Raw genomic sequence first — 57671 nt, 5'->3', positions numbered from 1 at the left:
TCGCGCTGCTCCTGGCAGCCGCGGCCACCGTGGGCATCGGCGTCTACGGAGTTCGGTTGGCCCGCACCACCTCGGACTTTCTGGTGGCCTCGCGTTCGGTCGGGCCGCGGTGGAACGCCGCGGCCATCAGTGGTGAATATCTTTCTGCTGCATCGTTTCTCGGCGTCGCCGGTCTCGTAGCCAAATACGGTGCCGATGCGCTGTGGTATCCCGTGGGCTTCACCGCGGGTTACCTGGGTCTTTTGCTGTTCGTCGCCGCGCCCCTGCGCCGGAGTGGCGCGTACACGGTGCCGGATTTCGTCGAGTTCCGGCTCGGTGCACCATGGTTGCGCACCGTGGCCATGTTGGTGGTGGTGGTCATCTGCGCGCTGTATCTGGTGCCGCAGTTCCAGGGCGCAGGCTTGACCCTGAACATCCTCCTCGGAGTACCGGGTTGGGTCGGGGCCCTGGCTGTCGGGCTCATCGTCATCGCCAACGTCGTCGGCGGCGGAATGCGCTCGATCACCTTCGTGCAGGCGTTCCAGTACTGGCTCAAGCTCACCGCGATCGCGATCCCGGCACTGGTGTTGGCCGTGTACTTCTTCGCCGACGACCGCAGCGTCGGCAGCCCGGCCCCACCGACCGTGTCCGAGCAGACCGTGGTCGACATCACCACCGATGTTCTCGTACAGGTGGATTCACCGATCGTCGTATCCGTGGCCGGCACCCTCGACGACGAGAGCGTCGACGGCCGAGTGCGTCTCGAGGCAGGCGAACACGAACTGGGATCGGGCACTGTGCTCACGTTGGACGCAGGCTCGCCCGTCCCTGTGGTGGCGGGAGCGCCGACCACCGACAGGGCATGGGCGATGCCCGGCGGAGGACTGGGCGGCGCGCACCCGCTGTATCAGGTGTATTCGCTGATTCTGGCCACGTTCCTCGGAACCCTCGGACTGCCGCACGTGCTGGTGCGGTTCTACACCAACCCGGACGGCCGAGCCGCGCGACTCACCTCGTTGACCGTCCTGGCGTTGCTCGGCATGTTCTACCTGTTCCCGACGGTGCTCGGCGTCTTCGCTCGCCTGTACGTACCGCAACTGCTCATCACCGGGGCATCGGACGCCGCGGTACTGCTGTTGCCCGGCTCCGTGCTGTCCGGAATTCCAGGGCAGTTGCTCGCCGCTCTCGTGGCCGCCGGTGCCATCGCGGCGTTCCTGTCGACCTCGTCCGGTCTGTTGGTCAGCATCGCCGGAGTGTTGAGTACCGATGTGCTCTCGGGCAAAGTGCGAGACTTCCGCGTCGCCTCGGTACTTGCCGGCGCTGTACCGCTCGCCCTGTCGATCGGCGTTGTCTCACTCGACCTCTCACGCACCGTCGGGCTCGTGTTCGCGGTTGCCGCATCCACCCTGTGCCCCCTGCTGGTGCTGGGCATCTGGTGGCGCGGACTCACGGCAGCGGGAGCCGCGACCGGTCTGTTCCTCGGCGGTGGTATCTCCCTCGTGGCCGCGTCGATCTCCGTCGTCACCCCCATCTCCGACGGCATCCTCGGCGGGTGGGCGGCAGCGATACTCGGCTATCCGGCCGCAGTCAGCGTTCCCGTCGCCTTCGCCGCGATGATCGTCGTCAGCCTCGCCACCCGAAAAACGGTGCCGTCGGACATCTCCCGCATCTTCGCCCGTCTGCACCTGCCCGAGGGCCTCGACATGGGCAAAGACCGAGAGCGCGAACTGTAACTGCGTCTTCGGGTCGTTCCGCAGGCTCCACTCCACTCGTTGGGTCATTCCGCAGGCTCCACTCCACTCGTTGGGTCATTCCGCAGGCTCCACTCCCGCCGCCGCCGCTCATCTGCCATTCTCGACCGCTCGTCGCACACTCCCGCAGCCCGCCGTGTGATCGATGCCACCTCCTGATTTTGTGACCTGACTCTCATTACTGTTCCGGTTCAGCTAGAGCTCACATCTACTTCAGGAGTCCAAGGTGACCGCACCGGAAACCAATTCGCCACCGGACGCGCAAGCGTTCGTCGACATGCAAGCCAGTCCCGAGTTCCAGGAACTCCGACACCGCCTGCGTAGCTTCGTGTTCCCGATGGCCGGGTTCTTCCTGGTCTGGTACGTCATCTACGTGCTGCTGAGCACCTACGCCGTCGACTTCATGTCGACCAAGGTGTGGGGCAACATCAACGTCGGTCTGCTGCTCGGCCTCGGCCAGTTCGTCACCACGTTCGCTATCACTGGCATCTACGTGAAGTTCGCCAACCGTGAACTCGATCCTCGCGCCGCAGCCTTGCGCGCCGAGATGGAAGCCTCCCAGGGAGCGAAGCGATGAATCTCGCGCAAGCAGCAAGCACCACCGTCGGCGAGCCACTCGTCAACATCGCGATCTTCGGCGCGTTCGTCCTCATCACGATGGCCGTCGTCATTCGCGCATCGAAGAAGAACGCGACCTCTGCAGAGTTCTTCACCGCAGGTGGCGGGTTCTCCGGACCTCAGAACGGCGTCGCCATCGCGGGCGACTACCTCTCGGCGGCAAGCTTTCTCGGTATCGCCGGTGCCATCGCGGTGTACGGCTACGACGGCTTCCTGTACTCCATCGGCTTCCTCGTCGCCTGGCTCGTCGCCCTGCTCCTGGTCGCCGAGTTGCTGAGGAACACCGGCAAATTCACCATGGCGGACGTGCTGAGCTTCCGGCTCAAGCAAGGCCCGGTCCGCACCGCGGCCGCGTTGTCCACCTTGACCGTCTCGCTGTTCTACCTGCTCGCACAGATGGCAGGAGCAGGCGGACTCGTCGCATTGCTACTCGACATCTCCGACCGCACCGGGCAGTCCATCGTCATCGCCATCGTCGGTGTGCTGATGATCGCGTACGTGCTCATCGGCGGCATGAAGGGCACCACCTGGGTGCAGATCATCAAGGCCGTTCTGCTCATCGCCGGTGCCGCATTCATGACGGTCCTCGTGCTCGCCAAGTTCGGCCTGAACTTCTCCGAGCTGCTCGGTAGCGCACAGGCCATGGTGTCCTCGTCGGCAAGCGACGCCGTCGCAGCGCGTGATGTCATCGAGCCCGGCGCCCAGTACGGCGGCAGTGCCACCTCCAAGATCAACTTCCTCTCGCTCGGCATCGCACTCGTGCTCGGCACTGCGGGTCTGCCGCACGTGCTGATGCGCTTCTACACGGTGCCCACCGCCAAGGAAGCTCGTCGCAGCGTCGTGTGGGCCATCGCGCTCATCGGTGCGTTCTACCTGTTCACCCTGGTGCTCGGCTACGGTGCCGCAGCGATCGTCGGACCCGACCGCATCCTGGCCTCGGCCGGCGGTCAGAACTCCGCGGCTCCGCTGTTGGCCTTCGAGCTCGGCGGCGTCATTCTGCTCGGCGTCATCTCGGCGGTCGCCTTCGCGACCATCCTCGCCGTGGTCGCCGGTTTGACCATCACCGCGTCGGCGTCGTTCGCTCACGACATCTATGCGAGCGTCATCAAGAAGGGCAAGGTCGACGACGCCAAGCAGGTCAAGGTCTCGCGCATCACGGCCGTCGTCATCGGCATCCTGGCCATCGGCCTCGGCATCCTCGCCAACGGGCAGAACATCGCCTTCCTGGTGGCACTCGCGTTCGCTGTCGCGGCGGCCGCGAACCTGCCGACCATCCTGTACTCGCTGTTCTGGCGTCGCTTCACCACCACCGGCGCACTGTTCAGCATGTACGGAGGCCTGATCTCGACGATCGTGCTGATCGTCTTCTCCCCGGCCGTCTCCGGATCGCCGACGTCGATGATTCCCGGCTCGGACTTCGCCTGGTTCCCGCTCTCCAATCCGGGCATCGTGTCGATCCCGCTGGCATTCATCCTCGGCATCGTCGGAACTCTGATCTCGAAGGACACCGAGAACACCGACAAGCAGGCCGAAATGGAGGTTCGCTCCCTCACCGGCATCGGTGCGGAGAAGGCCAGCGCGCACTAGTACACCTGTAGACGCGTCGAGAAGTGCCCGTGTGAGCAAGGCCTCACACGGGCACTTCTCGTTCAGCGGTTACCATCCCTGCTGTGGCCAAGCTGAAGGTTTCCCTCGACGTCCCACTGACCCCCGAGCAGACGTGGGAGCACGCGTCCGATCTGTCCGGATACGAGCAATGGCTCTCCATCCACGAAGCGTGGCGGGGGGAGCTGCCCGAGCAGCTGGCCGTCGGCACCACTCTGGACTCCATCGCCAGCGTGAAAGGCATGCGCAACCGGGTGTCCTGGAAGATCGAGTCCTACGATCCGCCCAAGAAGCTCGAGCTCAAGGGCAACGGCAAGGGCGGAGTCAAAATCGGATTGAACATGTCCGTGAAATCCAAGGGCGACGGTTCCGAGATCACCATCGACATCAACCTGGGCGGTGCACCGCTGTTCGGTCCGATCGGTTCCGGCGTGGCCCGTGCACTCAAGGGCGACATCGAGAACTCGTTGAAGACGTTCGTCAAGATCTACGCCTGACGTAGTATCTGGCGAACCGAACGGCGGGGCGGACGAACTTCTCCCTCTCGCTCGCTACGGAGAGGTCATGTCATGCCCGGTAGGCACAGTGCTTCGTCGTCCACGACGAGCAGTAGAGGAGTGGTGAAGTACGGCGTCATTGCCGTCGCGCTCCTCGTCGTGGTCGCAGGCGGCGTGGTCGTTGCACAGAAGGCCTTCGGTTCCGAATGCGGCGACCCCGCGTCCTACTCGCTGGCCGCGGATCCCGCGATCGCGCCGGTGCTGCAGAAGATCGTCGATGGCACGTCCGCAGAGGAACTGGATTGCGCTCGGATCGACGTGACCGCGAGCGAATCGGGTCAGGTCTCGGCCGCGGTGGCCAAGGGTGCCGATGTTCCCTCTCTCTGGATTCCGGATTCGTCACTGTGGGTCGGCAAGACCGTCCGGTCCACCGCATCGCTGATCGACCTCGCGAGTCAGTCGGTGGCCAGTACCCCCGCTGTGCTCGCTGCCCGCAAGGACGAGGTGCCGTTCTTCGACACGTGGCTCACTGCCCTCAAACTCGAAGGTCTGCGTATCGGAAACCCGTTGACCAACACCATGTCCGACGCGGCGATCCTCGGCGCGGTGGCCGAGGCCGGATCGGACGAGAAGGCCCTCGACTCGGTCTCGGCGGCGCTCGTTCCCATCGCACAGGCTCAGGCTGCCACCCGCGGTGAGGCCGATCCGAATGCTCGTCTGGACGACGTGGTCGCCGACGGCGGAGTTGCCGTGGTCTCGGAGCAGACCTTCCTGCAGTACCAGATAGACAACGACAACGATCTCGGCGCGACGGTACCGCCGACGGGCAGCATCTTCCTGAACTTTCCGTTGGCCGTGACCGAGCCTGCAGGCGACCGACACGAGGCCGCGAAGTCCGTCGGGACGGCTTTGGCGGCGGCCATCGAATCCGAGCAGGGCCAACAGGCGTTGTCCGAGGCCGGTTTCCGCTCCGCGGACAATGCAGTGTTGGATTCCGATCGTGGGATCGGGGAGGTGACGGCTCTGACGATTGCCGATCAGCAGGCCGCCGAGTCGACGCTGAAGCAGTATCAGGTGCTGGCGCTTCCCTCGCGGGCACTGGTGATGGAAGACGTCTCCGGATCGATGAACTACAGCGCCGGTGCGAACACGCGCATCGCCATGACGGTGCAGGCCAGCGAGACCGGCAATCGCCTGTTCCCCGACAACGCGTCGATGGGCTTGTGGGCATTTTCGATCGGACTCGGCGGCGGCAGCCAGGATTACAAAGAGCTGGCACCGATCCGGCGCATGGACGAGAAGGTAGGCAACACCACTCAGCGCGAGGTGCTGCTGCAGCAGACTCGAACCCTTCCGTCGCTGGTCGGGGGCGGTACCGGCCTCTACGACACCACATTGGCTGCGTTCCGCACCGTGCAGGAGGGGTACGACCCCGATGCCGTGAACAGTGTCATCATCCTCACCGACGGCACCAACGAGGATCCAGACAGCATCTCGCTCGACGAGCTGTTGTCGACCCTGCGCACCGAGCAGGACCCGTCCAAGCCGGTCGTCATCGTCACCATCGGCATCACCGACGACGCCGATGCCGGTGTGCTGCAGCAAATTTCAGCTGCGACCGGTGGTTCGAGCTTTGTTGCTCGAAATCCGGCCGAAATCCCGAATGTCTTCGTGAATGCGCTGAGGAGCCGTTCCGGTCGGTGACGGGAGCGGCTATGATGTGCGCCGCGTGCTCTCCGTCACCTGGGGTAGTGCGGAGTAACCGTGGCGCAGAGGCGTGTCGGGGGTCGAAGTAGGGGGCGAAGTCGATGTCGGGACGTCACAGCGGCAGCAGTCGTAGGTTCAGTCCTGTCGTGACCTGGGGCGCAGCGGCGCTCGCGGTAGTAGTGGTCGCGGCGGGCGGCTGGTTCGGCGTCCAGGCCGTCCGTGCATCCGGTGCGGATTCCTGCGATTCCCTCGACACCGTCTCGCTCGCGGTGGACGCCTCCATCGCCGAGCCGGTGCAGCAGATCGTCTCTCGGGCCGGCGAGTTCGATCGTGGGTGCGTGAACTTCGATGTCCGCTCCGAGCGTCCCACCGATACTGCGACGGAGATCGCGGGCACCGAGAATCGCCCGGACCTGTGGATCCCGGATTCGACGCTGTGGCTGCTCAAGACCCTGCGTTCGACCGGTGCTCTGCCCGAGCTGGCCAAGACGTCCGTCGCGAACACGCTTCCCGTTCTGGTCTCGAAATCCGATGCGGTGCCGGTCGCCGATACCTGGCTCAGCGTGTTGCAACTTCCCGGGCAGCGCATCGGAGACCCCCTCACCAGCAGTGCGTCGAACGCAGCCATTCTCGGCGCGCTTGCCGAATCCGAGGTCGCGATCTCGGATGCCAAGGCCGTATCCGCAGCGTTGGTACCCATGGCGCAGGACTTCGGACGGATTGCCGACGCTCCCCACGGCACCCCGGATCTGGTGGCCCAGGTGGCCGCCGAGGGCGGCACCAGCGTGGCAACCGAACAGGCGTTGCTCGCCTACGAGGCGGACAACCCGGGCGCGGAGCTCACCGAGTCGGTTCCGCCGACCGGCAGCTACTTCCTCAACTATCCGTTGGCGGTGACCGCTCCGGCCGGGCCCGACTACGACCGTGTCAAGGAAGCCGGAGCGGCATTGGCCTCGGTCCTGGCCACCCAGTCGGCCACCGACACGCTTGTCGCGGCCGGCTTCCGTACCGCGAGCGGCACCCCGCTGCCCGACGGCAAGGGTGTCGGATCCGTTGCCTCGCTGGAGATCAAGAACCCCCTGTCCATCGAGACGACACTGCGAGATTGGGCCGTACTCGCGCTGCCGTTGCGCACCCTCGTCGTCGAGGACGTATCCGGTTCGATGGCCGCGAAATCGGGTGACTCGACTCGTATCGCGTTGACTGTCGATGCATCGGTCGGTGCCAACGACCTGTTCAGTGACCAGACCCAGATGGGTCTGTGGGCTTTCTCGATCGGACTCGGTGGTGGGAAACAGGATTATCGAGAACTGGTGCCGCTCGGTCCGGTGAGCAACACGGTCGACGGTAAGCCGCAGCGCCAGGCGATCCTCGACTCCATTCGTGGTCTACCTGCTCTGGTCGGAGGCGGAACCGGGCTGTACGACACCACTCTGGCCGCATTCCGCCGGGTCAAGGAGGGCTACGACCCGAACTACGTCAACAGCGTCATCATCCTGACCGACGGAGCCAACGAAGACGACGGCAGCATTTCGCTGGATCAGCTGCTGGCAGCGCTGCAGAAGGAACAAGATCCCGTTCGGCCCATCGTCATCGTTACCGTCGGCGTCACCAGTGATGCAGACCCCGTTGCGCTGCAACAGATTTCAGCGGTCACGGGTGGAACGAGCTACATCGCCGAGGATCCGCGAGACATCCCCGATGTGTTCGTGAAGGCTTTGAACTCTCGCACCGAGCGCCTCGCAGGCGAATAGCCTTCACCCCACCAGGAAGCTGATGGCGATCGCTGCGGCGCAGGCCACCGTCACCACGGCCAGCGTCAGCGCGTCCGAGGCCTTGAATCGAGAGTCGGTGGCGGTGATCATCCCGGTGCCGCCGCGAGCGGTGATGGCCGTACCCATCTCGTCGGCCCGTCGGATGGCCACCGACATGACCGTTGTGACGATGTCGACCAGCGAATTGTCCGAGGCGCTGTTCACAACGGGCTTGGGGCGAAGGCGTCGGGCCGCGTTGAGGGTACGCATCTCTTCGATCAACAGCGGAAGCGATCGCAGGCTCAACGCCACGGCGATCGCCCACTCGTCGACCGGCAGTTTCAGCTTCTTCAACGGTACGCCGAGTTTCGATACGGCCGGGGCTATGTCACTCATCGAGGTGGTCCAGCCGATCATCATCGAGGCACCGAGCAGCACGAAGACGAAGAGCGTCGCACGCAGGTACACCAGCACTGCTGCGCTGCCGATCGGCAGATTGATCAAGGCTCCGACGCCGAACAATGCCCAGATCCACCACGGTGGACGCGGCAGCGCCGTGATCGGAACGTGCGCAATGATCGCGGCGATCACCAACAGTCCGAACACGATTCCGAGCGCGGGCCACGTCGGTGCCACCACGAGAGTGACACTGAGGAGCAGGACGACAACGAGTTTGGTGCCGGCCCACAGCCGATGGATCGGCGAGAGCCGGGGGACCTGACGCAGTACGACGGTGGTCACGAGGGCACACTCCCCAGGATCGAGTCGGAGACGATGTGGCCGTCGGACATCGTGATGGTGCGGCTGCAGACGGTGTCCATGCCGTCCACATCGTGTGAGATGACGACGATCCCGACGCCGCGTTCACGTAGTCCGGCGAGAACGCCGATGATGTCGTCGCGTCCGGGTGGATCGAGGCCGGCAAGAGGCTCGTCGAGAACCAGCACGCGAGGCCGACGCGCAATGAGCCCGGCCAGCACGACGCGTCGCATCTGACCACCGCTCAGCGAATCGATCTCGCGGGCGGCGAGAGACCTGTCGAGGCCGACCGCATCCATGGCGGCCGAGACTGTGGCAGAACCGGTTTCGGGCCCGGCTGCCGCGGCGATGTCCTCGGAGACGGTGCGACGCTGCAACTGCAGGCGGGAATGCTGAAATGCCAGTCCGACGTCGCCCACCCGGGTGGTCATGGCCTTGCCGTCGAGCTGCGCGGTGCCCTTCGTCGGGCCGGTGAGTCCGGCCATGATCCAGGCGAGAGTGGACTTACCCGAGCCGTTTCCGCCGAGAACGAGAACTCCTTCACCACGCTTGACGGTGATGTCGATCCCGTTCAGTGCGGCCTGCGCCCAGGGAGTTCGACGGTTGTAGGTGTGTCGAACGTCTGACACTTCGAGCAGGCGCTGGCTCGAATTGTCGTGCAGTACAGCAGAATTTGCAGTATTCGGTTGCATCCACCCCGAGTCGTGCTGTACCTGATACCCCTCGTGCAGATGCACGACGCGATCTGCGGCAACGGTTTCCGAGACATGATGGGTGACGAGCACGACCGACATGCCGTGTCTGCGAGGTAGTTCGGCAAGGAGCGAGACCAGATGCTCGCGGCCGGCAGCGTCGATCATGGCGGTTGCTTCATCCGCGATGAGCAGGGCGGGCCGGCGGGCCAGGGCGGCGGCCACGGCCAGGCGCTGCATCTCGCCGCCGGACAGGGATGCGGTGTCGCGGGCACCCATGCCGCCGAGACCCACCTCGTCGAGCAGGGCGTCGACGTCGGGACGGGAGTCGCCGGGCGGCAGACCCCACACCACGTCGTCGGCGACGCGAGTGCCCAGGATCTGGCTCTCGGGTCGCTGCAGAACCATTGCGGTGCCACCGTACCGGCCGAGTCCGGTTGCGCCGGGCCTGTTCACGGTGCCTTCCGACGGTTCCAGGCCGGCGAGGATCCTCGTCAGTGTCGATTTGCCGGAGCCGTTGTGGCCGACGATCGCGACGAATTCACCCTGTCCGATGTGGAGTTCGACTCCGGTCAACGCAGCCGTGGCACTTCCCGGGTACCGATATCCGACCGAGGTGAGGGTTACCGGCAGTGGTCCGATCTCCTCGTCGTCCGTGCTCGAGACCAGTGCCTCGGGAGTGGGGATGGTGGAGAGACGGTCGAGGATGGCGGTGAGGATCAGCCAGGCGAACAGCGTTCCGGTGACGATCCCGAACGCGATCGAACCGCCGACCCACCACCACCAGTTGTCGAGCACCGCGGTGGCGCTGCTGCGGAGCACATCGGCGGCACCTTGCAAGGCCGACGTGCGCTCGAGCAACCTGGACACTCCTTCCAGGGTGTTGCGGAGGGTGTCGAGGAACAACGTGCGTAGCGGAACAAGGATCAGGAGCAGCAACACCGTCAGTGCCCCGAGCGCAGGCCCGACGACCATCGAGGTGACCAGTACGCCGAACAGTCCTTGCTTCTTGCGCTTCGCCCGCCCGACCAGGCCGCCCAACAGCGCGGCGCTGGCCACGGTGAGGGCCGTCTGAGTACCGGCGGCGACGAATCCGACGAGGGTGCCTGCTACCGCAGCGGTGAGAAGCGCGCGCGTCCGATACCGAAGCGCGACCACCGACATGGGAATGGCCGCGACGACCTGAAGAATCGTTGCCATGGGCACGAGCACACCGATCACCGTCAACGCGACAGTGAAGCTGCTCATGACCGCGGCGGTTGCCAATTCCTGAGGACCGAGGGGCCCTGACTTCGGAGTGCGAGGAGAACTGACGGTCACCGCTCCAGTGTGCCAGCTCAGCTGATGCACACTGTCTGGGTGACTTCCGAGATCGGGACCCGCAGGCGGATTCATCCGGCGTGGATCGTCGCGGCCGTGGCATTCCTTGCCCTTGTCGGTGCAGCGGGCTTCCGGGCGGCACCGAGCGTGTTGATGGTGCCGTTGCAGGAGGAGTTCGGTTGGCCGCGGTCGATGCTGTCGCTGGCGGTGGGCGTCAACCTGGTGTTGTTCGGTCTGACGGCTCCGTTCGCCGCAGCCTTGATGGACCGCTTCGGAATCCGGGCGGTGACGTCGGTTGCGTTGACGATCGTCGCGGCAGGCAGTGCTCTCAGTGTCTTCGTCACCCAGGCGTGGCAGTTGGTGTTGACCTGGGGCGTCATGATCGGTCTCGGCACCGGATCGATGGCTCTGGTCTTTGCGGCGGTGGTGACCAATCGGTGGTTCGTGCGGCGTCGTGGCCTCGTGTCGGGCATCTTGACGGCAGGCAGCGCGACGGGGCAGCTGATCTTCCTGCCCGCGATCGCTCAACTCGTCGACAGGTCCGGTTGGCGGGCCGCGTCGTTCCTCATCGCGGGTGGCTCGCTGATCGTGGTCCCTTTCGTGCTGCGGTGGCTGCGAAACATGCCCGCGGACGTCGGGGTGACACCGTACGGAGCGCCGGAGGGCTACACGGCGGTGGTTGCGGACTCGACAGTGAACCCTGCCAGGGCCGCGATACAGGCGTTGCGTGATGCGAGCCGCGTTCGTACGTTCTGGGCTCTGGTTCTGGGCTTCGCGATCTGTGGCGCGACGACGAACGGGCTCATCGGAACTCACTTCATCCCATCCGCACACGACCATGGAATGCACGAAACCACCGCAGCGGGACTGCTGGCGGTGGTGGGAATCTTCGACATCGTCGGGACGATCGGATCGGGGTGGCTCACCGACCGCGTCGACCCGCGTTACCTACTGGCGGCGTACTACGGATTTCGTGGTGTATCGCTGCTGTTCCTGCCGTGGTTGCTGTCCGCGACCATCCAGCCGTCGATCGTGATCTTCGTGGTGATCTACGGATTGGATTGGGTGGCAACGGTTCCGCCCACGATTGCGCTGTGTCGAGAGGTCTTCGGCGATCGAGGCTCACTGGTGTTCGGCTGGGTGTTCGCCTCACATCAGATCGGTGCCGGTATCGCATCGGTCGTCGCAGGCGTGGTGCGAGACGCCACCGGCGCGTACACGATGGCGTGGTTCGGTGCGGCCGGCCTCTGTGCGGTTGCTGCCGTGGTGAGCGTGAGAACAGGAAAGCGCGGAAAGCCCTCGTAAAGGGGCTTTCCGCGCTCAGGCTGGGATTCTTACGTGCTCAGATCAGCGGCTGCGCTGGCTCGTGGCCGGTCCTGCTGCACGACGGCTGTGGCCGCCGCCACCGCTACGCGGCTGACCGCCACCGCTACGGGGTTGTCCACCACTGCGCGGCTGACCACCCGAACGGGCCGGGCCGCCGCGTCGCGCGTTGTTGTTGCGCGGGCCTCCGGCGCGGGCCGGGGCCTGCTCGACTCGCGGTGCAGGCTCGACGTAGCGGGCCTGCTCGCCGACGAGGTTCGCCACTGCGGGCGAGTCGGCGGTGACGCGGATCGGGGTGACCTTGATGTCGGCCTTGCGCAGCAACACTGCGGTGTCCTTGCGCTGCTCTGGCAGGACGACGGTCACGACGTCGCCGGCGCTTCCGGCGCGTGCCGTGCGGCCGGAGCGGTGCAGGTACGCCTTGTGCTCGGCCGGGGGATCGACGTGGACGACCAGCTGAACGTCGTCTACGTGGACGCCGCGGGCTGCGACGTCGGTGGCGACGAGAACGCGGGCCTGGCCGGAGGAGAAGGCGGCGAGGTTGCGGTCGCGTGCGGCCTGCGAGAGGTTGCCGTGCAGGTCGACGGACGGGATTCCGGCGTCGGTGAGCTGCTTGGCCAGCTTGCGGGCCTGGTGCTTGGTGCGCATGAACAGGATGCGGCGCCCGGTACCCGAGGCGAGCTGATGGACGAGCTTCTTCTTGGCTTCGACGCCGTCGACCTCGAAGACGCTGTGGGTCATGGCCTCGACGTGTGAGGTGGCCTCGTCGACGGAGTGCGTGATCTGGTTGTGCAGGAAGCGCTTGACCAGCTTGTCGACGCCGTTGTCCAGGGTCGCAGAGAACAGCATGCGCTGGCCCTTGTCCGGGGTGGCGGCGAGGATGCGGGTGACGACGGGCAGGAAGCCCAGATCGGCCATGTGGTCGGCCTCGTCGAGGACGGTGATCTGAACGCCGTCGAGCGTGAGGTGGCGCTGCTTCATCAGGTCTTCGAGGCGGCCGGGGCAGGCGACGACGATGTCGACTCCACCCTTGAGCGCGGAGACCTGGCGAACCTGCGACACACCACCGAAGATCGTGGTGACCTTCAGCGAGTACGCGGAGGCGAGGGGCTCGATCGCGACGGCGATCTGGGTGGCGAGCTCACGCGTCGGCGCGAGAATCAGGCCACGCGGGCGGCCGGGCTTGCGGTTGCCGGGAAGCTGTCCGGCGAGGCGCGCGACCATCGGGATGGAGAATGCGAGTGTCTTTCCGCTGCCGGTCTTTCCGCGTCCGAGTACGTCGCGTCCCTGCAGTGTGTCGGGGAGCGTGTCGGCCTGGATGGGGAACGCCTCGGTCTTGCCCTGGCTCGCGAGTACATCCGCGATGGCCTGGGGTACGCCGAGTGCAGCAAAGGTTTGTGGGGTCGTCATAGTGATGAAAAGTGCCTTTCGGGCAGGGTGTTGCACCTGCGGGCCTTGGGCCGAGATGCAAGGTGGCGAGACTGCCGGTGGGCAGTTTCGATCGCCGTAAGAGAAGCCTGTGCAGGGTGCACATGGTGATTCGGGAGCATTCCACGACGTCTGACGTGCAGCTACGCGCGTCGTCACCGAGTGTAACCGAGTTGTGGCTCGGTCTCTTCCCGCGGCGACGCGTCATGCAGCGTCGTCGTCGAAGAGACCGGTGATCATCACGTTCTCGATCTGCGAGCTGTAGAGCTCGACCACCGGCATGGGCGGGGCACTCGAGTCATAGGTGTGCCCCGTGGGTGAGATGAGCCTGTAGCGATGTCGTGCGTTGCGTTTGTCTCGCAGCGCTTCGGCCGTCCAGCCTTCCCCTTCTTTCGCGTAATTGCATGCGGCACAAAGGCCTGCGCCGTTCTCGGCGCTGGTTTTGCCACCTGCGGTGTGTGGCCTGATGTGATCGTGGTGTCGGATCGGCGCGTCACACCATGGGGTGCGGCAGGTGCGATCTCGGAGATCGATGAGGCGTCCCAACGCAGTGGGAAAACCTCGCGATGTGGACTCCACAGCCGTCAGTGCTCCGGATTTCGGATGGGCGTAGAGACGGCGCAATGCGATGTGCGTCTCACTGTCGAGCGTGTCTCGAATGAGTTGCCGGGCGACGTCGGACGGAATGTCGCCGTAGCCGTGCAGATATGCGGACGTGTCACCACCGGCGAGGAGGGTCGAGTCCGAGAGGACGATGTCGACGGTCACCGGCGGACCTTGAGCCGCCGATGTGCCGGTGATTCGCTCGAACACCAGGTCGGCCATGATCTGGTCGCGGGTGCGTGTGTCGCCGCCCGCATTGATGATGGTGTCGGCATCTCGCCGCAGCGTGGCCCACATGCAGACTGTCTTCTCCATCGACGTCAACGCTGTGAAGAAGCCCATCGATTCGGGTGCCGGGCGGGTGCTGGTGCGCCGAGCTGCGTAGGCCTTGGCGCGTCGCTTGACCTGCGAGGCGGCGTCGAGCTCGTTGGCAATGGCGCGGGCGCGACCCTCTATGGTGCGGTCGCCGGCACCGGCCAGGGTGGCGGGGTCTGCGCACAGTCGCTCGTCGATGGTGCGGCGATCGTCGACGGTGAGACACGCGGTCTCGCGAGCGAGAATCATGACCCGCCATTCGTTGAGTTCGCCGGCTTTCAGGCGCGCGAGAGTGTGCGGCATTTCGTGCACCAGCGCGCGAGCGAGTCCCAGATGAGTGCCGCCACGGTTCGGTGATTCGCGTCGGGCAAGACCGATCTGTGACGCAATCCCGCTGCGCCACTGAGCTTTCGGCTTGCCGAGTTCTTTGCGCTCGGCGCTGATGGCTGTTGCGACGGCATCGGTCACCACGGCTTGTGTCGCCACGCTGACGCACTTGACGGTCTCGAGAGCGGAGATCAAATCGATGCCGGCTGCTGCGTCGACAGCGACATCGGACGCCTGAAGTCGCGCGACAAACCGCAACACTTCATCGGACGTCAGCGGCGAATCTTGTACAGCTGTGACCACGAGTTCCTCCCCAGTACTCGAATGCATGTTCGATAGTACGGAGGTTTTTGTGGTTCCGCAATAGATGCACGAAACTGGGGAGGGTCGCCAAACTTGCTGTGTGGTGCCCTCGGCAGGATTCGAACCTGCGACCTACCCTTTAGGAGAGGGTTGCTCTATCCCCTGAGCTACGAAGGCTGGTGACCGTTCTTTTGGTTCGAATCCATTGTCCAGCAACGGCTTTCGATCCAGCGAACAATCGGGTGCGGATGGGTTCGCTGTCGAGATGCTCAGCTGGCCCACATTGCGCTCGCTAGTCTAGCGGCCCACCCCGCAGATCGTGAAGCAGGTTGCCGCTGCTCGTGACGACACCGGTCAGTGACGCGATCAGGTTGAGCGCGGTGCGGTGCTGGTGAGCGGTGCAATCGGCAGTCGATTCGATACCGACGAAACACTGGATATCGCGGGCCGATCACCCTTCCTCCCACAAACGCGAGCGCCTTTGTCAGACGCGCGCAGGCTCGTCACACTATTCCGCTCGCATCTGACGAACGCGCGCGCGTTTGCGGATCCCGGAGGCCCCCGCCCACCACTCAATCCGCCGCAATGGCGTCCACGATGTTCAGTCGCGAGGCGTGCACGGCAGGGGGAGCGGAACCCAGCAGTGACAGGCCGAGGGCGACGAGTCCGTACAGCAGCACCGACCACCCGGCGGTGTAGGCAACCGGGATTCCGATGCTGGCGCCGAGGATCAAGGTGCTCAGATACTGCAGACCGGCGCCGATGATCAGGCCGAGCACACCGCCCACGATGCCGACCGACAGTGCCTCCGCCAACACCATTCGCGCCAAGGTTCCCCGTCCACCGCCCATGGCACGTAGTACGCCGAGTTCACGTCGACGCTCCAGAACCGACAGCGTCAACGTGTTGAGCAACGCGACCGCAGCCACGAGTGCGACGATCCATTGCAGCGCGATGGCCAGTGCACCGGACTGTCTGATGGCCGCGCTGGTGCCCTCGAGTGCGGCAGCGCCGGTGTACACGAAGGTCTCGGGCGGAAGTGTCGAACGCAACGAATCCTGCACGGCGTCAACGTCTCCGTCGACGCTGATCTCGAGGTAGGTCGCACCGGGACGGTCGTACCAGCGCTGCATCGAGTCCAACGAGATCGCCATTGTGCCGCCTGCGGCATTGATGTAGTCCACCAGATCCAGCACCCGCACGTTCTGCACACCGGTCGGCGTCGGGAGGTCGATGTAGTCGCCCACCGACACACCCAACGTTCTGCCGAACCCCTGGGACAGCACCACACCGTCACCGGCGAGCACCTGGGAACGCACGTCGTCGGTGAGCGACGCGAGTGTCACCGCATTGCTGCCGTCGGCGACGCCCTGGATGGACACCAGTTCGTCGTCGATCGTGGCGTATGCCCACTGCCCCTCGACGATGCGAGACACACCGGGAGTCGCTGCGACGGCTTCTTCCACCTCGGCGGGAACGATGGGGCCCGACGGTATGGCGTCGGGGGAGCTCATCGACACGTACAGGTCGGTGTTCGCCAACGAAGACAGCGATTCGGCCGCCGAGTCGGTCATGTTGGTCAACGAACCCGACACTCCGACACTGACTCCCACCGCAATCACGATCGTCATCACCGTTGCCCAGATCCGCCGCGGGGCCCGTTCGATGGTGGCGGTGGCCAGTCGGCCTGCACCACCCCAGCGGCGAGGGACGGCCGCTGTGGCGGACACGATCGGACCCGTCGCCCCGACGCACAGCGCGACGACGCCGAACATGAACAGTGCACCGGCACCGAGGGTCAGTTGCCCGTCGACGCTGACGGCGAACACGAACGATCCGGCAATGGCGACGAGGCCGAACGCGGTAGCAGCAGCAACGAATCGACGGCGCGGTCCGCCTGCGGTTTCCCCGCCGCCGACGGCGAGTGCTTCGATCGGCGAGATGCGATACACCTGTACCGCGGCGACGGCCGAGGCACCGACACAGGCCAGGACGCACGCCGCAATCGCCACGGGAATTGCAAAACCGGGCAACACGTACTCGATCCGTGCGTCGAATGCCTGCGACAGGAACGGTGGAAGGCTCTCGATGGCGATGCGGCCCATCGCGATTCCCAGTGGAACACCGACGGCACCGCCGACCAGGCCCACCAGAACGGACTCGAACAACAGGTCGCGGACGATATCGCCGCGGCGACCGCCGACAGCCCGGAGCAGAGAGATCGTGGGTCGACGCTTCGCGATGGCCATGTTCATGACGTTGAAGACGAGGAACGCCGCGACGACGAATGCAATCAGCGAGACCATCAGCGTGGCATTGCGCGTCAGGCTCATCGCCTGGTTCGCGCGGTCGGCCCGAAAGTCCGGATTCATCACCGACACTCGGCCGGCGAGCGCGGCGTCGAGGTCGGGACGCAGACTGTCGCCGCTGCCCAGGACGAAGATCGAGTCGAGCTCACCCGGTCGGTCGGTCAGTGCCTGCGCAGCGGGAAGGAGCGCGACCGCGAACATGCCTCCACCGATGCGCTGTGTACCCGGGCCGTCGACCACACCGACCACCGCCGTCGGAACGTCGTCGATGGTGACGGTGTCTCCCTGTTTCAGACCCGTTGCGGCACCGACCAATACACCGGAAGGATCGGACAACAGCCCGGCCGCGTTGCCGACTGCGCCCTGCAGATCCGACTGCAGTGCCGTGATGGACGCGTCGACACCGAGAACCGTCAGATCGCCGACATCGGACCGAACGGTGCTGCGCAGCAGGGGAACCGCGGTGTCGACGCCGGGAACGTAGCGCACCACGTCGAGTTCGCTCTGGTCGAAGCCCGAGTCGGTGACGCCGACGACTTCGTAACTCGCGTTGCCTGCGATCGTCACCGCGAGACGTTCGACCGATCCGGTCAACGACCCGTACGTGTCGAGCACAGCGATGAGCAACCCGGCTGCAACGGCGACGACTCCGGCCGAGACGAGCGAACGCACCCAGTGCGTGCGGAGGTCGCGAAGGCTGATGACTCGAAATCTGCTGAGCGCGGTCCCGATCACCGATCGAGACCGGCCGTCGGTGTGTCGGACTCGACGCGACCGTCGATCATGCTGACGATGCGGTCGGTGGAGCGCGCGGCCTCGAGATCGTGGGTCGCCATCACCACTGCTCGACGCCCCTCGCTGGCGTGTGCCACGTCCGCCAGAATCTCGAGGATGTTGTGGGAGGTCTTCGAGTCGAGATTTCCGGTGGGTTCGTCGGCGATCAACAGTGCCGGATTCATCATCAATGCTCGGGCGATCGCGATGCGTTGGATCTGGCCGCCCGACAGCTGAGCCGGCCGGTGCTCGGATCGATTCGAGAGCCCGACCATCTCGAGCAGTCGCATCGCGTCGGCCTTGGCCTTCTTGATGGGTGTGCCGTCCAACAACTTGGGGACGGCGACGTTCTCCCACGCGGACATCGTCGGCAACAGGTTGGAGAACTGAAAGACGAAGCCCACCTGGTGGCGTCGGAAATCGGATTGCGCGTTGTCGTCGAGGGTGGTGACTTCGACGTCGTCGAACCGGATGGAACCCGACGTCGGGGTGTCGAGTGCGCCGAGCATGTGCAGCAGCGTCGACTTGCCGGCACCGGACGGTGCGACGAGCGAGACGAACTGGCCGCCCTCGATCGTGAGATCGATGCCGTCCAACGCCCGCACCGGTTGCTCTCCGGTGGGGTACTCCTTGACCACCCCGGACAACTCCAGCATCAACTTCGCCACGGACGAATCCCCTTGCTTCTCGAATGTATCTTCGACGCTACCTGCCGTCGGATCGAGAAACCGGTCGGAACTCTCAGATCAGGCTGCGCCGCGCGAGGATTCGAGTCGGCGGGCCACCAGCGCGGCCTGCAGGTGTCGGATTCCGGACGGACGCGTGGGGTCGAAGCCGGTGAGCTGAGCGATCCGCTTGAGGCGGTAGTCCACGGTGTTGGTGTGCAGATGGAGCTGGCGGGCAGATCGCTGCCGGTTCAGATCGTGCGAGATGTGGATCTCGAGGGTCTCGAGCAACTCGGGTGACGAATCGAGCGGCTCGAGGATCTGAGTCAGGTGGCGACGGCCGGGGCCCGGACGCGTCAGCTGGTACTCCAGCACGAGGTCGTCCATGCGGTACAGGCCGGACGGGCGGTGCAGTTGATGGGCCAGGGACAGTAGTTCGTGTACCTGATCGGCTGCGGTGGGGATGTCCGCGGTGGCGGCTTGCTCGGCCGTGACGGTGACGGGCACCTCGGCGGCGGTACCGATGCGATGCACCAGAGCCTCGACCCACTCGTCGTCGTGCACACCGGGGATGAGGACGGTGCCGCCCTCGGTGCTCAGCAGGGACAGGGGAGTGCGGCCGCAGATCGTGGCCAGTTCGGCCTGCACACGACGCAGCTTTCTGCGAGCGGCGACCGTCTTCTGGATGTTGGGGTCGTTCTCGTCCGGGTGCGGCGGCACCGAAATGGCGAGCACGAGGTAACTGTCGGCGAGTTCGATGCCGGACTGACGTGCCATCGACACCGCGTTGTGGCCGCTGAGAAGTGAGGTGACCAGAGTGTGCGCTGCAGTGTGGTGTTCGCTGGCCACTGCTTGCAGTTCTTCGACGTAGCTCTTGCTGGCGGCGATGGATACCTTCTCCGACAGCAGCACGAACATGCGCGCGGCCTCGATCAGCTGTGCGGCATCGCCCTCGCCTGCCCGCTTCGACACCAGGTTCCAACCGATCTGGATGCCCTCGTGGTAGACGCTGAGCACGGATTCGAGCGGAACACCTTCGCGAGCCCACTGGCTGGCCTTGGCGCGGAGCTCGGCCAGGTCGGACTCGGCCGGAGCGCGGCGTTCGTCGAGCATCTGGACGGCGATGCTGATGCATTTGACGGTGAATTCGGTGACGTCGCCGTGGAGCTGTTCGCCCGGCAACGACCCACAGGGAGTGTTGGCTGCGAAATGCCCTACCAGGAGCCGCGCCACCGCGCGGAAGTCGCGAAGAGGAGCCGACGCAGGCTGACCCGCGACCATGATTCCGAGGCTAGTCGAGTTGTGAACGGTCACAGATCAACCCTTCGTGTTGGATTCTTCAGGTCATTCGGACTGCAAACTTACTCACGCGTATCAACGCGCTTCCATGGCTCAATCTATGCAACCGAGCGTAAAACCGCGGTGTTTTCGTACTTCAAGTTTGTTTCCTGGCCTCTAACAGGATCGATCATAGGTTGTTATCAACGTGTGATCCAGGTTTTCGGCAAAACTCGTTGTGATCTATCTCGAGCGAGTGGCGCGGACGGCTGCGACTTGCCCTAAACAATCGCGAAGCCGTTCACGGGGTGTGCAGCGCACATCTACCTTGATCTCGTTGGGAGTGGGCGACGAAGGGACGAGCATGCACAGTGATATCGGTCAGTTCACTGTTCTCCGGGAGTTGCGCCCGACCATCGAGGAGAATCTCGCCCGTCACCGCGCCGAGTCCGTTCAGTGGGAACCGGCCGACTTCGTCCGTGCCGAGATGTACTGGGGATCGCGTCCCTCGACGCTGACCGAAACTGCGAAAGCCGCGCTGGTGACGAATCTTCTGGTAGAGCAGAACATTCCGCTCTACCGCCGGGATGCGGTGGCAACCGAGGTCGGTGCCTGGCCGTCCTGGCTCACCGACTGGAGCAACGAACGACGTCGGCATGCCGCGGCCGTCACCGATTACCTGGTCGCCACCCGCAGCGTCGATCCGGTCGCCCTCGGACGAGCGCGAGCGCAATGTATGGCAGTGGGATTCGACTCCCCGATGAACGGCGCACACCTGCTCCGGTCACTCGTTCAGGTGGCCCTGGACGAGTCGGTCTCGAGCATCAGTCATCGCAACACCGCAGATCAGTGCCATGATCCGGTAGCAGATCGTCTCCTCGGGCGCATCGTCGCAGATCAGGAACTGCACGTCCGATTCTTCGAGAACCTGGTTTCGGCAGCGCTCGCCGTGGCACCCGGCCTGACGGTCACCGCCATCACCGAGGTCGTCATGAACTTCCAGCTACCGGGTACCAACCTGCCGGGTTTCGCCCGCAGTGCGATGCTCATCGCGCGCGACGGTATCTACGACCTCGCTCGCCATCTCGACGAGGTGCTGCGGCCCATGTTGGCCCAGTGGCGCATCTTCGAGCGGACAGATCTCGGTGCCGGAGCGCGCAAACGCGATCAACTGGCGGACTACTTGGACCATCTCGATGCCCAGGCCGCCACCATCGAGCGCAGCTCCATGCGAACGCAGGAGTACGCAAACGCATTGCGCGCCAGCTGAGACCACTTACCTCGGCGGGGTCCATCGACTAACCTGAACTCCTACTCTTCTTCACGCTCCACACCTCGTGTTCGGGGCAACGACCGGAGGCCCCCATCGTGACAGGCTCTCGACCGATCATCGTCGGAATAGACGGATCCGCCGCGGCGGACAAGGCGGTGATATGGGCGGCCCTCTGCGCGCACCGACGCGATCGGCGGTTGCACATCGTCACTGCCGTCGACATGCCGGGAGTAGTCGACCTGAGCGAATTTGCCGGAGAAGCAACGGAATTCGTTGCGACAGCCAAGTCCAGGTTGGTGGCGGCCGAGACTCTGGCCGCGCTGGTCGTCGATGATCCCGCGTTCGAGGTGACGTCGAGTGCCATCGAGGGCGGTGTCATGGACGTTCTCATCGGCGTCTCGGCGCAGGCCGAGATTCTGGTGATCGGTGCCAGCGAAACCGGCGCTGTCACATTGTCTTTGGCGGCTCACAGCGTCTCGCCGGTGGCCGTGGTGCGGGGTCGTGACATCGACGGTCGCCCGGTTGCCGAGGGCCCGGTCGTCGTGGGCATCGATGGGTCGGACGTCAATCAGGCTGCCGTCGAGTGGGCGTTCGCCGAAGCGTCGGCGCGTGCGGCCGTGTTGATCGCGGTACACGTGTGGTCCGATGTGGATCTGACGCAATCGTTCGGACGCGCGCCCAAGGATTGGCACGCCATCGCGGACGGCGAAGAGGCGCTACTGGCCGAGAGTCTCGCCGGGTGGCAGGAGCGGTTTCCCGAGGTCGAGGTGCAGCGCATCGTGGCTCAGGACCGACCGGTACGAGTTCTCAGTGGCCTGTCCGAAACCGCGGCATTGATAGTGGTGGGCAACCGGGGACGCGGCGGATTCGGTGGAATGCTGCTGGGGTCCACGAGTTTCGCACTCGTCAACACCGCGGACTGCCCCGTGCTCGTAGTGAGAAAAGCGCTCACATAGCGACGGTCAGCAAAAAGCTCACGTCTTCGATGGCCTCGACGCTGTGGCGGGCGTCGGGGATGACGAGCAAGTCGCCGGTCGAGCCCTTCCACGATCGCTCGCCGCTGATCAGCTCGAGCTTTCCGCTCAGGACCAGGACGGTGGATTCGCCGGACAGATCGTGTTCGGCCAACTTGTTCCCGGCGGCCAGGGCCACGACGGTCTGCCTCAGGTGGCGTCGATGACCGCCGTAGACCGTCTGCGAACTGCGGCCACTCGACGCGCCGACGGCAAGCTTGAGTTGTTGACGGGCAAGGGCGGTGAGTGACTTCTTGTCCATGATCGTCAGTATGACGCACTGCCCGCAGTCACGACGGGGGAATCCTGAACGCGCTCAGGAAGGTTGGGTAGCCTTTCCGTACTCCACGAAGCGAAACCGAGTCTCGTTCACTCGGCTGCTCTGCCACTCGCCGGCCTTCGCGATCCAGCCCTCCGGAATTTCGGGAGCACTGGTATCGCCGTCGACGTCGAGATCGACTTCGGTGACTTCGAGGTGGGTCGCGATACTCATTGCACTGCGATAGATTTCGCCGCCGCCGATGATCCAGACCGGGTTTTCGCCCACCCTGGCCACGGCGTCGGCGACGCTCGATGCGTTCTCGGCACCGTCTTCGGACCACGAGGAGTTGCGGGTGACCACGATGTTGCGACGCCCCGGCAGCGGACGGAACTTCGCGGGCAGTGAGTCCCAGGTCTTGCGGCCCATGATCACCGCATGCTCGGCCGTCGTGGCTTTGAAGTGCGCCATGTCCTCGGGAACGCGCCAGGGGATGCCACCCCCGTCACCGATGGTTCCGGCCCGGCTCTGAGCCCAGATCAGACCGACGAATCGTTCGGCACTCACACCGCGACCGGGGCCTTGATCGCCGGGTGGTGCCGGTAGTCCACTATCTCGATGTCCTCGAAGGTGTAGTCGAAGATCGAATCCCGTTGTGCCAGTTTCAGAGTGGGGTACGGATATGCCTCTCGGGAGAGCTGTTCGGCAACCTGCTCGCGGTGGTTGTCGTAGATGTGGCAATCGCCGCCGGTCCACACGAAATCGCCCACCTCGAGCCCGGTCTGCGCCGCCACCATGTGCGTGAGCAGCGCGTAGCTGGCGATGTTGAACGGCACACCGAGGAACATGTCTGCGCTGCGCTGGTACAGCTGGCACGAGAGCTTGCCGTCGGCCACGTAGAACTGGAAGAACGCGTGGCAGGGCGGCAGTGCCATCTGCGGGATCTCGCCGACGTTCCAGGCCGAGACGATCATCCGACGCGAATCCGGATTCGTCTTCAGAGTCTCGATGACCTGGCTGATCTGGTCGATGTGCTCGCCGGACGGGGTGGGCCACGACCGCCATTGCACTCCATAGACCGGGCCGAGCTCGCCGTCCGGAGCTGCCCACTCGTCCCAGATGCTCACGCCGCGCTCCTGTAGCCACGTGGCGTTGGAATCGCCCCGCAGGAACCACAGCAACTCGTACACGATCGACTTCAGATGGACCTTCTTGGTGGTGATCAACGGGAAGCCCGCAGCCAGATCGAATCGCATCTGATGCCCGAACACGCTGGTGGTGCCGGTCCCGGTTCGGTCGGACTTCGCCGTCCCGGTGCCCTGGATGTGGCGCAGCAGATCTTCGTACGGAGTCGGAACCATCACGACGGTCATCGTAGCTGCATACTGGACACATGCCGGAATTACCCGAGGTGGAAGCCCTTGCCGGCTTTCTGCGCGAGCATGCCGTCGGTGCTGTGATCGGACGCATCGACATCGCCGCACTCAGTGTTCTCAAGACGTTCGATCCGCCGCTCACCGAGCTGCAGGGCAAGGACGTCACCGATGCTGCCCGTTTCGGCAAGCACCTGGCACTGCGCGCGGGTGACCTGTGGTTGATCACGCACCTTTCGCGCGGCGGGTGGCTGCGGTGGGTGGACAATCCCAGCGCCGCGCCGCCCAAGCCCGGCAAGGGCCCGTTGGCGCTGCGCATCCATTTCTTCACCCCCGAAGGAGCCACGCCTGCCATCGACCTGACCGAAGCCGGTACCAAGAAGCGACTGGCGGTCTGGGTCGTCCGTGATCCTCAGCAGGTCGCGAGCATCACGCGCCTCGGGCCCGATGCGCTGACGGTCACCGAGCTCGAGTTCGCCGAGATTCTCGGAAGTACCACTGCGCGACTGAAGACCTCGTTGGTGGACCAGTCCTTGTTGGCCGGCATCGGCAATGCCTACTCGGACGAGATATTGCACGTCGCGAAGCTCTCGCCGTTCGCGTCGTCGAGCAAGCTCGATCCCGAATCCGTCGCGACGCTCTACGCGGCGATGCGCTCGGTGCTGTCCGACGCGGTGGCGCGCTCGGCCGGACAGGACGCGGCGCGTCTGAAGGGGGAGAAGCGATCGGGCATGCGGGTGCATGCCAGGACCGGACTGCCGTGTCCGGTGTGCGGCGACCCGGTACGCGAAGTCGCGTACGTCGATCGATCGTTTCAGTACTGCGCCACGTGTCAGACGGCCGGCAAGATCCTCGCCGACCGCCGCATGTCCCGTCTGCTCAAGTAACGGGTTCGAGCTTCTGGCTGTCGTAGCCGCGGTAGCCGGCCCACGCCTTGCGCCGGTCGCTCCGCGGATCCTTCTGTACCCGGGTGCGGGTGTCGAAGATCAACGTCTTGCGCTCGGCCTCGTCGTACTCCGGCCACGAGTCCAGCGGTTTGCCGTTGGTGGCGAACGCAATCCACTGCGACTGCACCTGCTCGGTGACGTCGGAAAAGGCCTTTCGTCCGCCGGCGAGCGTCAGCGCCTTGCCGAACAGCGTCTTGCTGATGCCGAACACGGCGAACAACTCGAACCCGTGGGTGGCGTCGAGGCCCAGTACCTTCATGGACCGCGGCGCGAAGTCGAACCGGTAGAAGTACGTCGATGCGTGACGCGAATGCCCCTCGGCCACTTCCAGTGACGGCTTCCAGAAGGTGAAATCGCCACCGAAGTCGATGGCTGAGCGCTCGTTCGGGTAGCCCCGGTAGCCTGAAGTGACAACGGCTTCGGCGTCGGGGTCGGTGAGCGAGAACAGTTTCGTGATGCGCTCGGGGTTGGTGGGCAACGCGTCGAGGAACTTCGGAAACAGTGTTCCCTCACGCGCATTGGTGCCGATGATCAGTGCAACGCGGTGCGCGGTGCCGTTCGCGTAGGCCTCGATCGGGCTGACCGGCAGGAAGTCACCGTCGATGACCGGGCCGAACGGGAGTAGGCCCGGAGTGCGGTGCAACGTGGTGAGACCGAGTTTGGTGCCCGCCCGCCCGAGCCGCAGTACCTCGGCGTTCTCCAGCGTCTCGGCAGCGTTGTCGACCGTGCCGCCGAGGTAGCCGACGAATTCGCGGGCCCACTGATCGGCGCGTTCCTTGGTGGTCGTCATGCCCGGGGCGGAGCTCTCGGAAATGGCCTGAGCAAAAAGGCCTTTCGCAGCGGGAACCGCCAGCAGCGTGGTGACGGCGTTTCCGCCCGCGGACTCGCCGAAGACGGTGACGTTGTTCGGATCGCCGCCGAACTCGGCGATGTTGCGCTGTACCCATTCCAGGGCCGCAACTTGATCCCGTAAGCCGAGGTTGGAGTCGAACGGCCGCTCGGGAGTGGAGAACTGGGACATGTCGAGGTAGCCCAGAGCGCCGAGTCGGTAGTTGACCGAGACGTAGATGATGCCGTCGCCGTCCTTCAGCGAGCGGCGCACCAGAGAGCCGCCGCCGTACAGCGGGGTGGCCGACGTACCGAGTGTGTACGCGCCGCCGTGGATGAACACCATGACCGGACGCGGATTCTCGCTCGGTGCGTTCGGTGCCAGCACGTTGAGCGTCAGGCAGTCCTCGCTCGACGGCTGATACTTGCCGATCGCGAGCATCGTGCCGCGCTTGTGCTGAATCGAGGCGTTGCCCCACTCGGTGGCGTCGCGCACGCCCTCCCACGGCTCGGTGGGTTGCGGCGCTCGAAATCGAAGCGGGCCGACGGGCGGGGCGGCGTAGGGAATGCCTCGCCAGGTGGTGAGGTCACCGACGGGCTTGCCCTCGATGATGCCGTCGGAGGTGGTCACGCGTGTCGTCACAGCCATGTCGCGAGTGTACTGACCGGTCCTTACTCCCGGGTAAGAACCGGCGGGGTTGGGTACCGGGCAGACTCGAATACATGTCTTTCGAATATCGCGCCGAAATCGTGCAGCTGCTGCGAGCGCCGACGCACGCGTACTTCGGGAGATCCAAGGACGGCCCGGCCGAGGTACCGACCGATCTGCCGTCCAGTGTCGAGATCGTGGCCCACAAGGGCATCCGCGGCGATCGCTTCTTCGGCGTGAAGGCGCACACGGAGGCCGCGGTGAGCCTCCTGGCTGTCGAGGCCTGGGAGGCGCTGGGAGATGTGCTCGGTGTCGAGGTACCCGATCCGGCCGTGGCCAGGCGCAACCTCGTGGTTCGCGGGCTCGAACTCGACCCGCTGCGAGGGGAGGAGTTTCAGCTGAACTCCGGCGACGGCTGGATCACGTTCCGCGGCGGCAGGCCGGCTCACCCGTGCGCGTGGATGGACCGCATGGTGGCCGACGGTGCGCGCAAGGCGCTGATCGGTCGTGGCGGGCTCCGTGTCGAACCGCTGTCCGACGGCATTCTGCGGGTCGGAGAGTTGGCGGTGCGCTCCCCGGTCGAGCTGGATGCGGCACGTGCAGCACTGTCGGTCAGGCGCGCGCAGCCGATCTGACCTCCTCGTCGTTGCGCCTCCGGCGTCGAAGGCAACCCACCTGCTTGCTCACGAAGCAAATCTGTGCCCATAATATGAGTATTGGTGTGACGGATCACACCGAACCGCGCGCCATGGCGTGGGTCACTGAATCCAGCGGGAAGAATTGCCGATGTCCGATATGTGGATCGTGATCAACACCGTCGTTGCCGTGCTGGCGGTGGTGGTCTTCATCGTTCGTTTTCACTTCAACCCGGTGATCTCGCTCGTACTCGGGGCTGCGTACCTGGGTCTGGCGACGAAGCTCGGAGTCGGGGCCACCGTCGACACGATCACGGGCGGCTTCGGCGAGATCATGGCCGAGGTGGGGCTGCTCATCGCGTTCGGTGTGCTGATGGGGTCGGTGCTGCAGGAGATGAGCGCCATCCAGCGTCTCGTCGGCACCCTGCTGAAAACGTTCGGGCCCAAACGGCTCCCGTATGCGCTGTCGCCGACCATCGCGACCGTGTTGCAGTCCATCTTCCTCGACGTGCTGTTGGTGATCTCCGCTCCGCTCGCTCGCAACCTCGCCCCCAAGATCGGCAAATACGGAACAGCGAGAATGGCCACGGCACTGGCCATCTCGCTCGAGTGCGGAATCGTGTTCATGGTCCCTGGTGTCGCGACGCTCGCGCTGGCCGGCCTGCTCGGCGTGCCGCTGGGCAAGATGATGATCTACGGACTGATCCTGATCGTTCCGGTCGTCGTGCTGTCGGTGGCCATCATGTCGTTCGTGTTCCGGCACGGTTGGTGGAACGAGGAGAAGGACGAGCAGCAGATCGTCGTAGTCCCAGAGCCTGTGGTTCCTGAGCCTGTCGATTCCGACGACGAGCCCCTCGAAACCGGAGGTGGCGTGGCGCAGAAGGTGCGTACCGAGAAGCAGACGTCGCTGCTGGTGTTGCTCTCGCCGCTGCTGCTCGCGCTCGTCCTCATCGCCATCGGTGCCGTACTCGAAGTGGCCGAAATATCGGTTCCGGTGGTCGAATTCATCGCCAGCCCGGTCATCGCGTTGCTCATCGGCTTGGTCGGGACGTGTCTCATCGGCCGCTACCACGTCGGTCAGGCACGAGTGGAGAAAGCACTGGCTCGTGGTTTCGCCGAGAGCGGGCAAATTCTGATCCTCACCGGTGTCGGTGGTTCGCTCGCGGCCGTCATCAACGAGGCGGGTCTCGGCGACATCCTCGGCCAGTACTTCACGGCCAGCACCGCGGCTCCGCTGTTGATGGTGTGGGTCATCGCTGCCGCGTTGCACATCGTCGTCGGATCGGTGACGATCTCCGCCATTACCTCGGCCGGAATCCTCGCCCCGGTCGCTCCGCTCATCGGCCTCGACCCGGTGTTCATCGCGTTGGCCGCGGGCGCGGGGTCGCTGTTCGCCGTGCACGTCACCAGCAACACCTTCTGGCTGCTGCAGTCCTTGATGGGCCAGTCGACCAGGGGCACACTCAAGACGTGCTCGGTGGGCGTCTCGCTGGCCTCGGTCATCGCCATCGTGTTGATCGTGCCGATGAGCTGGATCCTGTGAGCCCTGATTCTGTGAGCCCTGATTCTGGGAGTATCGAAAGGAACACGATGGCACTGCCGCTCAGCGGAGTTCGAGTTCTCGAACTCGGCAACTACATAGCCGCACCCACTGCGGCGCGCATGCTCGCTGATTTCGGTGCCGAGGTGATCAAGGTCGAACGGCCGGGAACCGGAGACGAACTGCGTAACTGGCGGTTGTACTCGGGCACCACGTCGATGCTCTACCGCACGATCAACCGGAACAAGAAGTCGATCGTGCTGGACCTGCGCACCGAGCAGGGGCGTAAGGACGTCGTCGATCTCGCGGCGAAGTGCGACATCGTGCTCGAGAACTTTCGGCCCGGCACTCTGGAGAAGTGGGGCATCTCACCGGAGGTGCTGAGCGCAGCCAACCCCGAACTGATCATCACGCGTATCTCGGCCTTCGGGCAGACCGGCCCGATGTCGCAACGACCCGGATTCGCTGCTGTCGCAGAGGCATACGGCGGCTTCCGCAACCTCGTCGGTGATCCGGACCGGCCCCCGGTGCGAGTCGGTGTCTCGATCGGGGATTCGATCGCCGGTCTGTACGCGGCCTTCGGATGTGTCATGGCCCTGTTTCAGCGACAGACTCTGCGGGCGGCGCAGGCACCGGATCAGCAGACTCCGCTCACGCTGGCGCAACGTTCCATCGATGTCGCACTGAACGAGTCGATTCTGTCGATGATGGAATCGCTGATCCCGGACTACCTCGCCTACGGCGTCGAGCGCGAACGGACGGGCGGCCGGATGGAAGGCATCGCACCGTCGAACGCATACCCGTGCAACGACGGTCACTCGATCATCATCGCCGGCAACGGCGACGCCATCTTCCAGCGCTACATGGAGACCATCGACCGTCCCGATCTGGGAGCCGATCCGGACCTGGCGTCCAACGCCGGCCGATGGCGTCGACGCGACGAGTTGGACGCCGCTATCTCGGCCTGGACCGGATTGCACTCGCGCGAAGAGGCTTTGAAGATCCTCGACGCCGCCGGAGTGCCGTCGGGACCGATCTACACCGCGGCCGATATCGTCGCCGACGAGCAGTATGCCGCCCGCAACATGATCCAGCACTTCCAGGTCGACACCGGCGAGGACGAGCCGACCGACGTCGGATTCGTCGGTGTCGTTCCTGTGATCGGTGATACGTCTCTGCCGATTCGTTCGGTCGGACCGGATCTGGGCGAACACACCCGAGAAGTACTGTCGACCCTGCTCGGCCGCACCGACGAAGAGATGGGCCTGTAGATGTACCGATTCACCCCCGCCGCGGAGTTACGCGACGTCACGATGCGCGACGGACTTCAGCTCACCGGCAAGATGCTCTCCACCGAACGCAAGCTCGAGATCATCAGGGCGCTCATCGAACTCGGTGTACCGTCGCTCGAGATCGGGTCGATGGCACGGGGCGACAAGGTGCCGCCGATGGCCAACACACTCGAGGTCATCGGTGAATTGACCGCCGAGGAACTCGCGCGATGCTGGGTGTGGGTCGCCACTCCACGTCACGTCGAGAAGGCCGCCGCCGCCGGGGCCCGAAACTTTCAGTACTGCTTCTCCGCATCGGACTCACACAATCAGGCCAACATCGGTCGTACCACCGAGGTGTCACTGGCGGCCATGCCCGATGCCATCGACATCACGCGATCGGTGGGCGGTGAGATCGAGCTGTGCATCGCGACGTCCTTCACCTGCCCGTTCGAGGGACAGGTGCCGCCGGATCGGGTCATCGAGATCGCCAACGACGAACGAGCAATGGGCGCAACAGATATCGTCATCTGTGACACCCTTGGGCAGGCGGTGCCGGTGCAGGTGCAGTCGCTGATCTCGCGGGTGCGAGCCGAAACTCCCGATCGCAGAGTGGTGTTCCACGGTCACGACACCTGGGGCCTGGGCGTTGCGAACACTCTTGCCGCGATCTCCGCCGGAGCAACGATGGTCGACGGTTCGCTCGGCGGACTCGGCGGTTGTCCTTTCGCCCCCGGAGCCAGTGGTAACACCTCGTCGGAGGACATTCTGTTCGCGACGCGGCCGGACTGGTTCGAGCCGAAAACCCTTGCAGCCATGGCGACTCTGTCGGAGGAGTTGCTCACCGAATTGGGCGAGCCCATGAGGTCGAAAACAGTTCAGGGTGCACGGTCCGAGGCGCGCGCCTTCGAGTGGGTCGTATGAGTCGCATCCTCGTCACCACCGAGATCCCGGACCCGGGCATGGATATCCTGCGCGCCGCCGGGGAAGTGGACCTTCTGGAGGTCGATCACGAGCAGTTGGTCGCCGCCTGCTCCTCCGGGAAATACTCGGTCGTCGTGTCCCAATTGCGTGATCGGTTCGATGCGGAGCTGCTGGCCTCGGCATCACTCGTCGGGATCTCCAACTACGCTGTCGGATTCGACAACATCGACATTGCAGCCGCAACCGAACGCGGCATCACGGTCGCCAATACCCCCGGGGTGCTGACGGATTCGACGGCAGACATCGCGATGCTGCTCATCCTGTCCACTGCCCGCCGCGCCGTCGAGGCCGACGCGTTCGTCCGCTCCGGCTCGTTCACCGGATGGGAGCCGGAACTGCTTCTCGGCAGCGATGTCTCGGGTCGAGTGCTGGGGCTGGCCGGGTTCGGTCGTATCGCCCGCGCCACCGCGCGTCGAGCACTGGGTTTCGGCATGACGGTCAAGTTCTGTCCCCGCCCGCCCGACGACCGAGAGGTCTCCGACGACGAACTCGGGGAATTCGCGGGTCGCGTCGAGCACGCGTCCTGGGACGAGATCGTCACGACCAGCGACTTCCTCTCCCTCCATGTGCCGTTGTCGGATTCCACGCACCATCTGGTGGACGCGGACGTACTCGCGGCGATGAAGCCGTCGGCGATCGTGATCAACACTGCGCGGGGGCCGGTGATCGACGAGGCCGCTCTGGTGACCGCACTTCGCGAGGGCACCGTTGCCGCAGCAGGTTTGGACGTCTACGAGCGCGAGCCGGACCTCGAACCGGGGCTGGCGTCGCTACCGAACACGGTGTTGCTCCCACACGTGGGGAGCGCGACCGTGTCGGTGCGTTCGGAGATGGCTCGGCTGTGCGCCACCAATGCAGCAGCGATGTTCGGTGGTTCGATGCCACCGCATCCGGTGAATCCCGACGCGTGGGGTCACGCGGGGTAGCGTCCGCCCAGGGTTCTCGTGATCTGCTCGGCGTGGGAGATCAGCAGATCCACCCAGGCCTCGCACTGCAATTGCGGCATCCGCAGTGTCGGGCCACTGATCGTGACGGCACCGACGATGTCCGCAGCCGAGTCGAACACCGGAGCGGACAGGCCCGACGCTCCGGTCTCGCGCTCACCGGTAGTGATCGCATAGCCGTCGGACCTGGTCTGCGCCAACAACGCTCGCATCGTCTCTGCCTCGGTCACCGTCTGCTCGGTCATCGATTCGAGCTCGCGGGAGAGAACACGCTCGGCCAGTTCCGAATCCCAGGCCAGCAGGACGCGGCTGGCCGATCCCGCGCTGAGCGGGATGACCTTGCCTACGTACATGTCTCGTCGCAACGCATGTCGCGTCTCGGCGATCGCGACGCACACGCGATAGTTCTGTTCGGGCCGAAAGAAGCAGGCCGTTTCGGTCGTCAGATCGCGCATGTCCTTGAGTATCGGGTTGACGATCGACAGCACGTCGAGGTCCTTGGTCGCCGTCGCGGCCCAGTAGGCCATGCGCACCCCGATGCGAATGCGATCGCCGCTCCGGTCCAGAAATCCCTGCTGCACCAGATTGGTGACCAGACGCTGGACAGTCGAGGTCGGTAGTCCGGTGGTCTGTTGAATCTCGCCGAGGGTCAACGAGGGACGGTCGAACGAGAAGGCGTCGAGTATCTCGGTGATCTTGCCCAGCACCAGAAGCGGCTGTTGCTTCGACGTGCTCTCGGTGCTCACACGTCCAATCTACTTGGCCACTCGATCCTCGAGGCGGTTGATCGGCGCAGTGAGCAACAGAATCAGGAGCGACCACAGACCGAGCGGGGTGAACGACAGCCCGAGAGCCACCAGCATCAGTGTCGAGGTGATGGCTCCGTTGCGCGTGCTCGCGGACGTCGGGGTATCGCTCGCGACGATGTTCGGGTGCCGAGACACGATCACGTCGGCCACGAACATCGCGATGACCGACACCGCGATGGTCGCGACGTAGAGCGGTGACGCGCTCGCGTCGTAGCCGCTCTTCTCGGCGATCAACTTGGTGGGAAACGGCAGAAACACTATGGACAACAACCAGACGAAGTTCACCCACATCAGACTCCGGGTGTATCCGACCAGGTTTCGGAAGACACGATGGTGGCTCAGCCACTGCGAGAAGATGACCAGAAAGCTGAGTACGAATGCGAACAGCTCGACGCCGTGGTCACGCAGAATATCGACGAATTGTGCGCTTTCGTCCGGTTCGGCCAGCTCCACCAACGGCAGAATGAGCAATGTAGCGGCAATCGCGACCACGGCATCGCTGAAGTTGACCAGTCTGTCGAATCCACGCTCGTATTCCATGTCAGCATTCTGCTCCCTCTGCGAGTAGCGTCCCAACGATGTCCGAGCGACGTACTCTGACCACCGGACGCGTGGTATTTCTGGTGGTGGCTGCCGCGGCACCGATGGCAGCGATGATCGGTAATGTGCCGCTGGCTCTGATACGCGGAAACGGTGCCGGGCTGCCGGCTGCCTACGCGATCAGTGCCGTTGTGCTGCTGTGCTTCTCGGTGGGATTCGCGGCGATCAGCCAGCAGGTGTACAGCACCGGTGCGTTCTACACCTACATCGGTCTGGCGCTGGGGAAACCGCCCGGTGTTGCTGCCGCATACGTCGCAGTTGTCGCGTATACCTCGCTGGCGTGCGGGCTTTCGGGCGCATTCGGATATTTCACGCACCTGGTATTCGCTGATTCCGGTATCGACATTCCGTGGTACGTCTTCACGGCAGCCGCTGTCGTGATTGTCGCTTTTCTCGGCTTCCGAAATGCCGACCTCTCGGCCAAGGTGTTGGGAACGCTGATGGTGCTCGAGTTCGCTTTTCTGACAGTGTTCAACGTCCTGGTGGTAAGTGACAAGGGAACCGCGGCAGTGCCACTGGAGTCGTTCACCCCGACGCAGGTGTTCTCCGGATCGCTGGGGATAGCGATGATGTTCGCCTTCTCGAGTTTCATCGGATTCGAGTCTGCGGCACTGTACGGCGAGGAAACCAAGGATCCCAGGCGCAGCATCCCACGCGCGACGTTCATCGCGGTCACGCTCATCGCCGTCTTCTACGTGCTGACCAGTTGGATCATCGTCGGGGCCGCGGGCGGAGTCGACGCACCGGTCCTGGCCCAGACCGAACTGGGCAATCTTCTGTTCACGCTGGCGCAGCAGTACGGGGGGACCGTGCTGTACGACGGTACCGCGGTGCTGCTGTGCACCAGTGTGCTCGCGTCGTATCTCGCCGTGCACAACGCGGCCAGTCGATATCTGTTCGCCCTCGGGCGAGAGCGCGTACTTCCCGTGCGACTGGGCCGAATTCACCCGCGCCACTCGAGCCCGCACATCGGCAGCGTCACCGCCTCGGTCGTTGCTGCCGTGTCGCTGACCGCGTTCGCGGTGACCGGTGCAGACCCGTACCTGATCTACGCCGCAGGTGCCATCGGCCTCGGCACCCTCGGAGTGATCGCCCTTCAAGCCGCTGCGGCGCTGTCGGTGGTGGTGTTCTTCATCGGCCATCCGGATCGCTCACTGTGGCGCACCGGAATTGCCCCCGGCATCGGCTTCGCCGGGTTCATGACCGGATTGGTGCTTGCCGGAACGCATTACAGCATCCTGACCGGTTCCGATTCTGCGATCGTCAACGCGATTCCCGTGGTGCTGATCCTCGCGGCGATCCTCGGAGTCCTGGTGGCACTGCGCATCAGGCGTGCCGATCCGAAGACCTACGAGGGCATCGCCGCCGCCTACATGCGTCAGTGATCGGTTGTTCGACGAGCCTCGAGTAGCCGGAGCCAGATCTCGCTGACCGTCGGATACGACGGCACCGCATGCCACAGATCGTCGAGCGAGACCTTACCGACCACCGCGACAGTGGCGGCATGAACGAGCTCGGCGACGCCCGGCCCGACGAACGTCGCGCCCACTATCGTGTCGGTGGCGCGGTCGATCACCAGCTGCGCCCGCCCCGAGTAATCGTCCTGCTGCAGAGACGAACCCGCGACGGCGATGTCCTGCGCCACGATCTCGACGTCGATGCCTTCCTTTCGGGCCTTTGCCTCGGTCAGTCCGACGGACGCCACCTCGACGGGCGTGAACACCACCTGGGGAATCTGTCCGTGGTCCGCCGTGGCGCGGAACCGCTTCTGGTCCAGCGGCTTTCCTTCGGCCCTGGCGGCAATGACGTCACCGGCCACCCGGCCTTGGTATTTCCCCATGTGTGTCAGCGGCGCACGGCCGTTGACGTCACCCACTGCATACAGCCAGTCGTGACTCGGAACCGACAGGTGATCGTCGACGTCGATGTAGTGGCCCTCGTCGAGTCCGAGGCTCGACAGGCCGAGGTCAGAGCTCGCCGGAGTACGTCCCGCAGCGACGAGAACTTCGTCGGCGACCATCTCGCTACCGCCGACGACCAGAGTGACCTGGCCGCCGTGGATTCGTCCGATGCCGGTGGCGGCAGGGTTCTCTCGTGACACCGACTCGAGGGAGGCGTCGAGCATGATCGTTGCGCCGCGCTTCTTCAGAGCCTCGGCGACCAGTTCGCCGGCGAACGGTTCGGAACCGGCCAGCAGCGACGATCCGCGCACGATCATCGTCACCTTCGCTCCGAGAGAGAGCAACCAGGTGGCCGCCTCCGTCGCGACGACGCCACCGCCGATCACCGCGATGTGCCCGGGCGTCTCGTGAATGTTGGTGGCATCGCGGGAGATCCACGGCTGGGCATCGCGCAGACCGGGGGTCTTCGGTACCGATGCGGTGGTTCCGGTGGCGAGGACAACAGCGTGACGGGCAGTGAGTGTGCGGCCGTCGACCTCGACGGTCTTGATCCCGGTGAGTCGCCCATGGCCACGGATCACCGAGATGCCCGCCGACTCGGCCCACGTCACCTGCGAGGAGTCGTCCAGGCCGTGGGTGTAGGACTCGCGTCGGGCCAGAACAGCGTCGGCATCGAGGGGCTGATCACCGACCAATTCTTTGACTCCCGGCATGTTTCGCGCGGTGTCGAGAACCTCGCTCGGACGCAGCAGTGCCTTGCTGGGCATGCAGGCCCAATAGGAGCATTCACCGCCGAGTAGTTCGTGCTCGACGATCACTGCGGTGCGATCGCTGCCCTGTATTGCGTACTGTGCGGCGTTCTCGCCGACCGGGCCACCGCCGATAACGATGACATCGAATTCCGAGCTCTCTGGGGCCATCACTCCACAGTGACATAGGCTCGCCGTTTATGGCGACCACTCGGAACAAGATTCTGATCACCGGAGCGAGCTCGGGGCTCGGTGAGGAAATGGCCCGACGGTTCGCCGCCATGGGCCGCGATCTGGCGCTGTGTGCCAGGCGGGTGGAGCGACTCGACGAACTCCGCGTCGAGTTGATGCACCAGAACCCGAACATCACCGTCTCGGTCCGTGCCCTCGACGTCACCGATCACGATGCAGTGGGTGAGGTGTTCGGCACGTTGCGAGACGAACTGGGCGGACTCGATCGAGTCATCGTCAATGCCGGGCTCGGCAAGGGCGCGAAGATCGGCACCGGGAGGGCCGAGGCCAACCTGGAGACCGCGCGCACCAACTTCGTCGGTGCCCTGTCGCAGGCGGAGGCCGCACTCTCGATCTTCCGAGAGCAGAAGCGCGGGCACCTGGTGTTCGTTTCGTCGATCAGTGCAGACCGGGGACTGCCGGGAGCCAAGGCGGCCTACTCGGCGAGCAAGGCTGCCGTGGCCTCGCTGGGCGAATCGCTGGCGACCGAACTGGCGCGAACCGACATCGCCGTCACCACGTTGCTGCCGGGCTTCATCGCCACCGACATGTCCGCCAAGGCGGGCGACAGTGCCGCTCTCACAGCCACTCTGGACCAGGGTGTGACCGCCATGATCGACGAGATCGAGAGCGAAACTCGCCGCGCCGCGCTGCCCGGCCTCAAATGGCGAGGCATCGACGCGGCGCTGCGGTTTCTGCCGAACGTGCTGACGGATCGAATGGTCTGACTACTGCAAGTAGCCCTCGACCTGGTTGACGCTGTTGGCGGTTGCGGTATCGGGGTCCTTGCCCGCGTCGATGCGTGCGCGGCGCTGGCGCAGCAGGTCCCAGCACTGATCGAGGGCGTGCTCGAGGGAGGCCAATTCGGCCTTCTCGGTAGTCGGGTCGATGTCGCCGGCCTGGGTCTCGCTGCGGAGCTTGTGCTCGGTGGCGATGAGCTGCTGGATCTTGGTGTGGATATCGTGCTCGTTCATGGCGACCACGGTAGACCTACCAGGGTTTACCGGCCAGGTTTCGCGTCGCGAGAGCTCGTTGTACAGCCGATGCGAGCTCGGCCGACGAACCGACCAGGGCGTAGTCGGTGCACACGAGCGAGAGCGTGTAGTTGCCGTTCATTCGAGAGATGTAGGTCGACATTCTGATGGTGGACACTGCGCCCGACGGATTCGGGTGGATCGCCCGGGTGGCCAGCCCGCGTGATCGGTGGGGGCCGAGGGTGGTGACGGCACTCGGGATATCGCCGATGTTGGAGCACAACACTTCTCCGCGTCCCGGTGTCGACGTCAGCTTCGCGGCGATGCGGTGGGGGAGCAGCTGAACGATCTCCGGTGGATAGCCGGCCGGCGCTCCGACGGGAGCTCCGAATGCGGCCTTGCAGGCGATTCGGATGTCCGCGGGTGAGTCGCTTCCACGGACGGCGACGGTGGCCATCCCGATCGAGTTGGCATCACCGGATCCGGTGCGGAAGGGGATGTCGACGGTCACGGCGGGTGAACCGAGTTCGCTCATCGTGGCGGCCACAATGGAGACGAACAAGGAATTGGCCGAACCGCCAACGCTTTCTGCCGCCGAATCCCACTCTGCGGCATCGATATCGACGATCACCGCGTGCATCTGCCGCGCCCGGTGCGGGGCGACGCCACCGGTGTCGGCGGTGGTGAACGCACGCAGTTCGGCTCGGGCCTTCTTGCTGACCCACAACCTCGCCGTCGCTGCGATGGATCGAACGAGGACTTTCAGGATCATCGCGATCGCGTCTCGGGTATCCGAGCCTGGATGCGGGACGGGGACGGGCCTTGTGTCACCGGAGAATGCCTGTGCGGCAGCATCTATGAGACCCCGCGCATCGGCCAACGCGTGTGAGCAGACCAACGACACCACGGTGCCGCCGTGCGTGAGGGGAGCGGCCGTCAATCGCCAACCGGGACCGTACTGCGGGTCGAGTGGAACGTCGGCCTGGGTATCGGCCCATGCGATGACGTCGTCGACGGCATCGGTGCCGTACTCGAGCGGCAGCGACTCAGGTGAGATGTCCCAGCGGAGTCGGGCACCGGGTATGCGGGGGTTGCCGACTCTGCGGCCGAGTTGCCCGACGGCCAATTCTTGATGTACCCGGCCGAGTTCCTGCCTCGTCACCGTCTCGGTGGTACGCCAGATACCCTGCAGTGCAATGGGAATGCCATATCCGCGATGGGTGCGGAGGAAAATCTCGTCGATCACCGACAAGCGTGTCGAGATCACGGACTCGGGGTGCCGTGGCGTCCCGCGCCCGAGACGAACTTGCTCGCGCCCGAGAGCGCGTCGGCGGTGATCGAGATGGCACCATGTCGAAACTCGTTCTTCATCGCGGACTCCTCGTCGAGGCCGTCCTGCTCGAGAACGGACAATCGATCCTCGCGCATGCAGGTCTGGGGCAGCAGAGCGAGTTCGGCGGCCAAGGCCTCCGCTTCGGAGCGGGCCCGCCCCACCGGAACCACTCGGGTGATCAGTCCGATGTTCAGAGCTTCCTGGGCATCGACGGCGCGGCCCGTGAGGATCATGTCCATCGCCCGACCGGTACCGATGATGCGCGGCAATCGCACTGTGCCGCCGTCGATCAACGGAACACCCCACCGGCGGCAGAACACGCCGAACGTGGCGTCGTCCTCGGCGATACGCAGGTCGCACCACAGTGCCAGCTCGAGTCCGCCCGCGACGGCGTACCCGGAGACCGCCGCGATGACCGGCTTGGACAACCGCATCCGCGTCGGACCCATCGGGCCGTCACCGTGTTCGGTCGCGTGGTTCGAGCGGGATGTGCCGAGCGCCCCGAGGTCGGCTCCCGAGCAGAACGTGCCACCCTCGCCCCACAGCACTGCCACCGATGCGGCCTCGTCGGCGTCGAACTCCTCGAACGCCTGAATCAGCTCTTGGGCCGTGGGGCCGTCGACGGCGTTCCGCACCTCCGGGCGCGACAGAACGATTGTGGTGACGGGGCCTGATCGTTCGATCCGTACCGGCATGTCTGTGAACCCTACTCGAGTTCTCTTGCGTGAAGCAATGAATCAATGCTTCAATCCTTGCATGCCCTATCGCCGAACCCCCGCGGTGCAAGCCAGGCTCGACGCCGGCCGCGAGAAGCTGTTCGCTGCCGCCATCGAGGTGCTTTCGACGCACGGCTACGCAGGTCTGTCGATCGCGTCGGTCGCCGCGGCCGCGGGAGTATCCGCAGGCAGTGTCTACACCCACTTCGAGGGCAAGGCGGACCTGGTGGTCGCCATCTTCCGCGAGGTCTGCGGCCGTGAGGTCGCCGCGGTGGTCGCTGTTGCCGGGCATGGAAGCACCGCCGAGCGGGTGACGGCAGTGGTGGAGACCTTCGCCGGACGAGCCCTGAAGAACCGAACGATGGCATACGCGCTGCTCGCCGAACCGGTGGACCCCGCCGTCGACGCCGAGCGGTTGGTCTTCCGGCGGAAATTCACCGAGGCATTCGCCGACGCGATCGCGGCAGGCATCGCAGCCGGAGAGATCCCCGAGCAGGACGCAGCGATCTCGGCAGCAGGTCTGGTCGGTGCCGTCGGCGAAGTGCTGGTCGGTCCGTTGTCTTCACACGAATCCAAGGATCCGGTCCCGGGTCTGGTCGCATTGTCGTTGCGCGCGTTAGGAGTTCGAGATGGACACGCATGAGGTATTCAATCAGGCAGTCGACCTGAGCCCGTACGACACATCCGCGGACGCGTCGTTGCTCGACGGCCTGGCGCGGGCCGGTGGCGGCTGGGCGCTCGACGAGGTTCGGCAGTTGGGAGCCCTCGCCGGCGGAGTCGAGGCCCAGGAATGGGGGCGGCTCGCCAACGAGAACCCACCGGTGTTGAAGACTCACGATCGCTACGGTCATCGCATCGACGAGGTCGAATTCCATCCGCACTGGCACGATTTGATGACCGTCGCCGTCGAGCACGGACTGCATGCCAGCCCCTGGACCGACGATCGCGTGGGTGCACATGTTGCCCGCGCAGCGAAGTTCTACGTCTGGGGACAGGCCGAGGCGGGTCATATGTGCCCCATCTCGATGACCTATGCCGTCGTTCCGGCTCTGCGGCACAACCCCTCTCTGGCAGCACAATACGAGCCACTGTTGGCCTCGCGGGAATACGACTTCGGTCTGCGTGTCCCGTCCGAGAAACGCGGACTGATCGCCGGTATGTCGATGACCGAGAAGCAGGGCGGATCCGACGTCCGCGCCAACACCACCACCGCAACCCCGTCGTCGGACGGGACGTATTCGATCACCGGTCACAAGTGGTTCACCTCTGCGCCGATGTCGGACATGTTCCTCACCCTGGCGCAGGCACCGGGTGGGCTGTCGTGTTTCATGCTTCCGCGCGTCCTGCCCGATGGCACCCGTAACCGAATGATGCTGCAGCGCTTGAAGGACAAGCTGGGCAACAAGTCGAATGCATCCGGCGAGCTCGAGTACCACGGGGCGACCGGTTGGCTCGTGGGTGAAGAGGGCCGCGGCGTGCGCACCATCATCGAGATGGTCAACATGACGAGACTGGACTGCGTCATAGGATCTGCGGCGGGACTTCGTAACGCCACAGTCCGCGCGGTTCATCATGCTCGGCACCGAGCGGCGTTCGGCGCTCAGCTGATCGATCAACCACTGATGCGAAACGTGCTGGCGGACTTGACCATCGAATCCGAGGCCGCGACCGCCGCCATGATTCGTCTGGCGCAGGCCACCGACGGCTCGGCCCGCGGCGACGAGCAGGAGAGCGCACTGCGCCGAATCGCGTTGGCCATCACCAAGTACTGGGTATGCAAGCGGGCACCGGCACATGCCGCCGAGGCCCTCGAATGTCTCGGCGGCAACGGCTATGTCGAGGAATCGGGTATGCCTCGGTTGTTCCGCGAATCGCCGTTGATGTCGATCTGGGAAGGGTCGGGCAACGTCGCCGCACTCGATTCCCTGCGTGCATTGGCGCGGCAGCCGGACAGCGTCGAGGCCTTCTTCGGTGAGATCGGCCAGGCATCGGGCGAAGATTCTCGATTGGACGACGCCATCGCGCGTGTCGGGAAAGAACTCTCCGACACCTCGGACATGGAATACCGGGCCAGACGAGTCGTCGAACTGATGGCTCTGACCTTCCAGGGTGCGCAGCTGGTGATGCACGGGAATCCTGCTGTGGCCGACGCCTTCTGTGCCACTCGACTCGACCGCGACTGGGGCATCGCCTTCGGCACCCTGCCGACGGGAGTCGATACCTCAGCGGTGTTGGCGCGGGTGTGATGCCGCGGATCTACGCCCCTCGCTGGAATTCGCACCGCCTGTAGGGTGCGCATATTCCTACGAGCGCCGTAGATGTGGGGAGGGGTAGCTCGGCGTACCGTCCACTCGGCGGGCCGAGGACCACTGCGCGCCGATGGGCAGCATGAAGCCGGTCGATGATGACATGCGGAGTCGACAAGTCCCGCCAGTCGAATCTGAATACAGTCCTGCCCTGCTCGGCGAGTCGGTTGTGGCGATTCTTCTCTGCGATGACGGCTTTCCGTGGCTGCGGACCATACTTCTCTTCCCCGTCGAACTCGGCGATCACCTCGGCCAGGTCGGGAAACAGGAAGTCGGTACGGGCGATGCGTCGACCGCCTTCGTCGAAGATCGTCTGATTGGTCAGCGGAGTCGACACCGTCTGCAGGATCAGTCGCGATCGACTCTCGCCGACACTGTCGCTGCGCGCACTCATCATGCTGACAGCACGTCTGGCGCGTCCGGCACCACTTCTGTGTTGCGCTGCGTCGCAATACTTCTCGAGTTCCTTGATTGTGGTGAGGCCGTGGCGCAATGCCCGATCGCCGAAACACACTGCGACGTCGAGTGGATGAGTCCTGGCAATGTCGACGACTGTGCGCGCTGGGCGTGTGACGCGCATATCGTCGATATGGAGCCATTCATCGTCGAGTAATTCGGTGCCGTGGAGGAACCGGCGTCGACTGCGCTTGCCCGAGTGGCCGCGCGTCGTGGTCATCGTCACCGTGTCGAGCGGCAAGTTCCACACGTCGAGTCCGAGAACCACCGCGGCGGACACATGGCTGAGCACGACGTCGTCGCCGGAATCGGTATAGGTCGCCTGAGCCAGGAGGGCATGCTGCTGCGCAGAGTTCAGTGTCGCGAAAACGTCGCCTCGAACGAACCAGCCTCTACGGACTGCAACGATGGTCCTGTGTGCGCGTGCCCGACGAAGGTCGTCATCGGTGAAGCCCGACGCGAGCGCATCGGCACGGGTGAAGAGCCCACGTTGGTCGAAGTCCATGCTCGATTGGACGCACGGCCGCTCTGTTTGGATCCGCCGAGCGGCAATCTACGGCCCGTCCAGAGATCCGCACCGCCTGCAGGGTGCGCAGATTCCTACCAGGGCCGTAGATCCACCGACCGACCTCAGGCTGAGCGACCCCGCTGCGCCCGGTACCAGCGCACCAGGGAATCGGTCGATGAATCCGACTGTGCAGCAGGAGCTTCGGAGTCGGTGAGCACCGGTGTCAGTTCGAGGGCCTGAGTCTTGCCCAGTTCGACGCCCCACTGGTCGTAGGAGTCGACGCCCCAGATGACGCCTTCGACGAACACCTGATGCTCGTACAGGGCGATCAATTGGCCGACCACGGAGGGCGTGAGCTTCGACGCGAGAATCGAGGTGGACGGACGGTTGCCCGGCATCACCTTGTGCGGCACCACATCTGCCGGTGTGTCCTCGGCGGCGATCTCCTCGGCCGTTTTGCCGAAGGCGAGCACCTTGGTCTGGGCGAAGAAGTTGCTCATCAGCAGGTCGTGCATCGAGCCGGTGCCGTCGCGGGTGGGTAGGTCGTCGGTGGGTTCGGCAAATCCGATGAAGTCGGCAGGCACCAAACGTGTTCCCTGGTGCAGCAATTGGTAGAAGGCGTGCTGGCCGTTGGTGCCCGGCTCGCCCCAGAAGATCTCGCCGGTGGGTGTGGTGACGGGGGAGCCGTCGGCCTTGACGGACTTGCCGTTGGATTCCATCGTCAACTGCTGCAGGTACGCGGCGAAGCGGGACAGGTCGTTCGAATACGGAAGCACTGCACGGGTTTCCGCGCCGAAGAACGAGCTGTACCACAGGCCGATCAGGCCGAGCAGCACCGGTGCGTTCTCGGCGAGAGGCGTCAACCGGAAGTGCTCGTCGATCCGATGGAAGCCGTCCAGGAATTCGCCGAACGCCTCTTTGCCGACGACGGCCATGACCGACAGACCGATTGCCGAATCGACGGAATAGCGTCCGCCGACCCAGTCCCAGAAGCCGAACATGTTGGCGGTGTCGATGCCGAAATCCGCGACGCGCTCGGCGTTGGTGGACACGGCGACGAAGTGCTTGGCGACGGCGTCTTCACCGAGTGCGTCGACGAGCCAGCGACGGGCCGCGGTCGCGTTGGTCAGTGTTTCCAGGGTGGAGAATGTCTTGGACGCGATGATGAACAGCGTCGATGCCGGGTCGAGTCCGTCGAGTGCACCGACCAGATCGGCTGGGTCGACGTTGGAGACGAACTTGGCGGAAATCCCGGCGTCGGCGTAGTGCCGGAGCGCGTTGTAGACCATGACCGGTCCGAGGTCGGATCCGCCGATGCCGATGTTGACGACGGTGGAGATCTTGTCGCCGGTGGCACCGACCCATTCGCCCGAACGCACACGATCGGTGAATTCGCCCATAGCAGTGAGGACTTCGTGTACATCGGCGACGACGTCCTGGCCGTCGACGGTCAATGACGCGTCGGCCGGTAGACGCAACGCGGTGTGCAGAACGGCGCGGTCCTCGGAGGTGTTGATGTGCTCGCCCGAGAACATCGCGTCGCGCTTGCCTTCGACATCGGCGGTGCGGGCGAGCTCGACGAGCAACTCGACGGTCTCGCGAGTGATTCGGTGCTTGCTGTAGTCGATGTGAAGATCGGCGGCGTCGAGGGTGAATGTGTGCGCTCGGTCGGAGTCCTCGGCGAACAGTGTCCGAAGATGAGTATCGGCGATCGTGGAGTGGTGATCGGTCAGCTTCTGCCAGGCATCCGTGCCGGTGATATCGACGCTCATACGAACCAACAGTAATCCCGTGCCGAGTCGCGCGCGCGTCGTTTGTCGTTTGCGTCAGGCCCTGCGGAGGCATCATGGACGGTATGGACCAACGTGCATTGATCGAATCGATTCCGGCAAAACTGTGGATCGGCGGAAAGGCCGTCGACGCAGAGGGAGGCAAGACGTTCGCGGTGAACGATCCGGCGACCGGCAAGCCCCTGACCGAGGTGGCCGACGCATCGCCCGCCGACGCGATGAAGGCGCTCGACGCCGCGGCTGCGGCGCAGAAGAGTTGGGCGGCAACGCCTGCCCGCGAGCGCAGTGAGATTCTGCGAGCCGCGTTCGAGAAAGTCACCGAACGCGCCGACGACATCGCGCTGCTGATGACCCTCGAGATGGGTAAGGCCCTTGCAGAGTCGAAGGACGAAGTGAAATACGGTGCCGAGTTCTTCCGCTGGTTCGCCGAGGAAGCCGTGCGCATCGGCGGGCGCTACACCCCGGCTCCGGCGGGCAACGGTCGAATTCTCGTCACCAAGGCTCCCGTGGGCCCGGTGTTGGCGATCACCCCGTGGAACTTCCCGCTGGCGATGGGTACCAGGAAGATCGGGCCTGCTCTGGCCGCCGGCTGCACCATCGTCGTCAAGCCCGCCCGCGAGACCCCGCTGACGATGCTGCTGCTCGCGCAGATCTTCGACGAGGTCGGCTTGCCCGAAGGTGTGCTCTCGGTACTGACGACGTCGAAGTCCGGCGACGTCACCGGACCACTTCTCGAAGACCCACGCTTGCGGAAACTCACGTTCACCGGCTCGACGGGAGTCGGTAAATCGCTCGTCGAGAAATCTGCGACGAGGTTGCTGCGGACGTCGATGGAACTGGGTGGCAATGCCCCGTTCGTAGTGTTCGACGACGCGAACATCGACGACGCGGTGGACGGCGCGATGCTGGCGAAGATGCGCAACGGCGGAGAGGCCTGCACCGCGGCGAACCGGCTGCACGTGCACAACAGCGTTCGCGAAGAGTTCACCAACAAGTTGGTGGCGAAGATGTCCGAGATGAAGCTCGGACCCGGCGTCGACCCCGACACCAAGCTCGGGCCACTGATCAACGCAGATCAGCTCGAAACCGTGCAAGAGCTCGTCGACGATGCAGTGCAGCAGGGAGCGACGGTCGCGCTCGGCGGTACCGCACCGGGCGGAGATGGGTACTTCTACCCGGCGACCGTGCTCACCGACGTGCCAGCCGAGGCCAGGATCCTGAAAGAGGAAGTGTTCGGGCCTGTCGCTCCCATAGTCGGCTTCGACACCGAGCAGGAAGGTATCGACGCAGCGAACGCCACCGAATACGGCCTGGCGTCGTACATCTACACCGAGAACCTGGACCGCGCACTACGGGTGGCCGACGCCATCGACAGCGGAATGGTGGGCGTCAACCGCGGAGTGATCTCGGACGCGGCTGCGCCGTTCGGTGGAGTCAAGGAATCGGGATTCGGCCGTGAGGGCGGATCCGAGGGCATCGAGGAATACCTCGAGACCAAGTACATCGCGTTGAAGTAGAACGTCGGTTGGGCGTGCATCCGCGCGCCCAACCGAGGGGTCTATCAGTGTCCGAGGCGACCGCGACCGAGGCGGAGCAGGAGCATGGCCAACGTGTGGCCTTCCTGACCGAGGCTGCTGAAACGCTCGAGGACCTTCATCTCGCGGCTGTGCACCAGGCGCGGACCACCGGAGGCCATGCGGGTGCGGCCGATGATCTGCGAGACCTCGGAGCGACGCTTGATTGCCGTCAGGATCTCGGCATCGAGGCGGTCGATTTCCTGGCGCAAATCGTTGATCTCGGCCTCGCTGGAAGGCACTGCAATCTCTGAGTCGATCTTCGTCGTCATGGCCATCGTCTCTCCTCGGGTCACATCTTGGATCGCTGCGTCGTCCGTCACCGTTACGCCTTTCGTATTCGGAGCTGCATCGCTCGGCGGCTCGGTTCCCGGCTCGAATTTCCTGCCCGGACCTTCGAGCCCCCGCCTGGAACCAGGGGCGTTGCGTCTATCGACAGGCTCCCGTACGTGTGGCTGAGGAGCGGCCGACCCGACGCAGGCGATGACGTACGGTTTTTTCGATCACCGATCCAGTGTGCCACGGGCCGACCGTCCTGAAAAGTCATCCGTCGAGGCCGGGACCACGCGATGTGGGTTTGTCGGTACGCGCCGGTAACCTGACCTGACGATGAACACATTCCTCCAAGGCCTCGCGTCCCGTAAGAATGCTGCGTCCGACGCGTTGTTGGAAGGGCTCAATCCCCAGCAGCGTGAGGCCGTTGTGCACACCGGATCGCCGCTGCTCATCGTGGCTGGAGCCGGTTCGGGCAAGACAGCGGTGCTGACGCGTCGTATCGCGTATCTGCTCGCCGAGCGCGGGGTGTCCCCAGGTCAGATTCTGGCCATCACGTTCACCAACAAGGCCGCCGCGGAGATGCGCGAGCGAGTCGCCGGTCTGGTGGGACCGCGAGCGAATGCGATGTGGGTATCGACGTTCCACTCGAGTTGTGTGCGAATTCTGCGGGCCCAGGCAGCGCTGCTGCCCGGGCTGAACTCGAACTTCTCGATCTACGACGCCGACGACTCGCGCCGATTGCTGACGATGATCTCCAAGGATCTGCAGATCGACACCAAGAAGTTCTCGGCGCGGCTGCTCTCGACGGCGATCTCCAACCTCAAGAACGAACTGATCGGCCCGGACAAGGCCACCGAGGACGCCGACGGCGACCCTGCCGAGCTGCCGCGGCTCGTCGCGAAGGTCTATCGCATCTATCAGCAGCGTCTGCGCGCGGCCAACGCCATGGACTTCGACGACCTCATCGGCGAGACAGTGGGAATTCTGCAGGCCTTCCCGCAGGTGGCCCAGTACTACCGCCGCAGATTCCGGCACGTGCTGGTCGACGAGTATCAGGACACCAACCACGCTCAGTACATGCTGGTGCGAGAGCTGGTGGGCACTCCCGATGCCGACGGAGCGCTCGAGGGCACCGTCGCTCCGGGAGAGCTGTGTGTGGTGGGCGATGCTGATCAGTCCATCTACGCCTTCCGCGGCGCGACCATCCGCAACATCGAGGAATTCGAACGCGACTACCCCGACGCTCGCACTATCTTGCTCGAGCAGAACTACCGGTCGACGCAGAACATTCTCTCGGCCGCCAATGCCGTGATCTCTCGCAACATCGGTCGCCGCGAGAAGAAGTTGTGGACCGACACCGGCGAGGGCGAGCTGATCGTCGGCTACGTCGCAGACAACGAGCACGACGAGGCGTCGTTCGTGGCCTCGGAGATCGACCGACTCGTCGACGGCGGAGATGTGCGCTTCGACGAGGTCGCAGTGTTCTATCGCACCAACAACTCCTCGCGTGCGCTCGAAGAGATATTCATTCGACTCGGTCTGCCGTACAAGGTCGTCGGCGGCGTCCGGTTCTACGAGCGCAAGGAAGTCCGGGACCTGGTTGCATATCTGCGGGTGCTGTCCAACGAGGACGACACCGTCAGCATGCGACGCATCCTGAACACCCCGCGCCGAGGTATCGGCGATCGTGCCGAGGCGTGTGTCGCCGTCCACGCGGAGCAACGTGACATCAGCTTCTCGCGCGCCTTGCACGACGCGGCCGCGGGCAAGGTGGCGTTGCTCAACTCGCGGCAGCAGAAGTTGATCGCACAGTTCATGGAATTGCTCGACGAACTGCGCGCGGTACTCACCGCGACCGACGGCGACGGAAACGACATCGCAGATATCGGTGATGTTGTCGAAGCCGTTCTCGACCGCACCGGCTACCGCGCCGAACTCGAAGCCAGCAGTGATCCGCAGGACGGTGCACGCCTGGACAATCTCAACGAACTTGTGAGCGTGGCAAGGGAGTTCACGTCCGAGGCGCGAAACCAGGCGGCGGTGGCGGAGGAAGCGCTCGAGACAGGCGACGACCGAAGCGAGGACGACGGTGGCGTCGACGGGCTGGCCGAACCGGGGTCGCTCGCGGCGTTCCTCGAACGGGTCTCCCTGGTGGCCGATACCGATCAGATTCCCGACTCGGGCACCGGAGTCGTCACATTGATGACGCTGCACACCGCGAAGGGCCTGGAGTTTCCGGTCGTCTTCGTGACCGGCTGGGAGGACGGCCAATTCCCGCACATGCGAGCACTGGGTGACCCCAACGAACTGTCCGAGGAACGACGCCTGGCATACGTGGGCATTACTCGCGCACGGCAGCGGCTCTATCTCACGCGCGCGATCATGCGGTCGGCGTGGGGCCAGCCTATCGCGAACCCGGAATCGCGCTTCCTGCAAGAAGTCCCGCAACACCTGATCGATTGGCGACGTGAGGATCCCGGCACCGGCGGCGGCCGCGCGATCGGCGGTGGGAGATCCGGCAGCTACGGCTCGAACAGTTACGGCTCGGGCGGTGGTTACGGCTCGAACAGCTATGGCTCGGGTGGTTACGGCGGCTCCTCGTCACGCGGCCAGAGCTCGTCGCCCAGCTTCGGTGCCGCCAAGGGGCGCAACTCCAATCTTGTACTCGCCGTCGGTGATCGAGTCAGTCACGACAAGTACGGACTGGGTACGGTGTTGGAATCGACCGGTGCCGGCGTCAAGGCGATGGTCCTGATCGACTTCGGCTCGGCCGGCCGCGTCAAGATGATGCTCATCGGCGGCGTCCCGATGACCAAGCTGTAGAGACCAAGCTGCAAAACCCCCGACAACGCGAAAGCCGGGCCCTGCGAGAGCGGGGTCCGGCTTGTTGTGCAGTAGTGGAAGAGACTCAGTCCATTTCGGGTCCGAGGGAGATTCCTCGGGAGGCGAGCCAGGGGAGCGGGTCGATCTTGACTTCGCCCGGGAGGTGGACCTCGAAGTGCAGGTGCGGTCCGGTGGAGAAGCCGCGGTTGCCCATACGTGCGATCTGATCGCCGGCCATGACATCCTGGCCGACGGTGACGAGCGTGCTGTCGATGTGGCCGTACACGGTGATCGTGCCGTCGGCGTGCTGCAGTCGTACCCACATGCCGAAGCCTGCGGCCGGACCGGAGTCGATGACCTTGCCGTCGGCGACGGCGTAGATCGGAGTTCCGATGGCGTTGGCAACGTCGACACCGGCGTGGAGAACGCCCCATCGAGTACCGAAGTTGGAGGTGTAGGTGCCCTGCGCGGGGAGGGCGAACAGGGGCCGGCGGGCGGCTGCTTCACGTGCAGCACGCTCTTCGCTGAAGCGCTGGCCCTTGGCGAGCAAGTCGTTGAACTGGCTCAGATCGGCCGGTGCAGCGACGCTGAGAATCTGCGGTGCCTGCGACGGCGTTGCGCTCGACGAATCTGCGTCGAGTTCCGACGTCTGCGGGGCAGTGGTGGCCGCGACTGCGGCGGCGGGTGCTTCACCGGCGGCGAGCGCGTACTCGGAGGTGGCGACTGCGGTGGGCGAGTCGTCGTTGATGACGGCCTGGCCTGCAGCTACGACAGCACCGGCAGCCACGGCGAGTACAGCAGCGCGGCCTTTGAGGGCGGTGGGGGGAAGCGGGATTCGGTGTGCGCCGCCGCGACGGGCCACGGGGGTAGCGTCTGCGGTGGTCGCGAACGTCGTGACGACGGTCGGTGCTTCGTCGGGTGCTACGTAGGCGGTGTCGACGTATTCGGCCTCGGCGTACTGGTACGCGGGGTAGGAGTAAGCGTCGTACGCGCCGTTGTCGTCGGCAGGCTCGTAGCTGTAGACCGTGGTCGCTTCTTCAGCGGCGGGTCGAGAGAACCGGCTGGAGGTGAAGGACGCACGGTGTTGCTGCAAGACCTACAACCTCCGTTATCCGTGACCTGGCCGTTACTGAAAGACTCGGCAGACGGTAACGAAATGATTGCGGGGCGCGCAAGTTAACAGCCCAAACTGGGAGGATATGTGAGATGGCTCACAGGCCGACCAGTGTTTATGCCGTGAGGAGCCACATCCGTAATCGGACACCCGGAGTGCATGAAGCAACAGTAACGGTGTCCACGTCCGTCGAGCCGATACCGTGATCCGAATGCCGACTCCCACCTTCGACGACTCGTCCGCCCGCGGTTCCGAGCGTGCGGAACCGCAACGAATCGAGCCGCTCGATGGGCCGGGCGACAGAGCGGACGATCCGTCACCCACGTCGCGCGTCGCGGTTGCACTCGTCTTCGCTCTGATCGCAGCAGCTGCCGCGGTGGCGGCCCCACTCGTCGGCGTCGTCCGAAGCGTCGACGGTTCGCCGGTGGGAAGCGGCGCCGCGTCGGCCGCGGTTGTTGCCGTCGCTCTTCCGATCCTGGTTGCCGTCGCAGCGGCGGTGGGTGCTGCCACGAGGCGTATCGAATTCGCCGCGGCACTCCTGGCCGGGTACGGCGCGGTGGCTCTCGGAATCACGCTGCTGGACATCGCTCTGCTGTCGGATCCGATCGACTCGAATCGGCTCGAGCTCTTTCGTCCCCTGAGCGCCGCCATGCTCGACTCCACCACTGGTGCCCAGATTCTGCTCGTCGGTCACGCAGCGTCGGTGCTGGCGGGCGTTGCGGGGTGGTCCGCGGTGCATCGCGCCGGGCTCGGTGACGGGTACGGCCACTCGGTCTATTCCGAGCATGTGGGGCGCGCGTCGGCGGGTCGGGTCGGTTCGTTGCTGGGGGCGTTGCTCGGCGCGTTCGGTGTGCTCGCGGCCGTCGCGGCGTTCTCGTCGCTGTACCGCTCGGAGGACCCGGTGGTGATCGTCACCGCCGTCGTGGAATCGCCGGTGTTCGTCGCCGTGGGATCCGGGGTCGTCGGCGTCGCGGCACTCGTGGTGGTTGCGTCGGCGCTGGCCTCGCTGTCGCCGCTGGTGGCCTCGGGTGCGTCCGTCGGAGCCGGACTCGGAGTGCTGGGGTTCGCGGGCGTCGGTTTGCTCGCCGGACTGAGCACCGGCGCTCGGGTGAGCGCCGGGCCCGGGGCCTATCTGGGGACGGCGGCCGGAATCGGGTTGCTGGTCTGCGGCGCAGCGCTCGCACCCGTCGCCGCTGCCCGAGACCGGCGCGCGCTGCAGCGAGCGCAGGAACGCGAGGCGGGTGCGCGAAGTGCCCGCGGCGTCGCTGGTCCAGGAGCGACCAGATGGCATGCCGCAGCAGGCAGTGCAGGCGTTCTCGCCGGCGCGCTGTTCGTCGTCGGATCGTTGCTGCCGATTCTCGAGACCGACTCGGGCACCGCCGTGCCGCAGATCCTGGCCACCCGGGTGGTGTTGGTCGCCGGCTTCGTGATGATTCTGGGTTCGGTGCCGCTGATGTTCTCCGAGTTCGCCTCTGCTGCACGCCCGTTCGTGGCCTTGTTCTGGCTCGGCGCGGTGTCGGCGGCGGCTTCGGTGTTGCAATCGGTCGTGCTTGCCGAGGACGTGGACGGAGTCGGCACCGGCATCGGCGCTCTCGCGATCATCGCGGGCGTCGTCGCAGCGGCAGTCACCGGACTCCTGGCACTGTTCGCCGGATCGGCCGAACGCGACGATGTCGACACATCCGCGGACGTGTCGACGGACGGCGTCGTGCTGGGTGTCGGGTTGCTCGGTGCCGCACTTCTCGCGATCGGCTTGGCGCTGCCGCTGTATCGGGGTAGCGACGTCACCGCGGCAACCGTCACCGAATTTCCGTGGGGTTGGGATACCTGGGGGCAGATGGTGCTCGCTGTCGGCATCGTCGTCGCAGCCCTCGTCGCCGCACGTGCTCGGGCCGCGCGCGGCTCAGTTCTGCTCGCGGCAGCAGCGGTCGCAGGCATCGTTCATCTCGCGTCCTGGCCGCTGACATCTGCGCGTGCAACGGATCCGGTGATGGGGCCCGCCGTACTGCCGTTGGTGGTGGGAATCGTCGTTCTCGGTGTCGCTGCGGCACTTTCGGCCCGCCGCGCCGATCGGTGACGGCCATTTCATCGCGCCCTCGGCGGTGAGATAGGCCACATAGCATGCATGCGCCCGATGCGCCGTCGGGGCACCTGGATAAAGTCCATGCTCAGACCCGCTCACACCCCTGGAGCGGGCGTCAACGTAGACGAGACGGTGAGCTGATGGATCTCTTCGAATACCAGGCGAAGGAATTGTTCGCCAAGCATGGCGTACCCACCTCCGCCGGTCGTGTCACCGACACGGTCGCCGGAGCAACACAGATTGCCGAAGAAATCGGCAAGCCAGTAATGGTCAAGGCACAGGTCAAGGTCGGCGGCCGCGGCAAGGCCGGCGGAGTCAAGTACTCCAAGGACGTCGCAGCAGCCACCGAGAACGCAGAAGCGATTCTCGGACTCGACATCAAGGGCCATGTCGTCAAGAAGCTTCTCGTTGCAGAAGCCTCCGACATCGCCGAGGAGTACTACATCTCCTTCCTGCTCGATCGCACCAACCGCACCTACCTCGCGATGTGTTCGGTCGAGGGTGGAGTGGAGATCGAGGTGACGGCGGAGGAGAACCCCGACGCACTCGCACGTATCCCGGTCGACGCAGTCAAGGGCGTCGACCTCGCTTTCGCTCGTGAGATCGCCGAGAAGGGCAAGCTGCCCGCCGAGGTGCTCGACGCCGCTGCGGTGACCATCCAGAAGCTGTGGGAGGTCTTCATCAACGAAGACGCTCTCCTGGTCGAGGTCAACCCGCTGGTTCGCACCCCCGACGATCAGATCCTGGCCCTCGACGGCAAGGTGACGCTCGACGCCAACGCAGACTTCCGCCAGGCCGGCCACGCCGAGTTCGAGGACAAGGACGCAGCCGATCCCCTCGAGGCCAAGGCCAAGGAGAACGACCTCAACTACGTCAAGCTCGACGGTCAGGTCGGAATCATCGGAAACGGTGCAGGACTTGTCATGTCGACCCTCGACGTCGTCGCATACGCAGGCGAGGCACACGGCGGCGTCAAGCCCGCCAACTTCCTCGACATCGGCGGCGGAGCGTCGGCCGAGGTCATGGCCGCAGGCCTCGACGTCATCCTCGGTGACGAGCAGGTCAAGAGCGTGTTCGTCAACGTCTTCGGTGGCATCACCGCTTGTGACGCCGTCGCCAACGGCATCGTCGGCGCGCTGAAGAAGCTGGGCGACGACGCCAACAAGCCGCTGGTCGTCCGTCTCGACGGCAACAAGGTCGAAGAGGGCCGCAAGATTCTCGCCGACGCCGCGCACCCGCTGGTGACGCTCGCCGGAACCATGGACGAGGGCGCCGACAAGGCCGCCGAGCTGGCAGCGAAGTAGAGGAAACAATGTCTATCTTTCTGAACAAGGACAACAAGGTCATCGTCCAGGGCATCACCGGCGGCGAAGGCACCAAGCACACCGCCCTGATGCTCAAGGCCGGCACCCAGGTCGTCGGTGGCGTCAACGCACGCAAGGCCGGAACCACGGTCAAGCACGTCGACGCTCAGGGCAACGACATCGAATTGCCGGTGTTCGCTTCGGTTTCCGAGGCCATGGAGAAGACCGGAGCCGACGTGTCCATCGCGTTCGTGCCGCCGGCATTCTCCAAGGACGCCATCGTCGAGGCCATCGACGCTGAGATCCCGCTGCTCGTCGTCATCACCGAGGGCATCCCCGTGCAGGACTCCGCGTACGCGTGGGCCTACAACGTGGAGAAGGGCAAGAAGACCCGCATCATCGGCCCGAACTGCCCCGGAATCATCACTCCCGGTGAGGCATTGGTCGGCATCACGCCCGCCAACATCTCGGGAACCGGCCCCATCGGCCTGGTCTCCAAGAGTGGCACCCTGACCTACCAGATGATGTTCGAGCTCCGCGACTTCGGATTCTCGACGGCCATCGGCATCGGCGGCGACCCGGTCATCGGAACCACCCACATCGACGCCATCGAGGCGTTCGAGGCGGACCCCGAGACCAAGATCATCGTCATGATCGGTGAGATCGGCGGCGACGCCGAAGAGCGTGCAGCCGATTACATCAAGGCCAACGTGACCAAGCCGGTCGTCGGCTACGTCGCAGGCTTCACCGCTCCCGAGGGCAAGACTATGGGCCACGCCGGCGCCATCGTCTCCGGCTCGCTGGGAACGGCGCAGGCGAAGAAGGACGCACTCGAGGCCGCAGGCGTCAAGGTCGGCAAGACGCCGTCCGAGACCGCTGCACTCGCGCGCGAAATCCTGGAATCGCTTTCTGTGAAGTAAGTTTCACATCGTAAGAAGCCCGCTACCGAATCCGGTGGCGGGCTTTTTCGTGTGCTCGCGCCGCGGTCCGTGCGCTTGAATGGACCACTGCATACGTCTGGGCGTGGCAATGTGACATTCACTCGGACCGGACGGCGCTCCAGTGGTCTAGATTGACCTGCGTGCACAACATCTTCACCACCGCCTTCGTGACGGTCCATCGGCTCTACATCAAGAAGGTGGAGCGAAAGGGTCGCACCGAAGCGGAGGTCGATGAGATCATCCGGTGGCTCACCGGATTCGATCAACAGACCCTCCAGCACCATCTCGACGCCGAAACCACGTTCGAGGACTTCTTCGCGGCGGCGAACCTCAACCCGAACGCGACGCTGATCACCGGAGTCGTCTGCGGCATCCGCGTCGAGAATGTCGAGGACCCGCTGATGAAGAAGATTCGACTACTGGACAAGTTGATCGACGAGTTGGCCAAGGGCAAGGCGATGGAGAAGATTCTGCGCAGCTGACCGTTGGTCAGAACATGGAATGGGTCAGTGTCGCGGAGTATTCGTCGGCGAGCAGATTGTCATTGGGGACCGTTATGTTGATCGTGGCCGTCCAACTGGTCACACAAGCGACGCCCCCACCGGTTTTCGCGTTGATGGGCGTGGCGGAGAGCGGCAGGTTGCTGACACCTGGTGATTTCTTCAAAGATAGAAGCGGAATGAGCGCGCAGTTGGTCTCGGGGGCGGAGTAAGACGCAACCGGCGTGACCGTTCTACCGGTGTTCTTTCCTCGGAACGGCGACAGGCTCACTGTAGAAGTCCAATCGCCGAGCACGTTGACGACGCTGAGGCCCATGTTTCCGGTCCACGGCACGCCAGGCGTGAGCGCACCTTGTCCTGCCTTGGGCGTCAGATCGCTGGTCGTTTCGATATTCAGCAGGCTAGCGGCGGCAGGTGCCGCGGCTGCGCGCGCTGCCGGAACAGGTGATGGGGCGGAGCCGGTCGCAGTCACTATCGGAACCGTAGGAACCGTCGCTGTCGTCGTGTCGGTTGTCGGTGACACGGCTGGCCCTGTTGTGGGCAGCTCGAAAGTCGGTACGACGCTAGATGTTTCGGTCGGTGTGCTGGACACAGTATCTGTCGTGGTCGTGGTCGTGGTCGTGGTCGGGGTTGTTGCGGGTGGTGCCGGAGCATCAGTGGTGGCGATCTGCACCGGAGGGGTCGTGGCGGTCGTGTCGGTGGTCGTGCATGCCGGTGGCGGAACCGTCGTGGTGGTCGGCACGGGACTTGTGGTTGTCGTAGGTGCGACGACGCAATTCTGTTCGGCTGCAGGAGGATCTGCCAATTGTTGCGCAGACGCCGCCGGATTGGCGGTGGCTACAAGAACCACCGCCAACCCGATAGCTAACGCGAGATGTCGCATCTCAACTGATCTTTCGTCGCCGCATCAGCACGACGACCGCAGCTGCGATCGCGACGACGACCAGCGCGGCGAGTCCCCAGATCCACACAGGAACACCGGAATCCGACGATGTTCCCGCCGCCGTGACCGAGCCCTGATCAGGGAACGTCAACTCGACGGCCGATGTCTTGCTCACCAATCCGCTCGTGATGGTGAGTGCTGCCTGCCACGGGCCCGCCGGGAGCGCAGGGTCGAGCGTGAAGGTAACGCTTCCCGATTGCCCTGGCGCGATAGATCCGCCCGAACCCTTGACCGGTGCAGTCGAAATCCCGCCGGGACCGCCCGACAGCTCCACGGTTCCGCTCGGGTCGAGGGCGCGCCCACCGGTGTTGGTGATGTTCGCGACGACCTGTGGGGCACCGTCGTCGCTGCGAGCAGCGGTGACCCCATCGACGGACAGATCGGCGGCCGGTCCGTTCCCGGCTCCGACCGAGAGATAAGTGCGAATACCGACGCGGCTGACGTTCTGAATTCCGGTTCCGGTTGGGGCACCGGCAGTTTGAGCCCATACGACGGCATACTGCTCGCCCTCGGGGGCGTCGGGTGGAACTGCGATGGTCACCACCGCTTCGGCCGCCGAATTCGGAGCCAGCGTGAGGTCTGTCGGCGTCACCGACATCCACGTCGTGAGCTCGTTGACGGCGCGGTCGTCACCTACCTCGAAGCCGGAGTCGCCGGCTCCGATCGATGCAGCAGCGGGGTACAGGGTGACCGGCTGCTGTTGATCGGTGCTGTTGCTGACCTCGATGCGCCTGGTGATGGTGGTACCGGGAGGCAGGTTGTCGATTATGTAGGCCAGCGCTCGCGGATCGTCCTGTAGCGATACGGGCGCTTCGAGCAGGCGAATACCCACGCTGCCCACCGGTGCCGATTCGGTTGGTTGTTGAGCGGCAGCCGGAGCCTGCGCGACGAACGCCGAAGCGAACATCAGCACGGTCAGGACTCCGGCCGCCAATCCCCGATGAAGTGACATGTACAGATCAGGCGACCGAATGCGTGACAACGCCCGTGTACGTACCGGCCACGACGTCACTGGGCAGTGCGACGGAAACTGTGCCGGTCCAGGTGGCGGTGTTCGCTCCGATGACCGCAGTCGCGGTTACGACCGTCTTGGTCGAGTCGATGGTCTGAGGAACCAGTACTCCGGCCACCGTCGAGACGCCCGTGCGCGCAGGCAGGAGCGGTGCCGAGTAGGTCACCGCGGTCGCTGGGATGGACGCGGGGTCCGGTGCGGGCTTGTCGAACGCGGTGCTGATCGCCGACGCAGTCCAGCCGTTGATTCCGAGCCGCTGGTCGGACACGACGACAGGGGTGATGCCTCCGCTCGCTGTATTGCCGGTGACGGTCAGCGCCTGGGATGTCGGGGCTGTGATGGTGAGTGCACCGCCCGCGACAACGAAGGTCACGTTGGTGGGGACGGCGTTGGAGACGGCCGGCGAGATGACGGCGACGGCGAGGGCACCGGCGGCAGCGGCGGTGGCGAAGAGTGACTTGCGCATGAGGGGCGTCCTAGGGGAGGGCGAGTGTTCGGACCCGCCGGTTTGTGGTTAGCACAACATTAATCGCCCCTGGTCATGGTGCGTTACAAATTTGGACTAACTGTCACGAAGACCTTTTTGGTGTCGAATAACGGACCGAACGACGGTCTTGTTCGAGGGTCGCATTTCCCGCTCTGTCGGCTCGGAAGCCCGCGATATCCATCTCGAGGTGGCAACCAGGCTGAGGAAACGGGCAATGTTTCTCAGAATCACGCTGAGTTGAAGTGTGGTCACTTGCTCGGAGCGAGACTTCACTGTGCGTCATGACAACCACAGAAAACCGTGCTCTCACCAAGAATTGGCCCGACGGTCCCACCACCGCTGCCGGGTGGATTTCTCGCGCCGGTGAGGTAGCGCAGCTTCTCGCCGTCGACGCGGTCGCCCGCGACAAGGGACGTGAGGCTCCCACCGCCGAAGTTCAGTTACTCAAGGACTCCGGTCTCGTCACGCTGCTGGGCCCCGTCGAACATGGCGGTGCAGGGCAGGATTGGCCGACGGCG

Annotated in this window: 50 protein-coding genes and 1 tRNA gene (2 of these 51 cut by a window edge); 26 read left to right on the top strand and 25 right to left on the bottom strand. The window is 64.7% G+C overall.

Translation table 11 applies throughout. From position 1 onward, the window contains the following. The 6 genes from CH294_RS03085 to CH294_RS03060 all read left to right on the top strand — a co-directional run. A protein-coding gene (locus tag CH294_RS03085) for a cation acetate symporter (RefSeq protein ID WP_094736956.1) crosses the window boundary here: on the top strand, positions 1 to 1712 show its 3' portion. It extends 31 nt beyond the left edge of the window; the window shows 1712 of its 1743 coding nt (coding positions 32-1743); the start codon falls outside the window, past its left edge; the stop codon is at positions 1710 to 1712. Positions 1713 to 2007: 295 nt separating this feature from the next. Further along, positions 2008 to 2307, top strand: a complete 300-nt coding sequence (locus CH294_RS03080; RefSeq protein WP_032404916.1) for a DUF485 domain-containing protein — start codon at positions 2008 to 2010, stop codon at positions 2305 to 2307. Then, complete coding sequence (locus CH294_RS03075; protein WP_032404359.1) at positions 2304 to 3935, top strand: cation acetate symporter; 1632 nt, start codon at positions 2304 to 2306, stop codon at positions 3933 to 3935. The genes CH294_RS03080 and CH294_RS03075 overlap by 4 nt, the downstream gene beginning before the upstream one ends. An 83-nt stretch (positions 3936 to 4018) precedes the next feature. Next, positions 4019 to 4450: an SRPBCC family protein gene (locus CH294_RS03070; RefSeq protein ID WP_032377358.1), complete on the top strand. Its 432-nt coding sequence runs from the start codon at positions 4019 to 4021 to the stop codon at positions 4448 to 4450. 72 nt (positions 4451 to 4522) lie between these two features. Continuing rightward, complete coding sequence (locus tag CH294_RS03065; RefSeq protein WP_170944564.1) at positions 4523 to 6154, top strand: substrate-binding domain-containing protein; 1632 nt, start codon at positions 4523 to 4525, stop codon at positions 6152 to 6154. Between the two features lie 149 nt (positions 6155 to 6303). Next, complete coding sequence (locus CH294_RS03060; protein WP_249305008.1) at positions 6304 to 7911, top strand: substrate-binding domain-containing protein; 1608 nt, start codon at positions 6304 to 6306, stop codon at positions 7909 to 7911. A gap of 3 nt (positions 7912 to 7914) precedes the next feature. Here the strand turns inward: CH294_RS03060 and CH294_RS03055 are convergent, their stop codons facing one another. Both CH294_RS03055 and CH294_RS03050 read right to left on the bottom strand, forming a co-directional pair. Next, entirely contained in the window at positions 7915 to 8652 is a 738-nt protein-coding gene (locus CH294_RS03055) for an energy-coupling factor transporter transmembrane protein EcfT (protein WP_094736954.1), read from the bottom strand. Beyond that, positions 8649 to 10682, bottom strand: coding sequence for a DUF2232 domain-containing protein (locus tag CH294_RS03050; RefSeq protein ID WP_170944563.1), 2034 nt, complete (start codon positions 10680 to 10682; stop codon positions 8649 to 8651). The genes CH294_RS03055 and CH294_RS03050 overlap by 4 nt, the downstream gene beginning before the upstream one ends. A gap of 24 nt (positions 10683 to 10706) precedes the next feature. On the opposite strand from CH294_RS03050, the gene CH294_RS03045 reads away from it, so the two are divergent. Beyond that, a complete protein-coding gene (locus CH294_RS03045; RefSeq protein WP_094737006.1) occupies positions 10707 to 11987 on the top strand; it encodes an MFS transporter in 1281 nt (426 codons plus the stop codon). 42 nt (positions 11988 to 12029) lie between these two features. On the opposite strand, the gene CH294_RS03040 is transcribed toward CH294_RS03045, so the two are convergent. The 6 genes from CH294_RS03040 to CH294_RS03015 all read right to left on the bottom strand — a co-directional run bounded on the left by CH294_RS03040 (position 12030) and on the right by CH294_RS03015 (position 20010). Continuing rightward, the gene (locus CH294_RS03040) at positions 12030 to 13415 is read right to left on the bottom strand and encodes a DEAD/DEAH box helicase (RefSeq protein WP_094736953.1); all 1386 of its coding nucleotides are present in this window, start codon (positions 13413 to 13415) and stop codon (positions 12030 to 12032) included. A 222-nt stretch (positions 13416 to 13637) separates the two neighbouring features. Further along, positions 13638 to 14981 (bottom strand): HNH endonuclease signature motif containing protein, encoded by a 1344-nt coding sequence (locus CH294_RS03035; RefSeq protein ID WP_170944562.1) that lies wholly within the window; start codon positions 14979 to 14981, stop codon positions 13638 to 13640. Positions 14982 to 15082: 101 nt separating this feature from the next. Then, positions 15083 to 15158 (bottom strand) — tRNA-Arg (locus CH294_RS03030). A 395-nt stretch (positions 15159 to 15553) separates the two neighbouring features. Next, positions 15554 to 18025, bottom strand: a complete 2472-nt coding sequence (locus CH294_RS03025; protein ID WP_094736952.1) for an FtsX-like permease family protein — start codon at positions 18023 to 18025, stop codon at positions 15554 to 15556. After that, the gene (locus tag CH294_RS03020; protein ID WP_094737004.1) at positions 18022 to 18723 is read right to left on the bottom strand and encodes an ABC transporter ATP-binding protein; all 702 of its coding nucleotides are present in this window, start codon (positions 18721 to 18723) and stop codon (positions 18022 to 18024) included. Before CH294_RS03020 ends, CH294_RS03025 begins: the two co-directional genes overlap by 4 nt. Before the next feature lie 87 nt (positions 18724 to 18810). Then, complete coding sequence (locus CH294_RS03015; protein WP_230592574.1) at positions 18811 to 20010, bottom strand: helix-turn-helix domain-containing protein; 1200 nt, start codon at positions 20008 to 20010, stop codon at positions 18811 to 18813. A gap of 361 nt (positions 20011 to 20371) precedes the next feature. Here CH294_RS03015 and CH294_RS03010 point away from each other — a divergent pair, with 361 nt between their 5' ends. Together CH294_RS03010 and CH294_RS03005 are read left to right on the top strand one after the other, a co-directional pair. After that, entirely contained in the window at positions 20372 to 21277 is a 906-nt protein-coding gene (locus tag CH294_RS03010; protein ID WP_032404910.1) for an acyl-ACP desaturase, read from the top strand. A gap of 98 nt (positions 21278 to 21375) precedes the next feature. Next, the gene (locus CH294_RS03005) at positions 21376 to 22236 is read left to right on the top strand and encodes a universal stress protein (RefSeq protein WP_032404355.1); all 861 of its coding nucleotides are present in this window, start codon (positions 21376 to 21378) and stop codon (positions 22234 to 22236) included. Here the strand turns inward: CH294_RS03005 and CH294_RS03000 are convergent. From CH294_RS03000 to CH294_RS02990, 3 genes are read right to left on the bottom strand one after another with little or no spacing between them, the layout of a single operon-like run. Continuing rightward, positions 22229 to 22555 carry a cupin domain-containing protein gene (locus CH294_RS03000; protein ID WP_032377351.1) on the bottom strand — a complete coding sequence of 109 codons (327 nt, stop codon included), beginning with the start codon at positions 22553 to 22555 and terminating at the stop codon, positions 22229 to 22231. The genes CH294_RS03005 and CH294_RS03000 overlap by 8 nt on opposite strands. A 54-nt stretch (positions 22556 to 22609) precedes the next feature. Next, on the bottom strand, positions 22610 to 23119 hold the full coding sequence (locus CH294_RS02995) for a dihydrofolate reductase (protein ID WP_094736951.1): 510 nt from the start codon (positions 23117 to 23119) through the stop codon (positions 22610 to 22612). Then, entirely contained in the window at positions 23116 to 23916 is an 801-nt protein-coding gene (locus CH294_RS02990) for a thymidylate synthase (RefSeq protein WP_283164489.1), read from the bottom strand. Before CH294_RS02990 ends, CH294_RS02995 begins: the two co-directional genes overlap by 4 nt. A gap of 29 nt (positions 23917 to 23945) precedes the next feature. On the opposite strand from CH294_RS02990, the gene CH294_RS02985 reads away from it, so the two are divergent. Beyond that, positions 23946 to 24812, top strand: a complete 867-nt coding sequence (locus tag CH294_RS02985; protein WP_094736950.1) for a DNA-formamidopyrimidine glycosylase family protein — start codon at positions 23946 to 23948, stop codon at positions 24810 to 24812. Here the strand turns inward: CH294_RS02985 and CH294_RS02980 are convergent. Beyond that, on the bottom strand, positions 24805 to 26349 hold the full coding sequence (locus CH294_RS02980; protein ID WP_094736949.1) for a carboxylesterase/lipase family protein: 1545 nt from the start codon (positions 26347 to 26349) through the stop codon (positions 24805 to 24807). The genes CH294_RS02985 and CH294_RS02980 overlap by 8 nt on opposite strands. 74 nt (positions 26350 to 26423) lie before the next feature. Here CH294_RS02980 and CH294_RS02975 point away from each other — a divergent pair, with 74 nt between their 5' ends. From CH294_RS02975 to CH294_RS02955, 5 genes are all read left to right on the top strand, one after another. Continuing rightward, complete coding sequence (locus CH294_RS02975; RefSeq protein WP_094736948.1) at positions 26424 to 26984, top strand: MOSC domain-containing protein; 561 nt, start codon at positions 26424 to 26426, stop codon at positions 26982 to 26984. A gap of 151 nt (positions 26985 to 27135) precedes the next feature. After that, positions 27136 to 28527 carry an SLC13 family permease gene (locus CH294_RS02970; RefSeq protein ID WP_094736947.1) on the top strand — a complete coding sequence of 464 codons (1392 nt, stop codon included), beginning with the start codon at positions 27136 to 27138 and terminating at the stop codon, positions 28525 to 28527. 47 nt (positions 28528 to 28574) lie between these two features. After that, positions 28575 to 29795, top strand: coding sequence for a CoA transferase (locus CH294_RS02965; protein WP_037155079.1), 1221 nt, complete (start codon positions 28575 to 28577; stop codon positions 29793 to 29795). Continuing rightward, the gene (locus CH294_RS02960; protein WP_094736946.1) at positions 29796 to 30719 is read left to right on the top strand and encodes a hydroxymethylglutaryl-CoA lyase; all 924 of its coding nucleotides are present in this window, start codon (positions 29796 to 29798) and stop codon (positions 30717 to 30719) included. Next, positions 30716 to 31705 (top strand): D-glycerate dehydrogenase, encoded by a 990-nt coding sequence (locus CH294_RS02955; RefSeq protein WP_094736945.1) that lies wholly within the window; start codon positions 30716 to 30718, stop codon positions 31703 to 31705. Before CH294_RS02960 ends, CH294_RS02955 begins: the two co-directional genes overlap by 4 nt. Here CH294_RS02955 and CH294_RS02950 read toward each other — a convergent pair. Both CH294_RS02950 and CH294_RS02945 read right to left on the bottom strand, forming a co-directional pair. Further along, on the bottom strand, positions 31693 to 32469 hold the full coding sequence (locus CH294_RS02950) for an IclR family transcriptional regulator (protein WP_032404346.1): 777 nt from the start codon (positions 32467 to 32469) through the stop codon (positions 31693 to 31695). The two genes, CH294_RS02955 and CH294_RS02950, sit on opposite strands and share 13 nt — an antisense overlap. A 9-nt stretch (positions 32470 to 32478) precedes the next feature. Next, the gene (locus CH294_RS02945) at positions 32479 to 33072 is read right to left on the bottom strand and encodes a TMEM175 family protein (protein ID WP_037155084.1); all 594 of its coding nucleotides are present in this window, start codon (positions 33070 to 33072) and stop codon (positions 32479 to 32481) included. A 38-nt stretch (positions 33073 to 33110) separates the two neighbouring features. Between CH294_RS02945 and CH294_RS02940 the strand changes: the two genes are divergently transcribed. Next, positions 33111 to 34517, top strand: a complete 1407-nt coding sequence (locus CH294_RS02940; protein ID WP_037155087.1) for an APC family permease — start codon at positions 33111 to 33113, stop codon at positions 34515 to 34517. Here CH294_RS02940 and CH294_RS02935 read toward each other — a convergent pair. Further along, positions 34511 to 35953 carry an NAD(P)/FAD-dependent oxidoreductase gene (locus CH294_RS02935; RefSeq protein WP_094736944.1) on the bottom strand — a complete coding sequence of 481 codons (1443 nt, stop codon included), beginning with the start codon at positions 35951 to 35953 and terminating at the stop codon, positions 34511 to 34513. The genes CH294_RS02940 and CH294_RS02935 overlap by 7 nt on opposite strands. Positions 35954 to 35982: 29 nt before the next feature. Between CH294_RS02935 and CH294_RS02930 the strand changes: the two genes are divergently transcribed. After that, a complete protein-coding gene (locus CH294_RS02930) occupies positions 35983 to 36741 on the top strand; it encodes an SDR family oxidoreductase (protein ID WP_094736943.1) in 759 nt (252 codons plus the stop codon). Here CH294_RS02930 and CH294_RS02925 read toward each other — a convergent pair whose 3' ends face one another. From CH294_RS02925 to CH294_RS02915, 3 genes are read right to left on the bottom strand one after another with little or no spacing between them, the layout of a single operon-like run. Continuing rightward, positions 36742 to 36987 carry a DUF2630 family protein gene (locus tag CH294_RS02925; RefSeq protein WP_032378297.1) on the bottom strand — a complete coding sequence of 82 codons (246 nt, stop codon included), beginning with the start codon at positions 36985 to 36987 and terminating at the stop codon, positions 36742 to 36744. Between the two features lie 16 nt (positions 36988 to 37003). Beyond that, positions 37004 to 38254, bottom strand: a complete 1251-nt coding sequence (locus tag CH294_RS02920) for a hypothetical protein (protein ID WP_094736942.1) — start codon at positions 38252 to 38254, stop codon at positions 37004 to 37006. Further along, the gene (locus tag CH294_RS02915; RefSeq protein ID WP_032404342.1) at positions 38251 to 39015 is read right to left on the bottom strand and encodes a crotonase/enoyl-CoA hydratase family protein; all 765 of its coding nucleotides are present in this window, start codon (positions 39013 to 39015) and stop codon (positions 38251 to 38253) included. The genes CH294_RS02920 and CH294_RS02915 overlap by 4 nt, the downstream gene beginning before the upstream one ends. A 61-nt stretch (positions 39016 to 39076) precedes the next feature. Here CH294_RS02915 and CH294_RS02910 point away from each other — a divergent pair, with 61 nt between their 5' ends. Both CH294_RS02910 and CH294_RS02905 read left to right on the top strand, forming a co-directional pair. After that, positions 39077 to 39679 (top strand): TetR/AcrR family transcriptional regulator, encoded by a 603-nt coding sequence (locus CH294_RS02910; RefSeq protein ID WP_032404341.1) that lies wholly within the window; start codon positions 39077 to 39079, stop codon positions 39677 to 39679. Next, positions 39666 to 41282, top strand: coding sequence for an acyl-CoA dehydrogenase family protein (locus CH294_RS02905; RefSeq protein WP_094736941.1), 1617 nt, complete (start codon positions 39666 to 39668; stop codon positions 41280 to 41282). The genes CH294_RS02910 and CH294_RS02905 overlap by 14 nt, the downstream gene beginning before the upstream one ends. Before the next feature lie 10 nt (positions 41283 to 41292). Here CH294_RS02905 and CH294_RS02900 read toward each other — a convergent pair whose 3' ends face one another. After that, positions 41293 to 42303 carry a hypothetical protein gene (locus CH294_RS02900; RefSeq protein ID WP_094736940.1) on the bottom strand — a complete coding sequence of 337 codons (1011 nt, stop codon included), beginning with the start codon at positions 42301 to 42303 and terminating at the stop codon, positions 41293 to 41295. A gap of 125 nt (positions 42304 to 42428) precedes the next feature. After that, positions 42429 to 44078 (bottom strand): glucose-6-phosphate isomerase, encoded by a 1650-nt coding sequence (gene pgi / locus CH294_RS02895; RefSeq protein ID WP_094736939.1) that lies wholly within the window; start codon positions 44076 to 44078, stop codon positions 42429 to 42431. 83 nt (positions 44079 to 44161) lie between these two features. Between pgi and CH294_RS02890 the strand changes: the two genes are divergently transcribed. After that, positions 44162 to 45613, top strand: a complete 1452-nt coding sequence (locus tag CH294_RS02890; protein WP_094737003.1) for an NAD-dependent succinate-semialdehyde dehydrogenase — start codon at positions 44162 to 44164, stop codon at positions 45611 to 45613. A gap of 44 nt (positions 45614 to 45657) precedes the next feature. On the opposite strand, the gene CH294_RS02885 is transcribed toward CH294_RS02890, so the two are convergent. Continuing rightward, complete coding sequence (locus CH294_RS02885) at positions 45658 to 45948, bottom strand: chorismate mutase (RefSeq protein ID WP_032378292.1); 291 nt, start codon at positions 45946 to 45948, stop codon at positions 45658 to 45660. A gap of 331 nt (positions 45949 to 46279) precedes the next feature. Here CH294_RS02885 and CH294_RS02880 point away from each other — a divergent pair, with 331 nt between their 5' ends. Next, on the top strand, positions 46280 to 48769 hold the full coding sequence (locus CH294_RS02880) for a UvrD-helicase domain-containing protein (protein ID WP_037155096.1): 2490 nt from the start codon (positions 46280 to 46282) through the stop codon (positions 48767 to 48769). A gap of 85 nt (positions 48770 to 48854) precedes the next feature. Here the strand turns inward: CH294_RS02880 and CH294_RS02875 are convergent, their stop codons facing one another. Beyond that, positions 48855 to 49862, bottom strand: a complete 1008-nt coding sequence (locus tag CH294_RS02875) for a M23 family metallopeptidase (protein WP_037155099.1) — start codon at positions 49860 to 49862, stop codon at positions 48855 to 48857. A 232-nt stretch (positions 49863 to 50094) separates the two neighbouring features. Between CH294_RS02875 and CH294_RS02870 the strand changes: the two genes are divergently transcribed. From CH294_RS02870 to CH294_RS02855, 4 genes are all read left to right on the top strand, one after another. Continuing rightward, complete coding sequence (locus tag CH294_RS02870) at positions 50095 to 51960, top strand: hypothetical protein (RefSeq protein ID WP_094736938.1); 1866 nt, start codon at positions 50095 to 50097, stop codon at positions 51958 to 51960. Positions 51961 to 52106: 146 nt separating this feature from the next. After that, the gene (gene sucC / locus CH294_RS02865) at positions 52107 to 53270 is read left to right on the top strand and encodes an ADP-forming succinate--CoA ligase subunit beta (protein ID WP_032377331.1); all 1164 of its coding nucleotides are present in this window, start codon (positions 52107 to 52109) and stop codon (positions 53268 to 53270) included. 8 nt (positions 53271 to 53278) lie between these two features. Beyond that, positions 53279 to 54190, top strand: coding sequence for a succinate--CoA ligase subunit alpha (gene sucD, locus CH294_RS02860; RefSeq protein ID WP_032371251.1), 912 nt, complete (start codon positions 53279 to 53281; stop codon positions 54188 to 54190). A gap of 161 nt (positions 54191 to 54351) precedes the next feature. Continuing rightward, complete coding sequence (locus tag CH294_RS02855) at positions 54352 to 54693, top strand: DUF2200 domain-containing protein (protein ID WP_094736937.1); 342 nt, start codon at positions 54352 to 54354, stop codon at positions 54691 to 54693. Between the two features lie 7 nt (positions 54694 to 54700). On the opposite strand, the gene CH294_RS27175 is transcribed toward CH294_RS02855, so the two are convergent. The 3 genes from CH294_RS27175 to CH294_RS02840 all read right to left on the bottom strand — a co-directional run bounded on the left by CH294_RS27175 (position 54701) and on the right by CH294_RS02840 (position 57132). Beyond that, positions 54701 to 55183: a hypothetical protein gene (locus CH294_RS27175; RefSeq protein WP_141216437.1), complete on the bottom strand. Its 483-nt coding sequence runs from the start codon at positions 55181 to 55183 to the stop codon at positions 54701 to 54703. Between the two features lie 412 nt (positions 55184 to 55595). Next, on the bottom strand, positions 55596 to 56606 hold the full coding sequence (locus CH294_RS02845; RefSeq protein WP_094736935.1) for a hypothetical protein: 1011 nt from the start codon (positions 56604 to 56606) through the stop codon (positions 55596 to 55598). Between the two features lie 7 nt (positions 56607 to 56613). Continuing rightward, entirely contained in the window at positions 56614 to 57132 is a 519-nt protein-coding gene (locus CH294_RS02840) for a hypothetical protein (RefSeq protein WP_094736934.1), read from the bottom strand. Between the two features lie 302 nt (positions 57133 to 57434). On the opposite strand from CH294_RS02840, the gene CH294_RS02835 reads away from it, so the two are divergent. Continuing rightward, positions 57435 to 57671: the 5' portion of an acyl-CoA dehydrogenase family protein gene (locus CH294_RS02835; protein WP_094736933.1), read on the top strand. Its footprint extends 987 nt past the window's final position; only the first 237 of its 1224 coding nucleotides appear in the window; the start codon lies at positions 57435 to 57437; its stop codon lies off the right edge, out of view.

It is taken from the genome of Rhodococcus sp. 14-2483-1-1 (genome assembly GCF_002259335.1).
Lineage (GTDB): Bacteria > Actinomycetota > Actinomycetes > Mycobacteriales > Mycobacteriaceae > Rhodococcoides.
The sequence above is the reverse complement of the archived record's forward strand: the minus strand, read 5'-3'. Positions and strand labels throughout refer to the sequence as shown.

Coding starts and splice junctions, on each gene's coding strand:
- sucD (WP_032371251.1), top strand. CDS start 53,279: ATGTCTATCTTTCTGAACAAGGACAACAAGGTCATCGTCCAGGGCATC.
- CH294_RS03015 (WP_230592574.1), bottom strand. CDS start 20,010: ATGGTCGCGGGTCAGCCTGCGTCGGCTCCTCTTCGCGACTTCCGCGCG.
- CH294_RS03075 (WP_032404359.1), top strand. CDS start 2,304: ATGAATCTCGCGCAAGCAGCAAGCACCACCGTCGGCGAGCCACTCGTC.
- CH294_RS02935 (WP_094736944.1), bottom strand. CDS start 35,953: ATGGCCCCAGAGAGCTCGGAATTCGATGTCATCGTTATCGGCGGTGGC.
- CH294_RS02890 (WP_094737003.1), top strand. CDS start 44,162: ATGGACCAACGTGCATTGATCGAATCGATTCCGGCAAAACTGTGGATC.
- CH294_RS02845 (WP_094736935.1), bottom strand. CDS start 56,606: ATGTCACTTCATCGGGGATTGGCGGCCGGAGTCCTGACCGTGCTGATG.
- CH294_RS02955 (WP_094736945.1), top strand. CDS start 30,716: ATGAGTCGCATCCTCGTCACCACCGAGATCCCGGACCCGGGCATGGAT.
- CH294_RS03000 (WP_032377351.1), bottom strand. CDS start 22,555: ATGGACAAGAAGTCACTCACCGCCCTTGCCCGTCAACAACTCAAGCTT.
- CH294_RS02980 (WP_094736949.1), bottom strand. CDS start 26,349: ATGGCTGTGACGACACGCGTGACCACCTCCGACGGCATCATCGAGGGC.
- CH294_RS02870 (WP_094736938.1), top strand. CDS start 50,095: ATGCCGACTCCCACCTTCGACGACTCGTCCGCCCGCGGTTCCGAGCGT.
- sucC (WP_032377331.1), top strand. CDS start 52,107: ATGGATCTCTTCGAATACCAGGCGAAGGAATTGTTCGCCAAGCATGGC.
- CH294_RS02930 (WP_094736943.1), top strand. CDS start 35,983: ATGGCGACCACTCGGAACAAGATTCTGATCACCGGAGCGAGCTCGGGG.
- CH294_RS02840 (WP_094736934.1), bottom strand. CDS start 57,132: ATGCGCAAGTCACTCTTCGCCACCGCCGCTGCCGCCGGTGCCCTCGCC.
- CH294_RS02975 (WP_094736948.1), top strand. CDS start 26,424: ATGTCTTTCGAATATCGCGCCGAAATCGTGCAGCTGCTGCGAGCGCCG.
- CH294_RS02880 (WP_037155096.1), top strand. CDS start 46,280: ATGAACACATTCCTCCAAGGCCTCGCGTCCCGTAAGAATGCTGCGTCC.
- CH294_RS03080 (WP_032404916.1), top strand. CDS start 2,008: ATGCAAGCCAGTCCCGAGTTCCAGGAACTCCGACACCGCCTGCGTAGC.
- CH294_RS02965 (WP_037155079.1), top strand. CDS start 28,575: ATGGCACTGCCGCTCAGCGGAGTTCGAGTTCTCGAACTCGGCAACTAC.
- CH294_RS02915 (WP_032404342.1), bottom strand. CDS start 39,015: ATGCCGGTACGGATCGAACGATCAGGCCCCGTCACCACAATCGTTCTG.
- CH294_RS02985 (WP_094736950.1), top strand. CDS start 23,946: ATGCCGGAATTACCCGAGGTGGAAGCCCTTGCCGGCTTTCTGCGCGAG.
- CH294_RS03065 (WP_170944564.1), top strand. CDS start 4,523: ATGCCCGGTAGGCACAGTGCTTCGTCGTCCACGACGAGCAGTAGAGGA.
- CH294_RS02960 (WP_094736946.1), top strand. CDS start 29,796: ATGTACCGATTCACCCCCGCCGCGGAGTTACGCGACGTCACGATGCGC.
- CH294_RS02945 (WP_037155084.1), bottom strand. CDS start 33,072: ATGGAATACGAGCGTGGATTCGACAGACTGGTCAACTTCAGCGATGCC.
- CH294_RS03010 (WP_032404910.1), top strand. CDS start 20,372: ATGCACAGTGATATCGGTCAGTTCACTGTTCTCCGGGAGTTGCGCCCG.
- CH294_RS02925 (WP_032378297.1), bottom strand. CDS start 36,987: ATGAACGAGCACGATATCCACACCAAGATCCAGCAGCTCATCGCCACC.
- CH294_RS03045 (WP_094737006.1), top strand. CDS start 10,707: ATGCACACTGTCTGGGTGACTTCCGAGATCGGGACCCGCAGGCGGATT.
- CH294_RS02900 (WP_094736940.1), bottom strand. CDS start 42,303: ATGGACTTCGACCAACGTGGGCTCTTCACCCGTGCCGATGCGCTCGCG.
- CH294_RS02905 (WP_094736941.1), top strand. CDS start 39,666: ATGGACACGCATGAGGTATTCAATCAGGCAGTCGACCTGAGCCCGTAC.
- CH294_RS03040 (WP_094736953.1), bottom strand. CDS start 13,415: ATGACGACCCCACAAACCTTTGCTGCACTCGGCGTACCCCAGGCCATC.
- CH294_RS02940 (WP_037155087.1), top strand. CDS start 33,111: ATGTCCGAGCGACGTACTCTGACCACCGGACGCGTGGTATTTCTGGTG.
- CH294_RS02970 (WP_094736947.1), top strand. CDS start 27,136: ATGTCCGATATGTGGATCGTGATCAACACCGTCGTTGCCGTGCTGGCG.
- CH294_RS02885 (WP_032378292.1), bottom strand. CDS start 45,948: ATGGCCATGACGACGAAGATCGACTCAGAGATTGCAGTGCCTTCCAGC.
- pgi (WP_094736939.1), bottom strand. CDS start 44,078: ATGAGCGTCGATATCACCGGCACGGATGCCTGGCAGAAGCTGACCGAT.
- CH294_RS02910 (WP_032404341.1), top strand. CDS start 39,077: ATGCCCTATCGCCGAACCCCCGCGGTGCAAGCCAGGCTCGACGCCGGC.